Origin of the sequence: Gordonia aurantiaca (assembly GCF_039939235.1) — a bacterium.
Taxonomy (GTDB): domain Bacteria; phylum Actinomycetota; class Actinomycetes; order Mycobacteriales; family Mycobacteriaceae; genus Gordonia.
Genome location: NZ_JBDUUF010000018.1, coordinates 1 through 43,361 on the forward strand (window position 1 = coordinate 1; position 43,361 = coordinate 43,361).

Annotated in this window: 26 protein-coding genes and 1 pseudogene; 21 read left to right on the top strand and 6 right to left on the bottom strand. The window is 69.7% G+C overall.

Annotated elements, in window-relative coordinates; translation table 11 throughout:
• Positions 1-5 precede the first annotated feature (5 nt).
• Complete coding sequence (locus ABFT43_RS21725; RefSeq protein ID WP_347962362.1) at positions 6-10,226, top strand: amino acid adenylation domain-containing protein; 10,221 nt, start codon at positions 6-8, stop codon at positions 10,224-10,226.
• Positions 10,227-10,346: 120 nt separating this feature from the next.
• On the opposite strand, the gene ABFT43_RS21730 is transcribed toward ABFT43_RS21725, so the two are convergent.
• The 3 genes from ABFT43_RS21730 to ABFT43_RS21740 form a co-directional block, all read right to left on the bottom strand.
• Positions 10,347-12,704 carry a HelD family protein gene (locus ABFT43_RS21730; RefSeq protein ID WP_347962340.1) on the bottom strand — a complete coding sequence of 786 codons (2,358 nt, stop codon included), beginning with the start codon at positions 12,702-12,704 and terminating at the stop codon, positions 10,347-10,349.
• Positions 12,701-13,360 carry a hypothetical protein gene (locus tag ABFT43_RS21735; protein WP_347962341.1) on the bottom strand — a complete coding sequence of 220 codons (660 nt, stop codon included), beginning with the start codon at positions 13,358-13,360 and terminating at the stop codon, positions 12,701-12,703. The genes ABFT43_RS21730 and ABFT43_RS21735 overlap by 4 nt, the downstream gene beginning before the upstream one ends.
• 120 nt (positions 13,361-13,480) lie before the next feature.
• Positions 13,481-14,575, bottom strand: a complete 1,095-nt coding sequence (locus tag ABFT43_RS21740) for a DoxX family protein (RefSeq protein ID WP_347962342.1) — start codon at positions 14,573-14,575, stop codon at positions 13,481-13,483.
• 295 nt (positions 14,576-14,870) lie between these two features.
• On the opposite strand from ABFT43_RS21740, the gene ABFT43_RS21745 reads away from it, so the two are divergent.
• The gene (locus tag ABFT43_RS21745; protein ID WP_347962343.1) at positions 14,871-15,686 is read left to right on the top strand and encodes a hypothetical protein; all 816 of its coding nucleotides are present in this window, start codon (positions 14,871-14,873) and stop codon (positions 15,684-15,686) included.
• 29 nt (positions 15,687-15,715) lie between these two features.
• Here ABFT43_RS21745 and ABFT43_RS21750 read toward each other — a convergent pair whose 3' ends face one another.
• Positions 15,716-16,411 carry an MBL fold metallo-hydrolase gene (locus ABFT43_RS21750; RefSeq protein ID WP_347962344.1) on the bottom strand — a complete coding sequence of 232 codons (696 nt, stop codon included), beginning with the start codon at positions 16,409-16,411 and terminating at the stop codon, positions 15,716-15,718.
• Between the two features lie 263 nt (positions 16,412-16,674).
• On the opposite strand from ABFT43_RS21750, the gene uvrA reads away from it, so the two are divergent.
• Entirely contained in the window at positions 16,675-19,557 is a 2,883-nt protein-coding gene (gene uvrA, locus ABFT43_RS21755; protein WP_347962345.1) for an excinuclease ABC subunit UvrA, read from the top strand.
• 105 nt (positions 19,558-19,662) lie between these two features.
• Here uvrA and ABFT43_RS21760 read toward each other — a convergent pair whose 3' ends face one another.
• Positions 19,663-19,989 (bottom strand): PspA domain-containing protein, encoded by a 327-nt coding sequence (locus ABFT43_RS21760; RefSeq protein WP_347962346.1) that lies wholly within the window; start codon positions 19,987-19,989, stop codon positions 19,663-19,665.
• Between the two features lie 66 nt (positions 19,990-20,055).
• Entirely contained in the window at positions 20,056-20,481 is a 426-nt protein-coding gene (locus ABFT43_RS21765) for a DUF1844 domain-containing protein (protein WP_347962347.1), read from the bottom strand.
• A gap of 266 nt (positions 20,482-20,747) precedes the next feature.
• Between ABFT43_RS21765 and infC the strand changes: the two genes are divergently transcribed.
• From infC to tyrS, 18 genes and pseudogenes are all read left to right on the top strand, one after another.
• Positions 20,748-21,410, top strand: a complete 663-nt coding sequence (infC, locus tag ABFT43_RS21770; protein ID WP_457590212.1) for a translation initiation factor IF-3 — start codon at positions 20,748-20,750, stop codon at positions 21,408-21,410.
• A gap of 124 nt (positions 21,411-21,534) precedes the next feature.
• Positions 21,535-21,729 (top strand): 50S ribosomal protein L35, encoded by a 195-nt coding sequence (gene rpmI / locus ABFT43_RS21775; RefSeq protein WP_006901971.1) that lies wholly within the window; start codon positions 21,535-21,537, stop codon positions 21,727-21,729.
• 43 nt (positions 21,730-21,772) lie between these two features.
• On the top strand, positions 21,773-22,153 hold the full coding sequence (gene rplT, locus ABFT43_RS21780; protein WP_006901970.1) for a 50S ribosomal protein L20: 381 nt from the start codon (positions 21,773-21,775) through the stop codon (positions 22,151-22,153).
• A 47-nt stretch (positions 22,154-22,200) separates the two neighbouring features.
• Positions 22,201-23,010, top strand: coding sequence for a TrmH family RNA methyltransferase (locus tag ABFT43_RS21785; RefSeq protein ID WP_347962348.1), 810 nt, complete (start codon positions 22,201-22,203; stop codon positions 23,008-23,010).
• A 46-nt stretch (positions 23,011-23,056) separates the two neighbouring features.
• Complete coding sequence (locus tag ABFT43_RS21790; protein WP_457590213.1) at positions 23,057-25,516, top strand: Tex family protein; 2,460 nt, start codon at positions 23,057-23,059, stop codon at positions 25,514-25,516.
• Between the two features lie 385 nt (positions 25,517-25,901).
• Complete coding sequence (gene pheS / locus ABFT43_RS21795; RefSeq protein ID WP_347962350.1) at positions 25,902-26,954, top strand: phenylalanine--tRNA ligase subunit alpha; 1,053 nt, start codon at positions 25,902-25,904, stop codon at positions 26,952-26,954.
• Positions 26,955-27,011: 57 nt separating this feature from the next.
• The gene (gene pheT / locus ABFT43_RS21800; RefSeq protein ID WP_347962351.1) at positions 27,012-29,483 is read left to right on the top strand and encodes a phenylalanine--tRNA ligase subunit beta; all 2,472 of its coding nucleotides are present in this window, start codon (positions 27,012-27,014) and stop codon (positions 29,481-29,483) included.
• A gap of 63 nt (positions 29,484-29,546) precedes the next feature.
• Positions 29,547-30,584 carry an N-acetyl-gamma-glutamyl-phosphate reductase gene (gene argC, locus ABFT43_RS21805; RefSeq protein ID WP_347962352.1) on the top strand — a complete coding sequence of 346 codons (1,038 nt, stop codon included), beginning with the start codon at positions 29,547-29,549 and terminating at the stop codon, positions 30,582-30,584.
• Positions 30,581-31,855 (top strand): bifunctional glutamate N-acetyltransferase/amino-acid acetyltransferase ArgJ, encoded by a 1,275-nt coding sequence (argJ, locus tag ABFT43_RS21810; RefSeq protein WP_347962353.1) that lies wholly within the window; start codon positions 30,581-30,583, stop codon positions 31,853-31,855. Before argC ends, argJ begins: the two co-directional genes overlap by 4 nt.
• On the top strand, positions 31,852-32,796 hold the full coding sequence (gene argB / locus ABFT43_RS21815) for an acetylglutamate kinase (RefSeq protein ID WP_347962354.1): 945 nt from the start codon (positions 31,852-31,854) through the stop codon (positions 32,794-32,796). The genes argJ and argB overlap by 4 nt, the downstream gene beginning before the upstream one ends.
• A complete protein-coding gene (locus ABFT43_RS21820) occupies positions 32,793-33,998 on the top strand; it encodes an acetylornithine transaminase (protein ID WP_347962355.1) in 1,206 nt (401 codons plus the stop codon). Before argB ends, ABFT43_RS21820 begins: the two co-directional genes overlap by 4 nt.
• Positions 33,995-34,918 carry an ornithine carbamoyltransferase gene (gene argF / locus ABFT43_RS21825; protein ID WP_347962356.1) on the top strand — a complete coding sequence of 308 codons (924 nt, stop codon included), beginning with the start codon at positions 33,995-33,997 and terminating at the stop codon, positions 34,916-34,918. Before ABFT43_RS21820 ends, argF begins: the two co-directional genes overlap by 4 nt.
• Positions 34,919-34,975: 57 nt before the next feature.
• A complete protein-coding gene (locus ABFT43_RS21830) occupies positions 34,976-35,482 on the top strand; it encodes an arginine repressor (RefSeq protein ID WP_347962357.1) in 507 nt (168 codons plus the stop codon).
• Between the two features lie 146 nt (positions 35,483-35,628).
• A complete protein-coding gene (locus tag ABFT43_RS21835) occupies positions 35,629-36,828 on the top strand; it encodes an argininosuccinate synthase (RefSeq protein WP_347962358.1) in 1,200 nt (399 codons plus the stop codon).
• The gene (argH, locus tag ABFT43_RS21840) at positions 36,825-38,276 is read left to right on the top strand and encodes an argininosuccinate lyase (RefSeq protein ID WP_347962359.1); all 1,452 of its coding nucleotides are present in this window, start codon (positions 36,825-36,827) and stop codon (positions 38,274-38,276) included. The genes ABFT43_RS21835 and argH overlap by 4 nt, the downstream gene beginning before the upstream one ends.
• Before the next feature lie 86 nt (positions 38,277-38,362).
• Positions 38,363-41,358 (top strand): annotated as a pseudogene (locus tag ABFT43_RS21845) (AMP-binding protein).
• 5 nt (positions 41,359-41,363) lie between these two features.
• A complete protein-coding gene (locus tag ABFT43_RS21850; RefSeq protein WP_347962360.1) occupies positions 41,364-41,591 on the top strand; it encodes a Trm112 family protein in 228 nt (75 codons plus the stop codon).
• An 88-nt stretch (positions 41,592-41,679) separates the two neighbouring features.
• Positions 41,680-43,026 (top strand): tyrosine--tRNA ligase, encoded by a 1,347-nt coding sequence (gene tyrS, locus ABFT43_RS21855; protein ID WP_347962361.1) that lies wholly within the window; start codon positions 41,680-41,682, stop codon positions 43,024-43,026.
• Positions 43,027-43,361: the final 335 nt, after the last annotated feature.

Here is a 43,361-nt window from a genome sequence, read left to right on the forward strand (position 1 = left end):
GTGAGGTGTTGGGTGCGTCGGCGGTGGAGGGTTTGCGGGGGTTGGTGCCTGGTGTTCGGGTGGTGAATCTGTATGGGCCGACCGAGGCTGCGGTGGATGTGACGTCGTATGTGTGTTCGGGTGATGAGGTGGTGGTGCCGATTGGTCGTGCGGTGCCGAATGTGTCTGTGTGGGTGTTGGATTCGCGGTTGCGGCCGGTGCCGGTGGGTGTGGTTGGTGAGTTGTATCTGGGTGGGGTGCAGGTTGCTCGGGGGTATGAGTCGCGGGCGGGTTTGACTGCTGAGCGGTTTGTGGCGGATCCGTTTGGTGGTGTGGGTTCGCGGTTGTATCGGACGGGTGATCGGGTTCGGTGGACCGGTGTGGGGGAGTTGGAGTATGTGGGGCGTGTTGATTTTCAGGTGAAGTTGCGTGGGCAGCGGATCGAGTTGGGGGAGATCGAGACCGTCCTCACCCAGGCACCAGGGGTCACCGAGGCCGTCGCCTCTGTCATGGCGCTGCCGGTGGGCGATCAGCTCGTCGCCCACCTCACCGGCGCCGACCTCGATCTCGATGCCGTTCGCGCGGTCGCCGAGGCACACCTGCCCACGTACATGCGTCCCACGTCCTGGGTGATCCTCGACGATATGCCGCGCACGACGTCCGGCAAGATCGACCGCAAGGCCCTTCCGGCGCCCGAACACGCCGACGACGACCACGTCGAACCGTCGACACCCATCGAGGCCGCCCTCACCGAGATCTTCGCGGATGTCCTCGGCGCCGACCGGGTCTCCGTTGCGACCGGATTCTTCGAGGCCGGAGGGAACTCGCTCGCGGCAACGCGTCTGGCCGCACGCATCGGACGCCTGCTCGGCGTCCGGGTGACCGTGCGGGACATCTTCGACGAACCCACCGTGCGCGGACTCGCACGGCGATTCGCCGACGCCGCTCGGGTCCCGGGCACGACCATGCAGGCGCTGCCCGCGCCGCGCCCCGAGACCCTGCCGCTGTCGAGCGCGCAGCGCCGCATGTGGTTCCTCAACCAGTACGAACCCGACGTCGCGTCGTACGTGATCCCGTTCGCCTTCCGGATCGGCGGAGTCGTCCGGCCCGACGACATCCGCGCCGCGATCTCCGACGTCGTCGCCCGGCACGAGATCCTGCGGACCACCTACCCGACCGGACCCGACGGCCGACCCCACCAGGTGATCGCCGCTGACCCCGGATTCGACTGGGCGGTCGTCGATTCCGAGGAGCAAGCGCAGCAGGTCGTCTCGGTGCCCTTCGATCTCACCCGCGACCGTCCGCTCCGGGCTCGACTCCGGGTCCATCCGGGAGGCGGCGCGCTCCTGGTCATCGCGATCCACCACATCGCCGCCGACGGCGCGTCGGGACCCGTCCTGGCTCGTGACCTACTGCTGGCCTACCAGGCCCGTCGTGCCGGGCGGCGCCCGGACTGGCTGCCGCTCGCCCGCCAGTACGCAGATCACGTCCTCGCCCTCGCCGGCGACGCCGCCGAGGCCGCGCAGCAGCGTCGGTGGTGGGTGGAGCGGCTCACCGGCGCACCCGATCTCCTCGAGATACCGACCACGCATCCGCGTCCGACCACCCGGGATCCGCGCGGCGCGACCGTCGACTTCACCATTCCGGGCCGCACGGCGCAGGCGGCCGCGGACCTCGCCCGCACCGCCGGCGCCAGCACCTTCATGGTTCTCCACGCCGCACTCGCAGCACTCCTCGGCCGCCTGTCCGGAAACCGAGACATCGTGATCGGCACCGCCACCGCCGGACGTGACGGCGAGACCGACGACCTCATCGGCATGTTCGTCAACACCGTGGCGCTGCGGACACTCGTCGACCCGGACACGTCGTTCCGTGAGTTGCTCTCCGCGGTGCGGGAGACCGATCTCGACGCCCTCGCCCACGCGGACGTGCCCTTCGACGAGGTCGTCGACGCCCTCGACATCCCGCGCTCCGCGACGCACGCGCCGCTGGTCCAGGTCCTGCTCACGACCACTGATGCCGCGGAGGCGGCAGAACTCCCCGCCGGGATCCCTGACGGCCTCGACGTCACGCCGGTCGCGACCACCGACGCGACGGCGAAGTTCGACCTCACCGTGGCGATCCGGACCGACGACGCCGCGGGTGCGCCGTGGCGCGGCACGCTCACCTATGCGGTCGACCTCTTCGACGAGATCGACGCGCGCCGCCTCACCGACCGGTTCGTCGGTCTGCTCGGCTCCGCGGTCGACCGCACCACCACGGCCGTCGGCGACCTCGACCTGCTCACCGATGACGAGGAGACGGGCCCGCTCGTCTCCGGCGAACCCGACCCGGAGGCGGTCGTCCTCGGCGACCTCCTCGCCAACGCCGCGGCGACCCGTCGGGACCATGTGGCGGTCATCGACGCGTCGAGCAGCTGGACCTACGCCGAACTCGACCGGGCCAGTTCGCATCTCGCCGCCCAGCTCATCGCACGCGGTGTCGGGCCCGAGGACGTCGTCGCGTGCGCCTTCGTCCGCTCGGCGGCCGCACAGCTGGCCCTGTGGGCCGTCGCCAAGACCGGCGCCGTGTACTGCCCCATCGACCCGCGGCATCCCGCCGACCGCATCGCCCGCGTCCTCGCGGCGAGCGGGGCGAGCATCGGCCTCACCGACGGATCTGCGGGGCGGCCGGGTGAGAACGTGATCTGGCTGGCGCTCGACGCCGAACGGGCCGCGGAACTCCGACAGCGGCCCGAGAGGCCCCGACCGGAACCGCTCGGCCCGGTGCACCCCGACCACGGCGCGTACATGATCTTCACCTCCGGGTCGACGGGAACACCCAAGGGCGTGCTCGTCACCCATCGTGGCCTGGCCGGGGTGGCCGCGGTGCTGCGCGATCGCCACGGTTCGGGGCCGGGGGCGCGCTGGCTCGGCATCAGTTCGTCGGCCTTCGACGCCGCGATACTCGAGGTGCTCGGCGCGTACGGCAGTGGGGCGACCCTCGTCGTCACGCCGCCGGAGATCTACGGCGGACGCGAACTCGAGGAGTTCGTCGACGCACACCGCACGACACATGCCTTCCTGGTCACCTCGGTCGCCGCGTCGTTGCCGGACCCCGCGTCGCTGCCCATGACGAACGTGCTCGTGGGCGGTGAGGCCGTACCGGATGCGGAGAAGGACCGGTGGGCCCCGCACACCGACTTCCACAATGCCTACGGGCCCACCGAGACGACCATCATCAGCGTCACCTCCCCGGCGATCGGCCCGGCCGAGCAGGTCCGGCTCGGACGGCCGGTGCCCGGAGCGACCGCCCACGTACTCGACGAACGGCTGCATCCGGTCCCGCCCGGCGTCGTCGGCGAGCTGTATCTCACGGGCGAGGCGCTCGCCCGTGGCTATCACGGCCGGCCGGCGCTGACCGCCGAACGATTCGTGCCGTCGGTCTTCGGCCCGCCCGGTTCGAGGATGTACCGGACCGGTGACCTCGTCCGCCGGTCGCGCGACGGTGCCCTCACCTACGTCGGCCGCAGTGACTTCCAGGTGAAGCTGCGCGGACAACGCCTCGAACTCGGTGAGATCGAGACGATGTTGCGCGCCCACCCGGCCGTGCGGCACGCCGTCGTCATCGGGGTCGGCGATCCGGTCACCGGCCTCGCCGGGTTCGTCGAGACCACCGGCGACGTCGACATCGACATCGACGACCTGCGCGAGCATCTCGCCGCGCACCTCCCGCCGTACATGGTTCCGGCGGCACTCCGCATCCTCGACGAACTCCCGCGCAACCCCGTTGGCAAGATTGACCGCGCCGCGCTGCCGGAGATCGAGGCGGACGCCGGTGAGGGTGCGTTCGTGCCGCCTGCGGGACACACCGAACGAGTCCTCGCGGCCGTCATCGCGGACGTGCTCGACCTCGAAAAGGTGTCGGCCACCGCAGATTTCTTCGCGATCGGCGGCAACTCCCTCTCGGCTACCCGCGTCTCGGCCCGCGCGACGCACACCTTCGGTGTGCGGGTCGGCGTCCGCGACGTGTTCGAGAACCCCACGGTGCGCGGGCTGGCACGGCACGTCGACACCGCGTACGACACCGAGCCGCCGCAGGTGCCGCTCACCCCAGTCGTGGACCGGCCGGCTCACATCCCGTTGTCGTATGCGCAGCAACGGATCTGGTTCCTCAACCGGTTCGAGCCCGACTCGGCGGCCTACACCATCCCGCTGGCCGTGCGACTCGTCGGCAAACTCGACCGGGCGGCCCTGCGCGAGGCGGTCCTCGATGTCGTCGCGCGGCACGAGATCCTGCGCACCGTCTTCCCCGACGACGCGGGACAGCCGTATCAGCGAATTCTCCCGGTGGCGGAGGCACGGGAGCGGTTGCGGTGGGACGAGACCGCGTGGGCCGGTGCGACCGGCCCCGACCGAAGGCCGGACGAGCTGGTGGGCCCGACCGGGTTCGACCTGACCGCCGACATGCCGGTGCGCGTCCGACTGCTGACCGGGGCGGGCGAGCACCTGCTCGTCGTGCTGGTCCACCACATCGCGGCGGACGGCGAGTCGATGCGCCCGCTCTTCACCGACCTGTGGTCCGCATACCACGCCCGCGCCGCCGGACAGGCCCCCGAATTCACCGAACTGCCCGTTCAATTCGCCGATCACGCGTTGTGGCAGCGGGATGCCCTCGGCGATGTCGAGGCGCCGGACTCGGTGCTCGGCCGGCAGGTGCACTACTGGGTGAACCGGTTGTCCGGGCTGCCCGACGTGCTGGCGCTGCCGACCGACCGGCCGCGGCCGGCCGTCGCCTCCCACCGCGGTGCGCGGGTCGAGGCCGGGATCCCGGCCCGGCTCGCCCACCGCCTGAGCGATCTCTGCCGGGATCGCGGGGTCACCGAGTTCATGGTCCTGCACGCGGCGCTCGCGCTCTTGTTGGCGCGGTTGTCGGCCACGCGCGACGTCGCGATCAGCACTCCGGTCGCCGGCCGCGGCCACGCGCACCTCGACGACCTGGTCGGCATGTTCGTCAACACCCTCGTCCTGCGCACCGAGGTCGACCCGGCGTCGGCCGTGGGGGAGTTCCTCGACCGTGTCCGCGTCGACGACATCAACGCCCTGACGCGCCCGGACGTGCCGTTCGACTATCTCGTCGACCGGCTCGCACCGGTGCGGTCCGAGGCGTTCGCGCCGCTGAGCCAAATCATGCTGTCGGTACTGCACGGGTCGTCGAACAACGCTCTGGCGCAGGCACAATCGCCCGACGGGCTGCGAATCGAGCCGCTCTCTGTCTCCACCGGGACCACCCAGCTCGACATGACCGTCGCCGTCACAGTCGACGCCGGGAACGCTTGGCCGGTCGCGATCGTCTACGCCACCGACCTCTTCGACGAGTCCACGATCCGCACGATGCTCACCCGACTCGTGCGGGTGCTCGAGCAGCTCACCGGTCCCGACGACCGGGTCGTCGGGGAGATCGAACTGGCCGACGACGCCGAACGCGTGCGGATCGCCGCACTCGCCTCGGGCCCCGACCTGGACGTGGCGTGGTCGACGGTCGGGGAGGCCGTTGCAGCACAGGCCCGTCGGACGCCGGATGCGGTCGCGCTCGTCGCCGGGGAGCGCACCCTCACCTACGGCGAGTTCGCCGGTCGGGTGTCGCAGCTCGCCCGCAGGCTCGCCGAGATCGGCGTGGGACCGGATGTCTCGGTGGGCGTGTGCATCCCGCGGTCGATAGAGCTCGTGGTGGCGATCCACGGCGTGGTCGCGGCCGGCGGAAGCTACGTCGGTATCGATCCCGCAACCCCGGCCGGGCGTCTGGGCGCGATGGTCGACACCGCGTCGATCTCGGTGATCGTGACCATCGAGCCGCATCCCACGGTGCTCGACGGTGTCACGGCCCGGATCGTGACCGTCGACGCCGCCGAACCGGTGGCGGACACCGGCCGCTGGGTTCGTCACGTCCTCCCCGACAATGCCCTGTACACCCTGTTCACCTCGGGGTCGACGGGAACACCGAAGGGCGTAACCGTGAGTCATCGCGCGGTGCTCAACCGGTTGGCCTGGATGCACATCCGGGAGCCGCTCACCGCAGACGACGCGGTGATGCTGAAGACGCCGGTCACCTTCGACGTGTCGGTGCCGGAGCTGTTCGCGCCGTTGCTGGCCGGTGCGCGATTGGTGATCGCGGAGGACGGCCGCCACATGGACCCGGCGTACGTGCTCGAGGAGGTCGCTCGTCGGCAGGTCACGTCAATCCATTTCGTGCCGTCGATGATGTCCGCGTTCGTCGACCACGTCGGCGACGATCCGCGGCGACGTGCGGCGCTGACCTCCCTGCGGCGCGTCCATGCCTCCGGGGAGGCGCTGCCCGCGGCGACCGCGCATGCGATGGCGGCGCTGGTTCCGGACGCACAGCTGGACAACCTGTACGGGCCGACCGAGGCGGCGGTCGAGGTGACGGCCCACCGCTTACGGCCCGACGACGCGACCGTGCCGATCGGGACTCCGATCGCGAACACGACCGCACTGGTCCTCGACGAGCGACTCCGGCCGGTCCCGATCGGCGTCGTGGGCGAGCTCTACCTCGGGGGCGGACAGTTGGCCCGCGGGTATGCGGCACGTCCCGACCTCACCGCGGAACGATTCGTCGCCGATCCGACGGGTGGCGGTGGCCGCGTCTACCGGACCGGTGATCTGGTGCGGTGGAACTTCTCCGGCGAGCTCGAGTATCTCGGACGCGCCGACTTGCAGGTGAAGCTGCGCGGCCAGCGCATCGAGTTGGCGGAGATCGAGGCGGTGCTGGCCCGGGTCGACGGCATCACGCACGCCGCCGCAACGGTCCACTGCGCGTCATCGGGGGACGTGCTGGTCGGTTACCTCGCCGGCGACGTCGACCTCGACGCCGTCCGCGCCCGGGTGGCCGAGACCCTGCCGCAGTACATGCGGCCCACACAGTGGGTGGTGCTCGACGACGTGCCCCTGACGCCGACCGGCAAGCTCGATCGGCGTGCCCTGCCCGCGCCCGAGGTCGTGGCCGGCGAGTACGTCCCGCCCGCGGACGGCATCGAACGTGTCCTGGCGGGCATCTTCGGCGAGATACTCGGCCTCGACGAGGTCTCCGTGACCGTGCCGTTCTTCGACCTCGGCGGCCACTCGTTGCTCGCCATGCGTGTCGTCGCCGCTGTCGCGGACCAACTGGCCATCGACATCGACATCCGCGACCTCTTCCGGACCCCGACCGTGCGGGAACTCGCCGCGACCCTGACGCGGCGGCAGCTCGACACCCAACCGCTACGTGCTCGTCGCCGACCGTCACGCATCCCGTTGTCCTATGCGCAACAAAGGATCTGGTTCATCAACCAGTTCGACGTGAGCTCGCCGGTCTACAACATGCCGGTCGCCTTCGACGTCCTCGGCGACCTCGACACCGACACCCTGCGACGGGCACTTCTCGACGTCGTCGCCCGGCACGAGCCGCTGCGTACCGTCTACCCGATGGGGGTCGACGGCCTCCCCGAACAGGTCGTGCTCGACGTCGAGACCGCGACCGCGCGTCTGCAGTGGGACGAGGCGGGCGACGTCGACGCGGCGATGGCGTTGTGCGTCAAGGGCTTCGACGTTTCGCGCGAGTTCCCGGTCCGGGTCGCGGTGGCACCGGCCGGTGACGGGTATCGGGTCGTCGCGGTGATCCACCACATCGCCGGCGATGCGGCGTCGTTGCAGATCCTCACCGATGAACTACTGGCCGGATATCACCGGCACGCAGGCGGTGGCGATGCGGAACAGGTGGAGCCGTTGGGGGTCGGATACGTCGATTACACGCTGTGGTTGCGGGAGACGCTGGGGGATCTCGACGACGAGGCGTCTCCGATGGCGTCGCAATACGAGTACTGGGCGCGGACCCTGCGCGGCATCCCCTCCGCGATCGACCTGCCCGTCGACCGGCCACGTCCTGCGGTGATCGACCATCGCGGAGGACGGCTGCCCGTCGATCTCGGCGTCGACCGCAGCAGGGCGGTCGCCGCCACGGCGCGCGCACACGGCATGACCGCGTTCATGGTCTGCCACGCCGCATTCGCCGCCGCCCTCGCCCGGATCGCGGGCGTCGACGACGTGTCCATCGGCGCCGCGATATCGGGACGTGGACAAGCGGCGACCACACGCATGATCGGCATGTTCGTCAACACCGTCGTGCTGCGGACACGGATCGGTGACGACGACACCGTCGCCGACCTGCTCGATCAGGTGCGGACGGCCGACCTGGCCGCGTTCGCACACGCGGACATCCCGTTCGAGACGCTCGTCGAACGGCTGGCACCGGTGCGGTCCACAGCTCATCCGCCGCTCGTCCAGGTCATGATCAACTACCTGTCGGCGGCGGAACCGTCGGCGATCCCGGAGGCCATCGACGGGCTGGATGTCGTCCCGGTCGATCCGGGGCCGCCGCCGGCGAAGGTCGACCTCACACTCGGTCTGGCGGAGCGGCACACCGGTGACGGCATCGTCATCGGCGGCGAGATCGATTACGCGACCGCACTGTTCGACGCCGGGACGATCGCGGTGATCCGGGACGTGTTCTTCGCCATGATCGACGCGATCACGACGCGGACCGACACGGTGCTCGGGGACGTCGAACTCGTATCCGACGACGCGAAACAGCGCCTGATCTCGGCGACCGGCGGGGCCGTCGTCGTCGACGAAGCGGGCAGGGTCCTGCCGCCGCGGATTCCGGGAGCGCTGCGTCGCGGCGCGGGGTCGACCTCCGGGAACGTGCTCGCCCGGTGGCTGGACGACGCCGGGGCGGTGCGGATCGAGGTCCTCGGCCGGCGTGACCGTCAGGCCCGGATCGGCGGACTGCGGGTGGATCTGGACCGCGTGGAACAGGTCATGGCCGGGATCGACGGCGTCGAGGCCTGCGCCGTCGTGGCCGCCCCGGCCGGTGCGGGGCCCGAGATCCACGCGTGGATCGTCGCATCGTCTGCGGAGATGTCCGAGGCGGCGGAGCGTGTTGCCGAGATCCGCCGGTCCCTGGCCGACCACCTGGCCACGCACGAGATCCCCAGCACGATCACCGTGGTCGACGAGATCCCCATGACCGGCGACGGACCGGACCATCAACGGATCGCGCGCCGAATCGCCGACACGGCACCGGGATCACGGGTCGCGGCACCGGCGGCGCCGGACGGACCATGGGAGGAGATGGTCGCCGAGTGCATGACGGAGGTCACCGGCAAGCCGTTCACCGACGCCGGTCAGGGGTTCTTCGACCTCGGTGGCACATCGCTCTCGGCGGTTCGGTTGGTCGCGGAGCTGCGGCGTCGCAGCGGTATCCCGGTCGAGGTGGCGTGGGTGTTCGCCGGACCGACGCCGCGGGACCTCGGCGCCCGGTTGGCCGCGCACCACGACGCGGCCGATGCTTCCACGCCGGCGGACGTCGTCGTGCCGCTTCGCGTCGAGGGTTCCCGGACGCCGCTCTTCTGCGTGCATCCGGCGGACGGTCTGGCCTGGCTGTTCGGTGGCTTCGCGCCGCACCTCGAGGACCGACCGGTGTACGGCCTGCAGGATCCGTTCGTGGTCGCCGCAGAGTTGCCGGACGCGTCGGTGCACGATCTCGCGGTGCGGTATGTCGACGAGGTCCGCCGGATCGTGCCCGACGGTCCGTATCACCTCCTGGGCTGGTCCATCGGCGGTCTCATCGCACACGAGATGGCCGTCGAACTCCGGGCGCGCGGCGCCGAGGTCGGGTTCCTGGGCCTGCTGGACAGCTTCCCGGCCGACGTGGCCGCGCTGCCGGCGGATGCGGCTGTGGCCCAGGACCCGTCGGGAGACCCAGACCTCGACGCGCGTGCGCTGGCCGCAGGTCTCCTCGGCGGGTGGCGTCAGGTCATCGACGTCGACGAGGTGGTCGGCGGGACCGTGCCCGTATCGCCGCAGGCGGTCGCCGCCGCCATCCGGCAGAAGGTCATCGATCTCGGCCTGCTCGACGCGGACTCCTTCGACCGTATGCTGCAACGGATGGCGGGTTCCGCGGAACGCACCGTCGCGCACCGGCCGCGGCGCTACGACGGCGATCTGACGCTCGTCGTCGCGACCGGCGACCTCGGTGACGGAGAGACCGGCGAGACGATCGGGGCGCGCTGGGAACCGTATGTGGGAGGCGAGATCTCGCGCATCGATCTCGACACCGACCATCTCGGGATCGTCGGTGGTGACGCGCTCGGCGTGATCGGTCCGCGCATCGACGAGGCGCTGAAGCGGGCGGACGGCCCGGCTGCCCGCTGAGGTCGTCGCACCGTCGCCCACCGAGTGGGTGCGAATTCCCCAGAGCGGGGACCGAGTGCAAGCGGTCCCGGCGGTACGGGGTTCGCGGGAGCCTCCGGGGGCGGTGGGAGTCCGGCTCTCTCACCCTTTTCGTACCGCGGGCATGTCCGCGAGCGACTCCGGCAGCTCCTCCGCGTGCACGACGACCAATCGCTGCGTCGCACGTGTCAGCGCGACATACAGATCGCTGAGACCACGCGGCGACTGCGCGACGATCTGTCCCGGCTCGACGACGATCGTCGTGTCGAATTCGAGTCCCTTGCAGGTCCGCACGCTGTACACCTTCGGTACCTCGACGTCCTTGGCCTCGAAAGACTCCGGAGCAAGCGCCGCGGCCACGGCCTCGTGCAACGGATCGGGCACGACCACCGCGGTGAGTCCCTCCGGCTCGGCCAGGTCGACGGCGCGCAGCACACCGTCGGCGATCGCCGCGGCGTCACCGGACTCCACGCGCAGTGCGACCGGCTCGATCCCGTTGCTGCGCAACGATGTCGGCGGTGTCTCCCCGTTGCCGATCTCGTCGAGAACCCGGGCCGCGTAGGTCATGATCTCGGCGGGGGTGCGGTAGTTGACCGTCAGTTCCTTGAACTGCCAGCGCTTCGCCACGTACGGCTCGAGGACCTCACCCCACGACCGGGTGCCCGCCTCGTCGGAGGTCTGGGCGGTGTCGCCGATGATGGTCATCCAGCGATTCGGGATGCGGCGCATCACCATCCGCCACGCCATCGGCGAGAGTTCCTGGGCCTCGTCGACGATGACATGCCCGAACGTCCAGCTGCGGTCACCGTAGGCGCGTTCGGCCGTGGTCATCCGCTTGGTCTCGGTCTGACGCGCCGCCAACTGCTCGGCGTCGATCAGGTCATATGCCATGAGGATCTCGGGATCGAGTTCATCCTCGAGATCCTGTGGGGCAGAACCGGTCAGGATGTCGAGGGCATCCTGCGCCTCGGCGAGCTGCCGGCGCCAGCGCGCCCGCTCGGCCCGTTCGGCGTCGTCGGTGCCGTAACCGATGAGCTCGGCCAGCTCGTCGAGCAGGGGGACGTCGGCGGGGGAGAAGTCCTCCCCGTCGCCGGAATACGTGCGCGGCCCGCGGTACAGCGCGGCGCGGTCCTCGTCGGACCACCCGGTCGTCGCCTTGCGGATGGCCTTCTCGTCGGAGAGGAACTCCCGCAACATCTCCTGCGGCGTCAACGTCGGCCAGTACTCCAGCAGTGCAGCACGGATCCCGGGATCGCGGCTCATGTCGTCGCGGATGTCCGCGATGTCGGCGGGGCTGAGCAGCTGTGAGCCGTCGAGCAGGCTCGAACCGATCGTCTTGGCGTGACGTGCGGCGAGTTCGGCGAAACCGGCCTTGAGGAAGGCGGGCTGGGCCTGGTTGTGGGCGCGGCGGGTTGCCCGTGCAGCGGCCCGCGCGGCCTTGATCAGTGCCGAGTCGATCTCGACCCGGTAGCCGTCGAAGTCGATCGCCGCCGGCTTGGACGGCAGGGCCTGCTTGGCGCGGACGGCCTTCTTCATGACGTCGACCATCCGCAGGCTGCCCTTGACCGCTGCGGTCGTCCGGGCATCCTCGGCACGGGCCCGGACACCGGGGAACAGGTCGCCGATCGTCGACAGCAGCACACCGGACTCACCGAGCGACGGCAGCACCTGGCCGATGTAGCTCAGGAAGTCGTCATTGGGGCCGATAATGAGAATGCCACTGCGAGAAAGGATTTCGCGGTGCGTGTAGAGCAGGTAGGCGGCGCGGTGCAGGGCGACGGCGGTCTTGCCGGTGCCCGGACCGCCCTGGATGACCGTGACGCCGCGGTGCGTGGAGCGGATGATCAGGTCCTGCTCGCGCTGGATCGTCTCGACGATGTCGGTCATCTCGCCGGTACGCGCGGCGTTCAGCGCGGCGACGAGCGCGGACTCGTTGACGACGTCACCGTGGCCGAGATCGTCGAACATGGCATCGCCCGCGATCAGCGACTCGTCGCTGACGCCGCGCACCTTGCGGTTGCGGGTCCGGATGTGGCGACGGCGCGCCACGCCCTCGGGCGCGGCCGGGGTCGCCAGATAGAACGGGCGGGCCAGCGGCGCGCGCCAGTCGAGGAGCAGGGTGGCGTCCGTGTTCGCGTCGTCGAGCGACCCGTCCTCGCCGAGACCGTCGTCGAGGATGCCGATACGACCGATGCGCCGCACCTCGCCGTCCTCGAGGTCGAGCCGGCCGAAGTAGAGATTGTGTTCGGCGGCATCGATTTTCGCGAGATCCTCGACATACATCCGCTCGTACGACTCACGCTCGGACAGCGCCTGCGGGGTTCCGCCGCGTTCACTCAGTGTGGCGGCGAGGCGCCGTCTGGTGGTCTGCCGCATCCGGTCGAGGCGGCCGTAGACACGGTCGAGGTGTTCCTGCTCCTCCGCGATGCGCGGGTCGGTGTCGGGAGACAGCGCTGTCATCGCGCACCCCCGTCGTCGGCGGGGTCCGGCCATGCCGGCCGGGACAGCCCGGCCGCGCGGATCAGACCGGTGATCCGGGTGGCCAGGTCATCGGTGGCGAGGCGGGCGCACACCTGTGCCGGGGATCCGCTCAGCTCCGCCATCCCCAGCTTCTGCGCCAGCCACGTCAGCACGGTCCGTTGATCGCCGAAGGGCAGCACGAAACCGCCGGCCGGGTCGGCGAGGACCCCGTGACGTGAGACGTAGAGATCGAACTCGTCCGGGGTGGGAACGCCCGGCCGGCGGTCATCGAGGAGAAGAGGATGGTCGTGCGTGTTCACTGTCCGTCGATCGTAGTTGGGTTCGGTGAGATCCAGCGCCTCGGTCTGCGACGGGGTCAGCCACGCCGCGACGGCCCCCAATACACCCTGACCTGCGTGAACAGGTGCTGCCGGGATATATCCGCGAGCCGCGACGTGGGCCGAGTGGCCCACTGTGATGTTGGCGACCCGGACTCGTGTGAGGAGAAGTCCTGCCGCATCACCGAGATGTTCGAGCTTACGCCGCAGCACGGTCGGCGAGGCGTTCGAGCCGACCGCGACCACGAGCCGCGCACCTAAGGGCGGCGTCACGGCGCGATCCGTCGCGGTGGCATCGACGAGAACGGACGCGGACACCCAGGGATAGTCCTCCGGCGGGTGCGCCGCGTCCGTGTGGTCGTCGGTGTTCGTGGTCAGCGTCGTCCTCGTGTGCGGGGTCGTCCTCGTGTCCGGTTGTCGTACGAAGGCGGCGCTGCGTCAGGGACGGGCCTTGCGCCAGCGCTTGCGACCCTCGTCGGCGGTGTGGGCCGCGGATTCCTCCGCGGCGGCAGCCAGCTGGCGGGCGGTCTCGGCGAGCTCGGCGGACCGCAGGCGGGCCAGCTCGGCGAGCTCGGCCGAGCGATCCCGTGCGACATCGGCGAGCTCGGGTGCGCGCTTGCGCGCGACGTCGGCCAGCTCCGCGGAACGGTCGCGCGCGGCGTCGGCCAGCTCGCGCGCGGCCTCGGCGAGCTCCGGCGCCCGCTTGCGCGCCTTCTTCGCGAGGATCGGAGTGCGCTTGCGGGCGGTCTCGGCGATCTCCGCGGACCGCTCGAGCGCGGTGTCGGCGATCACCGGCGCGCGGTCCCGGAGACGTTCGGCGACCTCGCCGGCGGTCTCCGCGGCCTTCTCCGCGATCTCCTGGGACCGCTTCTGCGCGACCTCGGCGAGCTCGGGGGCGTGCTCCCGGAGCTTCGCGGCGGCCTCGACCGAGCGCTCGCCGAGCAGATGCGCGCCCTTGCTCAGCAGCTCACCGGCCTCGGCGGAACGTTCGCCGACGACCTCGGCGCCCTCCTGGGTGCGCTCCACGAGCGACTCCCACGTCGAGTGACCGGCGGCGGTGCCGATCGGCAGCGCCGCGGCGACGGCCTGTGCCCGCTGCCGGCCGCGCCATGCCAACGACGGCTTGCCCTCGGTGTCGACCGCGGCGAGCAGCACGCCGCCGAGCAGCCCGATGTTCTTGATGAAGGCTTCGCGCTGGGCCTCCTTGCGAACCGGGTCGGCCTCGTTCCAGAAGTCGGTTCCGGCGGCGGTGGTCGGGATCAGCGTGCCGGCCAGCACCACCGACGCGAGGCGCGGGAGCTTGCCGGTCGCGAGCAGGATGCCGCCGCCGATCTGCGCGGCGGCGTTGATCTGCACCAGGGTCTCGGTGTTTTCCGGCATCCTCTCCGCGACCTCGGGCGGCAGGGCCGTGCGCGCCCGGTCGACGACCGGCGCCGCGGACTGTGCGATCGGTTTCGGACTGCGGATCGCATCGACGCCCTGGGCGATGAACGCGGAGGCGAGGAGCGGACGGGCGATACGGCGGAGAATCATCGGTCACAACCTTCTTCAGTCGATGCTGTTCGAGATTCGTCGGGGCGCCCTGACCGGGGTCAGAGCCGGGGCCTCGTCAACGCTACCCGTCCCTCGGATGTGTGCTGGTGAATCGACTCTTCGTGATCCTTTTGGGGACTTTCGGCCCACCGGGTCACGAACGCAGAGCGTTCCCGGTCCACGTAACCGCTGCGGGAGACGGTCAAACACTGTGCAGGCGGGCACGGTCTCGGCATCGGTCGATTCGTCCCGGTTTTCAGCCCGTCGTGTCGTAGGTCGCTCTTAGCATCTGGCCATGAGTTCGAAGAAGAGCGACGGCGGCAACTTCTTCGGCGTCGCAATGCTGTTGTTTGCCGCCTTCTGCGTGATCGCCTGGCCGTACTACCTGGGAACGTGGATCGCCGTCGAGGCGGGTGCGGACAACCCCTCCACGGCGAGGTCGGTGACGGGGTGGGTCTTCGAGTCGTTGTGGCTGATCGGCCTGGTGTCCGTCCCGATCTACCGCTGGTGGTCCGACCAGAGGGAGAAGGAGAAGGCGCGACTGCTGGAAGTCGAGCGGTTCCGGCGGCAGGAAGACTTCGGGTCCGCGGGTGCACGGCTCTACGAACAGGCCGAATCCGCGGTGACGCGGATCGCCGAATCCGAAGCGGCGCGCGGGGGCTGGCTCGGCGACCCCGCCGATTTCGACTTCCGCGCCGACCTCGAGGCCATCGCGCACAACCTGCGTCGCGCGGAGGAGATCCGGAAGGTCATGGCGGGTGCCTCCGGTATCCGCAGGTTCACCACGACCGACAAGAAGATGCTCAACGATGCGCGCCGGACGGTGAGCTCGCTGGAGAAGGCGGTCCGGCGACGCGTCGAGCTGATCGGAGAGTGCGCCCAGCAGGCCGAGGACATCGACCGCGCCCTGCGCGAGGAGCGCGAGAACGCCGAGGACGCCAAGCGGCGTGAAGAGCTACGTGGACGGCTCGGCACGGTCCTGTACGGCGCGCCCACCACGGCGGCGGAGGAGAGTTCCGAGTCCGCCGACGTGGTGAGGGCGCGCGCGGCGGCGTTCCACGAGCTCAAGGCGCTCGTCGACCAGCACTCTTTCGAAGACGATGGCGCCTAGCGGAAGCTCGCCCCTCCAGCGGCATGCGCTCACCAGCCGCGTTCGCGCCACTCCTGTAGGTGCGGTCGCTCGGCGCCGAGCGAGGTGTCCTTGCCGTGCCCGGGGTAGACCACCGTCGAGTCGCCGAAACGGTCGAAGATCTTGGTGGACACGTCGTCGATGAGGGTCTCGAAGTCGCCCGGCTTCCACGTCTTGCCGACACCACCGGGGAACAGGGAGTCGCCGGTGAACAGGTGCACGACCTGTTCGCCGTTCTCGTTCGTGTCGGTCAGTGCGAGGGCGATCGATCCCGGGGTGTGGCCGACGAGGTGGATCGCGTCGAACCGCAGGTCACCGACCTCGATGACGTCGCCGTCGTCGACGAGCCGGTCCGGGGTCACGGGCAGCTCCGGGGCGTCGAACCGCCCGGCGGCTGTCGGGGCGCCGGTGTGCTTCGCGATCGCGTCGAGGGCCTGGACGTGGTCGAAGTGCTGATGGGTGGTGAAGATCAGGGCGGGCCTGCCGCCGATCGCGTCGAGCGTCGCGATGATCGTGTCCGCGTCGTTCGCGGCGTCGATGATCAGCTGGTCGCCGGTCGCCTTCGAGGTGACGATGTAGACGTTGTTGTCCATCGGGCCGACGGACAGCTTGACGATGGTGGCCTTGTCGAGCGTGCGGCGCTGCGGGGTCTTCGAGGCGGAGAGATCGCCGGTGTAGTCGTCGCTGATCTTGGTGGCGGAAGTCATGGGAAAAGGCTATTCCACGCCCGGCCGGCCATGTGACGCTCGTGACCGTCGGGCGTGCCGTGAGCACGGGTATCGTGGACTATCGGTTCGATGGTGTATGACGCGGATGGCGAGACCGATCCTCCCGCCCTCGGACCGCGAATCCCACCCGGGTCGAAGCCGACGAGACGTTGTGTCGGCGCCTGCGGATATGGTGCCCATGCGCCACGCGTGCGCCCCTTGAGCTCGAAAGACTCGTGCCCGAAAAGAATGTTAGGACTGCAGTGGTTGATCGTCTGATCGTCCGAGGTGCCCGCGAACACAATCTCCGCGGTGTCGATGTCGACCTTCCCCGCGACAGCCTCATCGTGTTCACCGGGTTGTCGGGCTCGGGCAAGTCGTCGCTCGCCTTCGACACGATCTTCGCCGAGGGCCAGCGCCGCTACGTCGAGTCGCTGTCGGCCTATGCGCGGCAGTTCCTCGGCCAGATGGACAAGCCCGATGTCGACTTCATCGAGGGGCTCTCGCCTGCGGTCTCGATCGACCAGAAGTCGACCAATCGCAATCCGCGGTCGACGGTCGGCACCATCACCGAGGTCTACGACTACCTACGTCTCCTCTACGCGCGCGCCGGAAAGGCCCACTGCCCGGAGTGCGGTGAGCCGATCGCCAAACAGACCCCGCAGCAGATCGTCGACCAGGTGCTCGCCATGGAGGAGGGCACCCGCTTCCAGGTGCTCGCGCCGGTGGTCCGCACGCGCAAGGGCGAGTTCGTCGACCTCTTCGCCGAACTGCAGACCCAGGGCTTCTCGCGCGCCCGCATCGACGGCGTCGTCCACCAGCTGACCGATCCGCCGAAGCTGAAGAAGCAGGAGAAGCACGACATCGAGGTCGTCGTCGACCGCCTCGTCGTCAAGCCCAGCGCAAAACAGCGCCTCACCGACTCGGTCGAGACCGGCCTGCGCCTGGCCGACGGGATCATCGTGCTCGACTTCGTCGACCTCGACGAGGACGACCCGAACCGCGAACGCCGCTTCTCGGAGAAGATGGCGTGCCCCAACATGCACCCGATCGCCATCGACGACCTCGAACCGCGATCCTTCTCGTTCAACTCGCCCTACGGCGCCTGCCCGGAGTGCGACGGCCTCGGCGTCCGCAAGGAGGTCGACGAGGACCTCGTCGTCCCGGACCCCGAACTGTCGCTGGCCGAGGGGGCGATCGCGCCGTGGTCGACCGGACACAACGCGGACTACTTCCTGCGGCTGATGTCGGGCCTGGCCGACCAGATGGGTTTCGACGTCAACACGCCGTGGAAGAAGCTGCCGGTCAAGGCGCGTCGTGCGCTGCTCAACGGCAGCGACCACCAGGTGCACGTCAAGTTCCGCAACCGCTACGGACGCACCCGCTCGTACTACACCGAGTTCGAGGGCGTGATGGCGTTCCTCGAACGGCGCATGGAGCAGACCGAGTCGGAGCAGATGAAGGAGCGCTACGAGGGGTACATGCGCGACGTTCCGTGCCCGGCTTGTGAGGGCGCCCGCCTGCGGCCCGAGATCCTCGCGGTGACCCTCGACCATCCCGAGTACGGCCCGAAGTCGATCGCCGAGGTGTGTGCGCTCTCGGTCGCCGAATGCGCCGACTTCCTGGACAACCTGCAGCTCGACGAGCGACAGGCCGCCATCGCGGGCCGTGTCCTCAAGGAGGTGCAGGCACGTATCCGGTTCCTGCTCGACGTCGGCCTCGAGTACCTGTCGCTCTCGCGTGCGGCCGGCTCGTTGTCGGGCGGCGAGGCCCAGCGCATCCGTCTCGCCACTCAGATCGGGTCCGGACTGGCCGGCGTCCTGTACGTACTCGACGAGCCGTCGATCGGCCTGCACCAGCGCGACAACCGCCGACTCATCGAAACCCTGACGCGCCTGCGTGACCTCGGCAACACGCTGATCGTCGTCGAACACGACGAGGACACCATCCGCGCCGCCGACTGGATCGTGGACATCGGCCCGCGCGCCGGTGAGCACGGGGGTGAGGTCGTGCACTCGGGCAGTTACAAGGACCTGCTCAAGAACAAGAGGTCCCTGACCGGCGCATACCTGTCGGGCCGTGAGGAGCTGGCGATCCCGGAGATCCGCCGACCCATCGACCGCAAGCGGCAGCTGACCGTCGTCGGCGCACGCGAACACAACCTGCGCGGCATCGACGTGTCGTTCCCGCTCGGTGTCCTGACCGCGGTCACCGGTGTGTCCGGGTCCGGCAAGTCGACGCTGGTCAACGACATCCTCGCGACGGTCTTGGCCAACAAGCTCAACGGCGCGCGGCAGGTGCCCGGCCGGCACACGCGCGTCAAGGGACTCGACAACCTCGACAAGCTCGTGCAGGTCGACCAGTCGCCGATCGGCCGCACCCCGCGGTCCAACCCGGCGACCTACACCGGCGTCTTCGACAAGATCCGCACCCTGTTCGCCGCCACCACAGAGGCGAAGGTCCGCGGCTACCAGCCGGGCCGCTTCTCGTTCAACGTCAAGGGCGGCCGCTGCGAGGCGTGCACCGGCGAGGGCACGATCAAGATCGAGATGAACTTCCTGCCGGACGTTTACGTCCCGTGCGAGGTGTGCCACGGCGCCCGCTACAACCGCGAGACGCTCGAGGTCCACTACAAGGGCAAGACCATCGCGGAGGTCCTCGACATGCCGATCGAGGAGGCCGCCGACTTCTTCGAGCCGGTCACCTCGATTCACCGGTACCTCAAGACACTCGTCGACGTGGGCCTCGGCTACGTCCGCCTCGGTCAGCCGGCGCCGACGCTGTCCGGCGGCGAGGCGCAGCGCGTGAAGCTGGCCGCCGAGCTGCAGAAGCGCTCGTCGGGCCGGACGATCTACATCCTCGACGAGCCGACCACCGGCCTGCACTTCGAGGACATCAAGAAACTGCTCGCGGTGATCAACGGACTGGTCGACAAGGGCAACACGGTCATCACCATCGAGCACAACCTCGACGTCATCAAGACCGCCGACTGGATCATCGACATGGGTCCCGAGGGCGGCAGCGGCGGCGGCATGGTCGTCGCCGAGGGCACGCCAGAGGACATCGCGGTCGCGCCCGGCAGCCACACCGGCAAGTTCCTCGCCGAGATCCTCGACGTCGACCAGACGGTCGCGTCGGCCGGCTGACGCGACGTCAGAGGAATCGCCACTTCTGGTACAGGATCGCGGGTTTCACCCTGCGACTCTGTCCGGAAGTGGCGATTCTGCTGAGACTCGGATGGCGCCGGCGGGCTACTTGCCCATCGACTTGCGGATCTCCTCGAGGCGCTTCTTGGCGGCCTCGTCGCGCTTGCGCACCATCTCGTCGACGCTCTGTCCCTCGGGCGTGGCCTCGGCGAGCTCCTGCGATCCGATGGCCGTCGTGATGCGGTTCTCGATCTTCTCCCGCACGTAGTCGAAGGTCGGGATGCCGTCCTCGGTGTAGTCCGGGTCCGGGAGAGAGCCCGGCAACGGGGCCCCGGTCACCGGGCCCGGCACGATCTCGGCGTCGATGATGTCGTCCGACGGGGTGCCCGCGGGCTGCGTGCCGTGGGTGCCGGATTCTCCTGGGGTGGTCATACCGTCAGGGTAAGCGGTTTCGGCATGTGTCGTCGGCACGCTCGGCCCACCAGGTGACGCCGAGACCTACTTCCTCGGCGCCCGGACCGGCCCGGTGTACTTCTCGCCGGGACCCTCGCCCGGCTCGTCGGGGTAGGCGCTGGCCTCGCGGAACGCCAGCTGCAGGCTCTTCAGTCCGTCGCGGATCGGCGCGGCGTGGATGCCGAGGTCGGCTTTCGAGGCGTCGACCAGGCCGGCGAGCGCGTTGATCAGGACCCGGGCCTCGGGGAGGTCGATCTTGTCCTCGGGGGTGCCCTCGGCCAGGCCGAGCTTCTCCGCCGAGGCGCTCATCAGCATCACGATGGACCGGGTGATCACCTCGATCGCCGGAATATCCTGCAGGTCGCGGACGTTCTCTGCCTCAGTGTGCGCCGCGTCTTCCGCGCCGGTGCCACTGCCCGTCGCACCCTCCTGGGGTTCCGGTGCTGGTGACGAATAGGAGTTCTCGGCCATGGCTGATAGACTCCCATAGCACGACCGCCCTGGTATGCGCCGGGGTCGTAAGTGGAGTTCCGCTCCCACCGTGTGACGCGAGTCCTCGCCAGTCGACATCGCAGTTGCTCGGTCCGGTTCACGCCGACGGTCGCGACCACATCCTCGTCGATGTGTCGCACGACGTCGGCAGTCGCCACGCGAACGCGCGGCGATGCGAATCGGTCGGTATCGGAGCCCCGCGGACCTGTGTCCCGGGGCTCTCTTGCTGAGGGTTTCACACTCGGATCTCCTGCCTACGCCCCGCGCGACGACGCGACGGTTACCACTGCAGGATTGAACTAGGAGGCCCCATCAGCACTGAGACCCGCATCAACGAGCGCATCCGCGTCCCTGAGGTCCGACTCGTCGGACCCAATTCGGAGCAGGTGGGCATCGTGCGTGTTGAAGATGCGCTTCGCTTGGCCTACGAGGCCGACCTCGACCTGGTCGAGGTGGCCCCGGACGCCCGTCCGCCGGTCTGCAAGATCATGGACTACGGCAAGTTTAAGTACGAGGCGGCCCAGAAGCAGCGTGAAGCACGCCGCAATCAGCAGATGACCGTCATCAAGGAGCAGAAGCTCCGGCCCAAGATCGACGACCACGATTACGAGACCAAGAAGGGTCACGTGATCCGGTTCCTCAAGGACGGGTCCAAGGTGAAGGTCACGATCATGTTCCGCGGCCGTGAGCAGTCGCGTCCGGAGCTCGGCTACCGGTTGCTGCAGCGCCTGGGCAACGACGTCGCCGACTACGGCTACGTGGAGACCGCTGCCAAGCAGGACGGTCGCAACATGACGATGGTCCTCGCCCCGCACAAGGGAGCGAAGACCCGCCAGAAGGCGCAGGAGAGCCGCGAACGTTCCGGCGGAGGCCAGAAGAAGGCCGACGCCCCCGCGGACGAGAGCTGAGCCGTTCGGCCGGGCCGGGGGAGCGCATGCCCCGCGCCGGCCGCGATCACGAGACGTGAACCCGGGATTCCAGCCGTGCCTGGTCAGGCTCGGCTGCCCGAGTTCGCCCGACAGAAGGAAGAACATGCCAAAGAGCAAGACCCACAAGGGCACCGCGAAGCGGTTCAAGGTGACCGGCAGCGGCAAGATCGTCCGCCAGAAGGCCAACCGCCGCCACCTGCTGGAGCACAAGCCCTCCAAGCGCACTCGTCGTCTCGACGGCACCACCGTCGTCAGCGACAACGACGCGCCGCGTATCAAGCGCCTGCTGAACCGCTGACGCGAGCGACCCCGGACATCTGACGAGCAAAAGGATCTAGAACATGGCACGCGTGAAAAGGGCCGTCAACGCCCAGAAGAAGCGTCGGACCACCCTCGAGGCCTCGAAGGGCTACCGCGGCCAGCGGTCGCGCCTCTACCGCAAGGCCAAGGAGCAGCAGCTCCACTCGCTGAACTACGCCTACCGGGACCGCCGTGCCCGCAAGGGTGAGTTCCGCAAGCTGTGGATCGCCCGCATCAACGCTGCGGCCCGCGCCAACGACATCACCTACAACCGCTTCATCCAGGGCCTCAAGGCCGCCGGTGTCGAGGTCGACCGCAAGGTGCTCGCCGACATCGCGGTGACCGACCCCGAGGCCTTCACCGGCCTGGTCGAGGTCGCCCGCAAGGCCCTGCCGGCGGACGTCAACGCCCCGGCCGCCTGATTGAGCCAGACCGCACACGACCCGCGAGTCGCGCGGAGGATCACCCGATGACGGAGATCCTGTCCGAGCGATCCTCGCGGGTCGTGTCGTTTGCCAAGCTCCACCGCGCCGCCGAGAGGCGCGAACAGGGCCGGTTCCTCGCCGAGGGATCGAACGCGGTGGAGACCGCCCTGGCCGTCGGCAGGGCCGAGACCGTGCTGGTGGCCGCGGACCACCTCGACCGTCACCGCGCTGTCGTCGACACCGCCGGGTCGATCGGCGTGCCGGTGCTCGTCGTCTCCGAGCGGGCCGCATCGAAGCTCGCCGAGACCACGACCCCGCCGGGGATCTTCGCGGTGTGTCCGCTGCTCGACGTGGCGCTCGAGACGGTGCTCGCCGGAGAACCGCGGTTGCTCGCGATCGCGGTCGAGCCCCGTGAACCCGGCAATGCCGGCGCCCTCATCCGATGTGCCGCCGCGATGGGCGCCGACGCCGTCGTGCTGCTCGGTGACGCGGTGGATCCCCACAACGGCAAGTGCGTTCGTGCGAGCGCGGGAACGGTGTTCACCGTTCCCGTGGTGCGCCACCGGAAGGTGGCCGGGGGTCTCGACGCCATCGCCGCGGCCGGCGTGACGCTGCTCGCGACCGCCGCCGACGGAGAGGTGGATCTCGACCACGCCGACGAGGTGTTGTCCGGCCGGATCGGTTGGCTCTTCGGCAACGAGGCGCACGGGTTGTCCCCAGAGGTCCAGGCGGCTGCGCATCATCGGGTCTCGATCCCCATCCGGGGGCGTGCCGAGAGCCTCAACGTGGCCGCCGCCGCAGCGATCTGCCTGTACGAGAGTGCGCGGATCCACAACGTGGTGGACCGCGGCTGACAGCTGTCCGAGGCGGCCGGTAGGGTCGGCGATCGTGTCAGAAACTGTGTCACCCGAGTCCGTGCCCTCTTCTGAATCCGCGACCGCCGCAGAACCCACGGCCACCCCCGCGAACGGGTCCTCGCAGAGCGGTGCCCCCCAGAGCGTCCCGGCCCCCGGTCCGGCCGTCGTGAACACCCGCGTCGCGACGGCCATCGCGACCGAACTCAACGTGGGCGTCGGCCAGGTCCGGGCGGCGGTCGAGCTGCTCGACGGCGGGTCCACAGTGCCGTTCATCGCGCGCTACCGCAAAGAGGTGACCGGTGGTCTCGACGACGCGCAGCTGCGCACCCTCGAGGAGCGCCTGGCCTACCTGCGTGAGCTCGAGGCCCGGCGACAGGCCGTGCGCGAGTCCATCGCCGCCCAGGGCAAACTCGACCCCGAGCTCGACGCCCGCATCCTGGCCGCCGACACCAAGGCGCGGCTCGAGGACATCTACCTGCCGTACAAGCCCAAGCGTCGCACCAAGGCGCAGATCGCCCGCGAGGCCGGACACGAGCCCGTCGCCGACGCGCTGCTGTCGGATCCGAACACCGACCCGTCGACCTTTACCGCAGAGCAGCTCGACGGAGCCCGGGCGATCGCCGTCGAGCGCATCGCCGAGGACGCCGACCTGGTCGGCGAGCTGCGTGAACTGATGTGGCAGAAGGGTGTCCTGCGGACCACCGTCCGGGAGGGAAAGGAATCCGCAGGCGCCAAGTTCGCCGACTACTTCGACTACTCGGAGCCGTTCACCACGATCCCGTCGCATCGCGTGCTCGCGGTGCTGCGCGGCGAGCGCGAGGAGATCCTGAACGTCACCCTCGACGCCGATCCCGAGGCGGCCGAGCGACCCGTCGGCCCCGGTATCTACGAGCAGCGCATCGCCGCCCGTTTCGGCATCTCCGACCAGGGGCGTCCGGCCGACCGGTGGCTCGCCGACACCGTCCGCTGGGCGTGGCGCACCAAGCTCTTCGTCGGCCTCTCGATCGACATCCGGACGCGCCTGCGCCAGCAGGCCGAGGCCGACGCGGTCGCGGTGTTCGCCACCAACCTCAAGGACCTGCTGCTCGCCGCACCGGCCGGTGCCCGCACGACCATGGGCCTCGACCCCGGCCTCCGCACCGGCGTGAAGGTCGCGGTGGTCAACGGGACCGGCAAGGTCGTCGACACCGCCACCATCTACCCGCACGAACCGCGCCGCGACAAGGCCGGTGCGCTCGCCGTGCTCGGCGCGCTCGTGCAGAAGCACGGCGTCGAGCTCATCGCCATCGGCAACGGCACCGCGTCGCGCGAGACCGACGCCCTGGCCGGAGAGCTCGTGTCCGCGATCAAGGCGGCCGGCAAGACCCCGCCGACGACCGTCGTCGTGTCCGAGGCCGGTGCGTCGGTGTACTCGGCGTCGGCGTACGCGTCGAAGGAGCTGCCCGATCTCGACGTCTCGCTGCGCGGCGCGGTCTCGATCGCGCGCCGCCTGCAGGATCCGCTCGCCGAGCTGGTGAAGATCGACCCGAAGTCGATCGGCGTCGGCCAATACCAGCACGACGTCTCCGAGACCCTGCTCGCCCGGTCGTTGGGTGCGGTCGTCGAGGACGCGGTGAACGCGGTCGGCGTCGACGTGAACACCGCCTCGGTCCCGCTGCTGTCGCGGGTCTCGGGCATCACTCCGAGTCTTGCGGAATCGATTGTGGCGTACCGGGACTCGAACGGCGCGTTCCGCAACCGGCAGCAGATCACCGATGTGCCGCGGCTCGGCCCCAAGGCCTTCGAGCAGTGCGCGGGCTTCCTCCGCATCACCGATGGCGACAACCCGCTGGACGCGTCGGCGGTCCACCCCGAGGCCTACCCGGTGGTCAATCGGATCCTCGAGAAGGTGGGTACCGACGTGCGCTCGCTCATCGGTGACACCGCCACCCTGTCCAGGCTGCGTCCCGACGACTTCGTCGACGAGACCTTCGGCCGCCCGACCGTCGTCGACATCATCTCCGAGCTCGACAAGCCGGGTCGCGACCCCCGCCCCGAGTTCAAGACCGCGACCTTCGCCAGCGGCATCGAGAAGGTCTCCGACCTCGTGCCGGGCATGATCCTCGAGGGTCAGGTCACCAACGTGGCGGCCTTCGGCGCGTTCGTCGACGTGGGCGTGCACCAGGACGGGCTCGTCCACGTGTCCGCGATGGCGCACCGGTTCGTCTCCGACCCGCATGAGGTCGTCAAGTCCGGCGACATCGTGAAGGTCAAGGTCATGGAGGTCGACGTCGAACGCCAGCGCATCGGCCTGTCGTTGCGCCTCGACGACGAGCCGGGCGCGGCCGACAAGGGCGGCGTTCGCCCGCCGCGCGGTGAGGGCAACCGCGGTGGCGGACAGGGTCGTCGGAACGACCAGCGCGGTCGTGGCCAGGGTCGCGGCGGCAACCGCAACGACCGCCGTCCCGCCCCGGCCAACGGCGCGATGGCCGAGGCGCTCAAGCGCGCCGGTTTCGGCAAATAGGGGACTGCCCACAGATCCGAGGAATCGCAGGCTGGGACCAGAGTCTCGGGATACAGCTCGCGAAACTGGACCAACCTGCGATCTTGCATGGCGGCTGGATGGCGACCGCCGGCGGCGGCCCGGGGTGGGTGTCGCCTGCGCTCTCGCAACCCGCCGCCTCGCGCTCTGGGAACTGCCGATGCCCCGGTCACGGCCGTGGAGCACACGCGGTCGGTCACGACGCCGCTCCCTGCAGGTCAGCGCGTGGAAGCGGTCGACTACCCTCGATGGGAGTCATCGCCGTCGTCGACGGTCGTCCCGGGCCGGAGAGCGGCCGCCGGGAGGGTCTGTCGCGTGACGACGACGCAGTCCGATCACCGACCCACGAATGAGGAGCTCGCCGACCGTGGCCACTTCCGCCGACGAAACGGTATTCCCAGGACCCGACGACCTCGAGGCGGCTGCCACCGCGGCGATCGAGGCCTTCGAGGCGGCGGCCGACCTCGAGCAGCTGGCCGCGGCGAAGACGGCCCACCTCGGGGACAAGTCGCCCATCGCGCTGGCGCGCCGTGCGCTGGGAAGCCTGCCGAAGGAACAGCGTTCGGAGGCGGGCAAGCTCGTCAACCGGGTTCGCGGGCGGGTCACCGCCGCCCTCGAGCTGCGCACCACGACCCTCGAGGCCGAGCGTGACGCCGCGGTCCTCGTCGCGGAGTCGGTCGACGTCACCCTGCCCAGCGGTCGCCGCCCGGTCGGTGCCCGTCACCCGATCACCGTGATCGCCGAGCAGGTCGCCGACGTGTTCGTCGGCATGGGCTGGGAGATCGCCGAGGGTCCCGAGGTCGAGACCGAGCACCACAACTTCGACGCCCTCAACTTCCTCCCGGATCACCCGGCGCGGTCGATGCAGGACACGTTCTACATCGCGCCCGAGGGATCGCGGCAGGTGCTGCGCACCCACACCTCGCCGGTGCAGGTGCGGTCGATGCTCTCGCGCGACCTGCCCATCTACGTGGCCTGCCCCGGACGCACGTTCCGCACCGACGAGCTCGATGCGACGCACACCCCGGTCTTCCACCAGATCGAGGGCCTGGCCATCGACAAGGGTCTGACCCTGGCGCACCTGCGCGGCACGCTCGAGACCTTCGCCCGCGCCCTCTTCGGCCCCGAGACCACCACGCGCATGCGGGCGTCCTACTTCCCGTTCACCGAGCCGTCCGCCGAGGTGGACGTCTGGTTCCCGGGCAAGAAGGGCGGACCCGGCTGGGTCGAGTGGGGCGGCTGCGGCATGGTCAACCCGAACGTGCTGCGGGCCAGTGGGATCGATCCGGACGTCTACTCCGGCTTCGCCTTCGGCATGGGCCTCGAACGCACCCTGCAGTTCCGCAACGACATCTCCGACATGCGCGACATGGTCGAGGGCGACATCCGCTTCACCCTCCCCTTCGGCCCGGCTGCCTGATCAGCGGCGAGCATCCTCACCGACTTCTCACGACGCGACGAAAGTAGTTGATAGACAGTGCGTGCACCTCAGTCCTGGTACACCGAGGTCCTGCGTTCCGGCGACCCCGAGTGGTCGGCCACCACCGAGGAGATCGACGCGGGGTTCGTCCGCGTCGGTTTCGAGATCGAGGACATCGAGAAGTTCCCGGAGATCACCGGTCCGCTGGTGGTCGGTCGCGTGGAGACCATCGAGGAGCTCACCGGTTTCAAGAAGCCGATCCGCTTCTGCACCGTCGAGGTCGGTGAGGAGCAGCCGCGCGGCATCGTGTGCGGCGCCCGCAACTTCGCCGAGGGCGATCTGATCGTCGCCGCACTGCCCGGCACCGTGCTGCCCGGTCCGTTCGAGATCGCCTCGCGCAAGACCTACGGCCGTGTCTCCGACGGCATGATCTGCTCGGTCTCCGAGCTCGGCATCGGCAACGACCACAGCGGCATCCTGGTCCTCGCGCCCGGCACCGCCGAACCCGGCGCCGACGCGCGCGAGGTGCTCGGCCTCGACGACGCCGCGATCGACGTGAACGTCACCCCGGACCGCGGGTACGCCTTCTCGATCCGCGGTCTCGGTCGCGAGCTCGCGAGCGCCTTCGGGGTTCGATTCGTCGACCCGGCATCGGTCGTCGACGAGGTGAAGGCCGACGGCACGCCGTGGCCGGTCGCCATCGATCCCGACTCCGGCGCGACCCGCTACACCGCCCGCGTCATCACCGGCGTGAACCCGAAGGCCGTGTCGCCGTGGTGGCTGCAGAAGCGGCTGCTTGTGGCCGGCATCCGGCCGATCTCGGCGATCGTCGACGTCACCAACTACGTGATGATCGAACTCGGCCAGCCGCTGCACGCCTTCGACGCGGACCGGGTCACCGGCACCGTGACCGTCCGGTCGGCGAAGCCGGGGGAGAAGCTGCGCACCCTCGACGACGTCGAGCGAGTGCTCGATCCCGAGGACGTCGTCATCGCCGACGAGACCGGCCCGATCGCGCTCGCGGGCGTGATGGGCGGCGCGGCCACCGAGGTCGGCGACTCCACCACGACCGTGCTGCTCGAGTCGGCCACCTTCGACCAGGTCCGTGTCTTCCGCACCGGCAAGCGGCACAAGCTGACCTCGGAGGCCGCCAAGCGGTTCGAGCGCATCGTCGACCCCGAGGTCACCGCGGTCGCGTCCGACCGCGCGGCCCGGCTGATCGTCGAGATCGCCGGCGGCACCGTCGCCTCGCCGCTGTCCGAGGCCCGCGTCGAGCTCCCGAGGCCGGCGGCCATCAGCATCCCGGCCGACGAACCGGATCGCGTGGCCGGCGTCACCTATCCGGTCGGCACCACCGCCGCCCGACTGAAGGAGGTCGGCTGCGAGGTCACCGGCACCGATGTGCTCGAGGTCGTCCCGCCGAGCTGGCGCCCGGACCTCAAGCAGCGCGCCGACCTCGTCGAGGAGGTGCTGCGCCTCGAGGGGCTCGAGGACATCCCGGCCGTGGTGCCCCGCGCGCCCGGCGGAACCGGCCTCACCCCGAAGCAGCGCCGTCGCCGGAGCATCGGCCGCACCCTTGCGCTCGACGGATACGTCGAGGTGCTTCCGTACCCGTTCATGCCCGCGGGCGTCTTCGACCTCTGGGACCTGCCCGCCGACGACGAGCGTCGCCGCACCGTCAAGGTGCTCAACCCGCTCGAGGCGGATCGTCCCGAGCTGAACACGACGCTGCTGCCCGGCCTGCTCGAGATGGCCGCCCGCAACATCGCCCGGGGCAACCGCGACCTGTCGCTGTACACCATCGGCCAGGTCGTCATCGCCGGCGATCACGTGGAGCCGGTCCCGGCCCTCGACGTCACCCGGCGCCCGACCGACGAGCAGATCGCGGCACTCGACGCGTCGCTGCCGCACCAGCCGCTGCACGTCGGCGTGGTGCTCACCGGCCTGCGCGACCCCGTGGGGCACTGGGGTCCGGGACGCCCCGCCGACCACCTCGACGCCTTCGAGGCCGCCCGGACCATCGGGCGTGCGGCCGGGGTGACCATCGAGCTCACCGCCGACGACCACCGTCCGTGGCACCCGGGCCGCTGCGCCCGCCTGACCGTCGACGGGCGCACCGTCGGCCATGCCGGCGAGCTGCACCCGGCCGTGCTCGAGCGCGCGAATCTGCCCAAACGGGTGTGCGCGGTCGAGATCGACATCGACGCCCTGCCGCTCGACGTGGTGCTGCCCGCACCGTCGGTGTCGGTGTTCCCGGCCGTCCTGCAGGACGTCAACGTGGTCGTCGCCCGCGACGTGCCGGCCGCCGAGGTGGAGAAGGCGCTGCGCGAGGGCGCGGGCGAGCTGCTCGAGGACATCTCGCTGTTCGACGTCTTCACCGGCGAGCAGGTCGGCGAGGGCAACAAATCGCTGACGTTCTCGCTGCGGTTCCGCGCCGCCGATCGCACGCTGACCGAGGAGGAGGCGAACGCCGCCAAGCTGGCCGCCGTCGATGCCGCGGCATCGCGGGTGGGGGCGCGCCTGCGCTGACCCCGGCGTCGGGAACGCCACCCCGCCGATGAATCGATTTGCATCGGTCTGCATAATGATTGCATGACGATCAAAGTGGCGGTGGCCGGCGCGAGCGGCTACGCGGGCGGTGAGATCCTCCGACTGCTGTGCGGACATCCCCGCCTGCGATCGGGAGAGCTGGAGATCGGCGCGCTGACCGCCGGCGGCAACGCCGGCACGGTGCTCGGCGCACATCACCCGCATCTGCTGCCGCTGGCCGACCGGGTCCTGCAGGACACCACGCCGGAGGTCCTGGCCGGTCACGACGTGGTCTTCCTGGGCCTGCCGCACGGCACGTCGGCAGTCATCGCCGACGCCCTGCCGCCGACGACCCTCATCATCGACTGCGGCGCCGACTTCCGGCTCCGCGACGCCGAGGACTGGACGGCCTACTACGGCGGCGACCATGCCGGCACCTGGCCGTACGGCCTGCCCGAGCTGCCCGGCAACCGGGAGGTCCTCAGGGATGCGAGCCGGATCGCCGTTCCGGGCTGCTACCCGACGGTGTCCATCCTGTCGCTGCTCCCGGCGATCGCCGCGGGGATCGCCGAACCGCACGTGACCGTCGTCGCAGTGAGCGGCACCTCCGGTGCGGGCCGGTCGCCGAAGGTCGACCTGCTCGCCTCCGAGGTGATCGGCTCGGCCCGCGCCTACGGGGTCGGTGGCGTGCACCGGCACACCCCGGAGATCGCCCAGGCGCTGTCGGCCGCCGCCGAGCAGCCGGTGACCGTGTCGTTCACCCCGATCCTCGCGCCGATGGCGCGCGGGATCCTCGCCACCTGCACGGCGCGGACCACCGCGAGCGCGGCGGAGGTCCGGACCGTGTACGAAAAGGCCTATGCCGACGAGGAGTTCGTCCACGTCCTGCCCGAGGGTCGGTTGCCCGCCACCGGGTCGGTGATCGGTTCCAACGCCGTGCAGCTCGGCGTGACCGTCGACGAGCGCGCCGGGACCCTCGTGGTCGTCGGCGCCGTGGACAACCTGACCAAGGGGACCGGTGGCGCCGCGGTCCAGTCGATGAACCTGGCGCTGGGCTGGACCGAGAACGAAGGACTGAGCACCGTGGGAGTGGCACCGTGACGAGCAGCGATCAGACCTGGATCGGTTCGAGACCGACGGAACCCGACCGGATCGAGGGCGGGGCGCCCGGCGACAGCCCGCGGCTCGTTCGCGAGCAGGGTGTGACGGCACCCCTCGGTTTCCGCGCCGCCGGAATCGCGGCCGGTATCAAGGCATCTGGCGCCCCGGACCTCGCCCTCGTCTTCAACGAGGGACCCGACTACGCCGCGGCCGGCGTCTTCACCAGCAATCAGGTCAAGGCGGCCCCTGTCCTCTGGTCGCAGCAGGTCCTGACCACCGGCCGGCTGCGCGCGGTGATCCTCAACTCGGGCGGGGCCAACGCGTGCACCGGGCCGGGTGGCTTCCAGGACACCCACGCCACCGCAGAGGCCGTCGCCGAGGCGTTGAGCAACTGGGGCACCGAGACCGGCGCGGTCGAGGTCGCGGTCTGCTCGACCGGCCTCATCGGCGACCGGCTGCCGATGGACAAGGTCCTCGCCGGCGTCACCGAGATCGTCCACGAGATGGGCGGCGGCCTGTCCGGCGGCACCGACGCCGCGCACGCGATCATGACGACCGACACCAGGCCGAAACAGGCTGCGCTGCACCATCCCCAGGGATGGAACGTGGGTGGCATGGGCAAGGGCGCCGGCATGATGGCGCCGTCGCTGGCGACGATGCTCGTCGTGTTGACCACCGATGCGGCCGCGACCTCGGAGCAGCTCGACATCGCACTGCGTCGCGCGACCGCGCGGACCTTCGACCGCCTCGACATCGACGGCTCGATGTCCACCAACGACACGGTGCTGCTGCTGAGTTCGGGGGCAAGTCAGATCCCGGTCAGCCAGGAGGATCTCGACGAGGCAGTGTTCGCGGTCTGTGACGACCTCGCCGCCCAGATGCAGGCCGACGCCGAGGGCGTCACCAAGCGGGTCACCGTCACCGTCGCCGGTGCGCGGACCGAGGACGACGCGCTCACCGTCGCCCGCTTTGTCGCGCGCGACAGCCTGGTCAAGACCGCGCTGTTCGGCTCCGACCCCAACTGGGGTCGTGTGCTCGCCACCGTCGGCGCCTCGCCGGTCCGCATCGACCCGGATGTGATCGCCGTGTCGTTCAACGGATCCCCGGTGTGCGAGAACGGCTGTGGCGTCGAGGGCGCCCGCGACGTCGACCTGTCCGGTCCCGACGTCGACGTGCTGATCGACCTGAAGCTCGGCGACGCCTCGGCGTCGATCCGGACCACGGATCTGTCGCACGCGTATGTCGAAGAGAACTCGGCGTATTCGTCATGAGCAGCGCCGAGAACACGAACAGCGACGCATCGATCGACCCGGCCGCGGGTCTGGCGAAGGCGAAGGTGCTCGCCGAGGCGCTGCCCGCGCTACAGCAGCTCCACGGCGCGACGATCGTCGTCAAGTACGGCGGCAACGCGATGGTCGATGACGAGCTGAAGAAGGCGTTCGCCGCGGACATGGTGTTCCTGCGCGCATGCGGCATGCACCCCGTCGTCGTGCACGGTGGCGGGCCGCAGATATCGGCGATGCTGAAAAAGCTCGGTCTGCAAGGCGAATTCAAGGGTGGCTTCCGGGTGACCACACCCGAGGTCATGGACGTCGCGCGCATGGTCCTGTTCGGGCAGGTCGGCCGTGAACTCGTCGGCCTCATCAACCGACACGGCCCGTACGCGGTCGGCATCACCGGCGAGGACGCGCACCTGTTCACCGCGACCCGGCGCACCGTGATGGTCGACGGCGTCGCCACCGACATCGGTCTGGTCGGCGACATCACCTCGGTGAACACCTCGGCCGTGCTCGATCTCGTCGCCGCCGGGCGCATCCCGGTGGTCTCGACCATCGCGCCCGATCGCGACGGCGTCGTGCACAACATCAACGCCGACACCGCGGCCGGCGCGATCGCCGAGGCCCTCGGTGCGACCCGGCTGGTGATGCTCACCGACGTCGAAGGGCTCTACACCGACTGGCCCGACCGCGGTTCGCTGGTGTCGCAGATCGACACCGACGCGCTCGCCGAGCTGCTCCCGTCGCTGGATTCCGGCATGGTCCCGAAGATGGAGGCCTGTCTGCGGGCGGTCACCGGTGGAGTGGAACGCGCGCACGTCATCGACGGCCGCGTCGCCCACTCCGTGCTCGCCCAACTGTTGACCGACAGCTCCACCGGCACCACCGTCGTGCACTCCGGCGACGTGCCCGGAACCCAGGAGGGAAACTCATGACCGCTCCGCTGCAAGAGCGTTGGGCAAAGTCGCTCATGAAGAACTACGGGACGCCGCCGATCGCGCTGGTCGGCGGATCGGGCCCGTACGTGACCGACGCCGACGGCAAGCGCTACCTCGACCTACTCGGCGGCATCGCGGTCAACGCCCTCGGCCATGCCCATCCGGCGATCGTCGAGGCCGTCACCGCCCAGCTGCAGACGCTGGGCCATGTGTCGAACCTCTACATCTCACCGCCGGTCGTCGAGCTCGCCGAGAAGCTGCTCGACCGGTTCGGCCATCCGGGCCGGGTGTTCTTCTGCAACTCCGGCACCGAGGCCAACGAGGCCGCGTTCAAGCTCGCCCGCCGCACCGGCCGGACCGAGATCGTGGCCGCGGAGAAGGCGTTCCACGGCCGCACCATGGGTGCGCTGGCCATGACCGGCCAGCCGTCGAAGCGGGCGCCGTTCGAACCCATGCCGCCCGGCGTGCGGTTCGTGCCGTACGGCGACGTCGAGGCCCTCGACGCAGCGGTCTCCGACCAGACCGCCGCGGTCATCCTCGAACCGATCCTCGGTGAGTCCGGCGTCATCGTGCCGCCGGCCGACTACCTGGCCGCGGCTCGCCGGATCACCAGCGAGCGCGGCGCACTGCTGATCCTCGACGAGGTGCAGACCGGCGTGGCGCGTACCGGGACCTTCTTCGCCCATCAGCAGGTCGGCGTCGTCCCCGACGTCATGACCCTGGCCAAGGGTCTCGGCGGAGGCCTGCCGATCGGCGCGTGCATCGCCGCCGGTCCCGCTGCCGATCTGTTCGAACCTGGCCAGCACGGCACGACATTCGGCGGAAACCCGGTCGCGGCGGCCGCCGCGCTCGCCGTACTCGGTGTGATCGAGTCCGAGGGACTCGTCGATCACGTTGCGGCAGTTGGCAAATCCATCGCCACCGGCATCGAGGACCTGCATCATCCGCTCGTGTCGCATGTGCGTGGCGCAGGCCTGTTGCTCGGTGTCGTGCTCACCGATGGGATCTCGTCGCGAGTCGAGTCAGCCGCCCGCGACGCCGGATTCCTGATCAACGCCCCCGCGCCCGACGTGCTGCGGCTCGCGCCGCCCCTGATCCTCACCGAGGAGCAGGGCGCGAGCTTCGTCGAGGCGTTGCCGGGCATCCTCGATGCAGCCAAGAACGCTGCCGCCCGAGACAACCAGGGAGACAAGCAATGACCCGTCACTTCCTCCGGGACGACGACCTGACCCCGGCCGAACAGGCCGAGGTGCTGGCGCTCGCCGCCGAGGTGAAGGCCGAGCCGTTCAAGTACCGGCCCCTCGAGGGGCCGCGCGGGGTCGGCGTGATCTTCGACAAGAACTCCACGCGCACGCGGTTCTCGTTCGAGGTCGGTATCGCCCAGCTCGGTGGCCACGCCGTCGTCGTCGACGGCCGCACCACACAGCTGGGCCGTGACGAGACCCTCGAGGACACCGGGCGGGTGCTGTCGCGCTTCGTCGACGCCGTCGTGTGGCGCACGTTCGGGCAGGAGCGTCTCGAGGCGTTGTCGTCCGCGGCCGACATTCCGGTCGTGAACGCGCTGTCCGACGAGTTCCATCCGTGCCAGGTGCTCGCCGACCTACAGACGATCATCGAGCACAAGGGCTCGGCCGCCGGCCTGAAGATGACCTACCTCGGCGACGGCGCGAACAACATGGCGCACTCGCTGGCACTCGGCGGCGTCACCGCCGGGATGCACGTCACCATCAGCGCCCCCGAGGGTTTCCGGCCCGACCCGGCGGTCATCGCCGACACCGAGCGCCGCGCAGCCGAGACCGGCGGCTCGGTGACGCTCGTCGCCGACCCGGTGGCCGCAGCCACCGGCGCGGACGTGCTGGTCACCGACACCTGGGTGTCGATGGGGCAGGAGGACGACGGCAAGGACCGCAAGGCGCCGTTCCTGCCGTACCAGATCAACGACGAGCTGCTCGGGCACGCCGACGACGAGGCGATCGTGCTGCACTGCCTCCCGGCCCACCGCGGCGACGAGATCACCGACTCGGTGATCGACGGGCCGAGGTCGGTGGTGTTCGACGAGGCGGAGAACCGGCTGCACGCGCAGAAGGCACTGCTCATCTGGCTACTCGCGCACCAGTGACCACCGCCGCGACCTAGCAACCGGCCCACCACGACCACCACCGATACAGGACGACAGATGACCGCCGGAGCCGAATCCTCGGAGAACCGCCTCGCCGCCACCCGTGCGGGCCGGCATGCGCGGATCGTCGAGATCCTGGCGACCCATCAGGTCCGGAGCCAGACCGAGCTGCAGCGCCTGCTCGCCCGGGAGGGGATCGAGGCCACCCAGGCCACGCTGTCCCGCGACCTCGACGAGCTCGGTGCGGTCAAGCTCCGCGCCGCCGACGGCGGCGCCGGTGTCTACGTGGTCCCTGAGGACGGCACCCCGGTGCGCGGGGTATCCGGCGGCACCGACCGCCTGTCCCGCCTAGTGTCGGAGCTCTTGGTGTCGACCGACAGCAGCGGGAACCTCGCGGTGCTGCGCACGCCGCCCGGCGCCGCGCACTACCTCGCGGCCGCGCTCGACCGGGCGCGACTGCCCGATGTGGTGGGCACGATCGCCGGCGACGACACGATCCTCGTCGTCGCCCGTGAGCCGCTCACCGGCGCCGAGCTCGCACGACGGATCGAGCGTCTCGTGTAGCCGCCCGGCCCGCCGCGGACACCCACCACCGCACAGCACAAGAACCGACACCGACCAACATCGAGAACCGGGACCCGGACGGTGTTGTCGGAACCCCGGGGCCGATGATGGACTCGGGTCATCGCTTAGAACAGGAGCTTCACCTCATGGCAGAACGTGTCGTACTCGCATACTCGGGCGGCCTGGACACCTCGGTCGCGATCAGCTGGATCCAGAAGGAGACCGGCAAGGAGGTCGTCGCCGTGGCCCTCGATCTCGGGCAGGGCGGCGAGGACATGGAGGTCGTCCGCCAGCGCGCCCTCGACTGCGGTGCGGTCGAGGCGGTCGTGGTCGACGCCCGTGACGAGTTCGCCGACGAGTACTGCCTGCCGGCCATCACCTCCAACGCCCTCTACATGGACCGCTACCCACTGGTGTCGGCGCTCTCGCGCCCGTTGATCGCCAAGCACCTGGTGAAGGCGGCCCGCGACCACGGCGGCACCGTCGTCGCCCACGGCTGCACCGGCAAGGGCAACGACCAGGTCCGCTTCGAGGTGGGCTTCGCGAGCCTCGCCCCCGACCTGCAGGTCATCGCGCCGGTCCGCGACTACGCATGGACCCGCGAGAAGGCCATCGCGTTCGCCGAGCAGAACGACATCCCGATCACGGTCACCAAGAAGTCGCCGTTCTCCATCGACCAGAACGTGTGGGGCCGCGCCGTCGAGACCGGCTTCCTCGAGGACCTCTGGAACGCGCCCACCAAGGACGTGTACAGCTACACCGAGGACCCCACCGTCAACTGGAACACCCCCGACGAGGTCATCATCGGCTTCGAGAAGGGCCGCCCGGTCAGCATCGACGGTCGTCCGGTCACCGTGCTGCAGGCCATCGAGGAGCTCAACCGCCGCGCCGGTGCGCAGGGCGTCGGTCGTCTCGACGTCGTCGAGGACCGTCTCGTCGGCATCAAGAGCCGTGAGGTCTACGAGGCCCCCGGCGCGATGGTGCTCATCCGCGCCCACGAGGAGCTCGAGCACGTCACCCTCGAGCGCGAGCTGGGCCGCTTCAAGCGCCGCACCGACCGCAAGTGGGCCGAGCTGGTCTACGACGGCCTGTGGTTCTCGCCGCTGAAGCGGTCGCTGGACGCCTTCGTCGACTCGACCCAGGAGCACGTCACCGGCGAGATCCGCCTGGTGCTGCACGGCGGCAACATCGTACCGACCGGCCGCCGCAGCTCGGAGTCGCTGTACGACTTCAACCTGGCGACCTACGACGAGGGTGACACCTTCGATCAGTCGGCGGCCCGCGGCTTCGTCGAGCTGCACGGCCTGTCCTCCAAGATCGCGGCGAAGCGGGACCTGAATCTGTGAGTGGCGAGCAGACCGGCGGGACGACCAACGAGGGCTCGCTCTGGGGCGGCCGGTTCGCCGGCGGCCCCGCCGCCGCGATGGCGGCCCTGAGCAAGTCGACCCACTTCGACTGGGCCCTCGCCCCGTTCGACATCCAGGCGTCCAAGGCCCATGCCCGCGTCCTCAACCGGGCGGGCCTGTTGACCGACGGTGATCTGGCGGCGATGCTGGACGGTCTCGACCGGCTCGCCGCGGACGTCGCCGACGGCACGTTCGCACCCGCGGAGTCCGACGAGGACGTGCACGGCGCCCTCGAACGAGGCCTCATCGAGCGCGTGGGTCCGGAGCTCGGCGGCCGGCTGCGTGCCGGTCGGTCGCGCAACGACCAGGTGGCCACCCTGTTCCGGATGTGGCTGCGCGCCGCGATGCAGCGGGTCGCACTCGGTGTGCTCGACGTCGTGGATGCGCTGACCACCCAGGCGGCGGCGCATCCCGACGCGATCATGCCGGGCAAGACGCACCTGCAGGCGGCGCAGCCGGTCCTGCTCGGGCACCACCTGCTCGCGCACGCGCAGCCGCTCCTTCGCGACGTCGACCGCCTCGCCGACGCGGATCGCCGAACCGCGGTGTCGCCCTACGGTTCCGGCGCCCTCGCCGGCTCGTCGCTGGGACTCGACCCGGCGGCCATCGCGGCCGACCTGGGCTTCGACGCGCCGGCGGAGAACTCCATCGACGCGACCTCCGCGCGCGACTTCGCGGCCGAGGCGGCCTTCGTCTTCGCGATGATCGCGGTCGACCTGTCCCGGTTGTCCGAAGAGGTGATCATCTGGAGCACACCGGAATTCGGGTACGTGACGCTGGCCGATGCGTGGTCGACGGGCAGCTCGATCATGCCGCAGAAGAAGAACCCGGACGTCGCCGAGCTCATGCGTGGCAAGGCCGGGCGGCTCATCGGCGACCTCACCGGTCTGCTCGCGACGCTCAAGGCGCAGCCGCTGGCCTACAACCGCGACCTCCAGGAGGACAAGGAGCCGGTGTTCGACGCGGTGGCGCAGCTCGAACTGTTGCTGCCCGCGGTGACCGGGCTCGTGGCGACGCTCGAGTTCCACACCGACCGGATGGAGGAGCTGGCCCCGGCGGGCTTCACCCTGGCCACCGACATCGCCGAGTGGATGGTCCGTCAGGGCGTGCCGTTCCGCGTCGCGCATGAGGTCGCGGGCGCCTGTGTCCGTGCGGCCGAGTCGCGCGGTGTCGGCCTCGACGAGCTCGACGACGAGACCCTCTCGTCGATCAACCCGGCCCTGACGCCGGCCGTCCGCGAGGTGTTGACGGTCCGTGGATCGGTGGAGTCGCGCAACGCCCATGGCGGTACCGCACCGGCTCAGGTCCGGCGCCAGATCGAGGTGGTCTCCGCTCGGTCGGCCGATCTCCGGACACGATGGAGCGCGGGCTTCGGGGGACGGGGCTGAAGCACCCACCGAGTGGGTAAAGTGACCTGTGTCACCGATGCGTCGGTGGCTGTGGGTCGCTGATGACGACGGGAGGAATCGACGCGATGGTGTCCTTGAACGGACTTCCGGATCTCGGGGGAGTCGTCGACCGTGTGGTGGCGACCGCGCAGAACGGGCTCGAGGTGCTGCGTTACGGCGGACTCGAGACGGGGACACAGCCCGCTCCCTTCGCCGTGGTGGAGACCCGGAAGATGTTCCGGCTCCGCCGCTACTTCCCGGACGAACCGTCGATCGGGCCGAACATCGTGCTCGTGCCGCCGATGATGGTGTCCGCCAACGTCTACGACGTGACGGAGCAGAACGGCGCGGTGTCGGTCCTGCACCGCAACGGAATCACGCCGTGGGTCGTCGACTTCGGGTCGCCCGACGCGGAGGAGGGCGGTCTCGAGCGCACCCTCGCCGACCACGTCGTCGCCGTCAGCGAGGCGATCGATCTGATCGTCGAGGCGACCGGCCGGGACATCCACCTCGGCGGGTACTCGCAGGGCGGCATGTTCGCCTACCAGACCGCCGCCTACCGGCGGTCCAAGGGCATCGCGAGCGTCATCACCTTCGGCAGCCCCGTCGACGTGCTCGCGGCGCTGCCGCTCGGCCTGCCGGCCGGGCTCGTCGCCCCGGCCGCGGAGTTCCTCGCCGACCGGTCCTTCACCCGGAACCTTTGGGTGAGGGATTGGATGGCGCGCACCGGATTCCAGCTCCTGGATCCGGTCAAGACCATCCGCAGCCGCATCGACTTCCTGCGTCGTCTCCACGACCGGGAGGCCCTGCTCACCCGTGAGGACCAGCGTCGCTTCCTGGAGGCGGACGGCTGGGTGGCCTGGTCAGGCCCGGCGATCGCAGAGCTGCTGCGCCAGTTCGTCGCCCACAACCGGATGGTCTCCGGCGGCTTCGTGATCAACGGCGACCTGGTGTCGCTCGCCGAGATCACCTGTCCCGTCCTGGCTTTCGTCGGTGAGGCCGACGACATCGGCCAGCCGACCGCGGTGCGCGGGATCGTGAAGGCGGCGCCCGACGCCGAGGTGTACGAATCGACCCTTCCCGTCGGGCATTTCGGACTCGTGGTCGGGTCCAACGCGGGCCGGCACACCTGGCCGACGGTGGCCGACTGGGTGAACTGGTTGTCCGCCAACGGGCCTCGTCCCGAACTCATCCGCGAGATGGAGCTCGTCGACAGCAGCAACGGCGGCGGCGTCAGTCTGTCCTCGCGCATCACCCACGGCGTGGGTTCGGTCGCCGACGCCGGATCCGCGGCGTCCCGCGAGATCCTGGGGATCCTCAACTCGCTCCAACGGACGTCGGTCGCCGTCGCCTCCGAATCGGTGCGCACCGTGCCCCGTCTGCTGCGCCTCGGCCAGATCCAGAGCGGCACCCGGATCTCGCTGTCGAAGCTGATGGCCGAGAACACCCGAAAGCACGGCGACAGCGAGCTGTTCCTCTTCGAGAATCGCGTGCTGACCCACCGTCAGGTCGACACCCGGATCAACAACGTCGTCGCGGGTCTCGTGGAATGCGGCATCCGTCCGGGGCAGCACATCGGCGTCCTGATGGACACCCGGCCGAGCGCACTGGTCGTGATCGCTGCGTTGTCCCGGCTCGGTGCGGTGGCGGTGCTGCTCGCGGCCGACGCGGACGTGCGCGAGATGATGCTGTTGGCCGACAGCTCGGTCATCGTCACCGATCCGAACAACCTCGACCTGGCCACCTCGGCGTCGGACCGGGTCCTGGTGCTCGGCGGCGGCAGCGGCGACGCGCGCTCGATCGACGGCGCCGACGGCGACTCGATCGTCGACATGGAGCAGATCGACCCCGACCGGGTCGAGCTGCCCATCTGGTACCGGCCCGACCCCGGTCTCGCCGGGGATCTGGCGTTCATCCTGTTCAGCAGGTCCAAGGGCAAGCTGGTTCCCTGGCCGGTCACCAACCACCGGTTCGCGATGTCGGCGTTCGGCGCGGCATCGGCGGCCGCCCTGACCGACCATGACACCGTCTACTGCCTGCCGCCGTTGCACCACGCGTCGGGCCTGCTCACCACCCTCGGCGCGACCGTGGTCGGCCGGTCCCGGATCGCGCTCTCGAACGGTATCGACCCGGAGACCTTCGCCACCGAGGTCCGCCGGTATGGCGTGACGGTGGTCTCATACACGTGGTCGATGCTCGCGAAGATCGTGCGCGACCCGAACTTCCGGATCAACCAGCACAACCCGATCCGGCTGTTCATGGGCTCCGGCATGTCGGCCGGACTGTGGGAGGACGTGTGCGAGAGCTTCCCGCGTGCCCGCATCCTCGAGTTCTTCGCAACCGCGGACGGCTCGGCGATCCTGGCGAACGTCACCGGTGAGAAGCTCTCCTCGGTCGGACGTCCGCTGCCGGAGACCAATCCGGTGGAGGTCGCCGCCTACGACATCGAGCGCGATCAGCTGCTCATCGACGAGTACGGCTTCGTCCGCCACGCCGACGTGGGCGAACCCGGCCTGCTGCTGGCGAAGGCGAAGCACAAGTTCGACGTCAACGGCACGGTTCTGCGCGACGTGTTCACCTCGCGGGACCGGTGGGAGGTCTCCGGTCACCTGTTCGCCCGTGATGCCGACGGCGACCTGTTCTTCCTCGGCTCCACCGACCGCGTGATCCGCGCGGAGACCGGGCCGATCTTCATCCCGCCGATCAACCACGCCCTGTCCCGGGTGCCGGCCATCGACCAGGTCGTCACCTACGGAATCGGTGAACCGGGTCACCAGATCGCTGTCGCCGCGGTGACGTTGCGGCACGGGGTCAAACCCGATTCGCTGACCGCAACCCAGCTGCGCATCGCGCTGGGGGAGTTCCCGTCGGAGTTGCGCCCGCATCTGATCCGCGTCGTCGACGAGATCCCGCATTCGGCGTCGTTCCGTCCGTTGAGCACGGTGTTCCTCGCCGACGGTATGCCCAAGCCGGGTCCGCGGATCTGGTACCGCGACGAGGAGGGACGCTACCGCCGGTTCACGAGGACGGCGCGGCCAAACTGGACTGGGCCGCTGAGCCGGTCGGCGATGCCATAGGCTGAACGACGTGACATCACGAGCTGAGGCCATCGACCCGATCGTCCGCGAGCGGCTGGCCTGTCCGCAGGACCACGGCCCGCTGATCAACGCCGGCGACGAGCTCTACAACCCGCGTCTGCGCGTCGCCTACCGCATCGACTCCGACGGGATCCCGGTGATGCTGATCGACGAGGCGCGCAAGGTCGACGACTCCGAGCACGAGCGCCTGACCGGCGGGCAGAACACGAACGCCTGACCCCGGGACGACAGCCGCCGGCGCAGCGCGGGGGTCTTCCCGCTCACCTCGTACACGGTCCGATCTCGGCGGATGACAAGATCGATGTGTGAGTGCTGAGACTGATCGAACCGCCGAGACGACCGAGCCCCATACCGACGCCGCGCCCGCGAAGGCCGGTCCGGTCGATATCCTCGACGAACTGTCGTGGCGTGGTCTGATCGCGCAGTCCACCGATCTCGACGCGCTACGTGCCGAGATGGCCAAGGGCCCCATCACGCTGTATGCGGGATTCGACCCGACCGCGTCGAGCCTGCACGCAGGCCATCTCGTTCCGCTCCTGACCCTCAAGCGGTTCCAGCTCGCCGGCCACCGCCCGATCGTGCTGGCCGGCGGCGCCACCGGCCTCATCGGCGATCCCCGTGAGGTGGGGGAGCGCACGATGAACGCCCCGGACACGGTCGCCGAGTGGGCGAGCCGCATCGATGCACAGCTACGCCGCTTCGTCGACATCGACGACTCGCCCACGGGTGCGGTCGTCGTCAACAACCTCGACTGGACCGGGCAGATGACCGCCATCGAGTTCTTGCGGGATCTCGGCAAGCACTTCTCGGTCAACGTCATGCTCGCCCGCGACACGGTGAAGCGCCGGCTCGAGGGCGACGGCATCAGCTACGCCGAGTTCAGCTACCTGCTGCTGCAGTCCAACGACTTCGTCGAGCTCAACCGCCGGTACGGCTGTGTGCTGCAGATCGGTGGTTCGGATCAGTGGGGCAACATCATCGGCGGCGTCGACCTGGGCCGGCGTCTCGACGGTGTCTCGCTGCATGCGCTCACCGTCCCGCTGGTCACCTCGTCCGACGGCAAGAAGTTCGGCAAGTCCACCGGTGGCGGGAGCCTCTGGCTCGACCCCGAGCTCACCAGCCCGTACGCCTGGTACCAGTACTTCGTGAACACGGCTGACGCCGACGTCATCCGGTACCTGCGATGGTTCACGTTCCTCGACCGTGAGGAGATCGCCGAGCTCGAGCAGGCGACGGCGGAGAAGCCCCACCTGCGTCTGGCCCAAAAGCGTCTCGCCGCCGAGATGACGACCCTCATCCACGGAGAGGCGAACACCCGGGCCGTCGAGCTCGCCAGCCAGGCGCTGTTCGGCCGTGCCGACATCACCGAGCTCGACGAGCGGACCCTCGCCGCCGCGGTGGGGGAGACCGTGGTCGCCGAGTACCCGTCGGCCGATGCCCGGCCGACGATCATCCAGCTCCTCGTCGACACCAAACTCGCCGACAGCAACAAGGCCGCGCGACGCACCGTGTCGGAAGGGGGCGCCTACGTGAACAACACCAAGATCACCGATCCGGAGTGGCAGCCGGCCGATGCGGATCTGCTCCATGGACGGTGGCTGGTCGTGCGTCGCGGCAAGAAGAACTTTGCCGGCGCGAAGCTGGGCCACTGACCAGGGGATTTGACGTGCTGTTCGCGCCTGTGTAACTTAATCGACGCACCGCAGAGAGCAACGCCCCGGGGCCGCGAGGACCGGGGTGAAAAAAGTGTCCGGAGTTCTGAGCCGGGCCGCCTGTGCGGGGCCACTCCCGAGAACAAGAGAGCGAGCCATCTCGCGCTCTGGGAGAGCTCTTCGGAGCCGGCCTCCTCGCGGAGGACGTCCGTTGGGTGTGTGTTCTTTGAGAACTCGATAGTGTGATGATGAATTGTCTGATGCCATTTTTGGCGTCGAGCATTCTTGTGAATGTTTGGATGTTTTTTTGGTTTGTGGCGCTCGGCCCTGTCTGG

Excerpts from the sequence above, each read along its gene's own strand:
- ABFT43_RS21730 (WP_347962340.1), bottom strand. The coding sequence starts at position 12,704 with ATGACAGCGCTGTCTCCCGACACCGACCCGCGCATCGCGGAGGAGCAG.
- ABFT43_RS21740 (WP_347962342.1), bottom strand. The coding sequence starts at position 14,575 with ATGATTCTCCGCCGTATCGCCCGTCCGCTCCTCGCCTCCGCGTTCATC.
- ABFT43_RS21745 (WP_347962343.1), top strand. The coding sequence starts at position 14,871 with ATGAGTTCGAAGAAGAGCGACGGCGGCAACTTCTTCGGCGTCGCAATG.
- ABFT43_RS21750 (WP_347962344.1), bottom strand. The coding sequence starts at position 16,411 with ATGACTTCCGCCACCAAGATCAGCGACGACTACACCGGCGATCTCTCC.
- ABFT43_RS21760 (WP_347962346.1), bottom strand. The coding sequence starts at position 19,989 with ATGACCACCCCAGGAGAATCCGGCACCCACGGCACGCAGCCCGCGGGC.
- ABFT43_RS21765 (WP_347962347.1), bottom strand. The coding sequence starts at position 20,481 with ATGGCCGAGAACTCCTATTCGTCACCAGCACCGGAACCCCAGGAGGGT.
- rpmI (WP_006901971.1), top strand. The coding sequence starts at position 21,535 with ATGCCAAAGAGCAAGACCCACAAGGGCACCGCGAAGCGGTTCAAGGTG.
- rplT (WP_006901970.1), top strand. The coding sequence starts at position 21,773 with ATGGCACGCGTGAAAAGGGCCGTCAACGCCCAGAAGAAGCGTCGGACC.
- ABFT43_RS21785 (WP_347962348.1), top strand. The coding sequence starts at position 22,201 with ATGACGGAGATCCTGTCCGAGCGATCCTCGCGGGTCGTGTCGTTTGCC.
- argC (WP_347962352.1), top strand. The coding sequence starts at position 29,547 with ATGACGATCAAAGTGGCGGTGGCCGGCGCGAGCGGCTACGCGGGCGGT.
- argB (WP_347962354.1), top strand. The coding sequence starts at position 31,852 with ATGAGCAGCGCCGAGAACACGAACAGCGACGCATCGATCGACCCGGCC.
- ABFT43_RS21820 (WP_347962355.1), top strand. The coding sequence starts at position 32,793 with ATGACCGCTCCGCTGCAAGAGCGTTGGGCAAAGTCGCTCATGAAGAAC.
- argF (WP_347962356.1), top strand. The coding sequence starts at position 33,995 with ATGACCCGTCACTTCCTCCGGGACGACGACCTGACCCCGGCCGAACAG.
- ABFT43_RS21830 (WP_347962357.1), top strand. The coding sequence starts at position 34,976 with ATGACCGCCGGAGCCGAATCCTCGGAGAACCGCCTCGCCGCCACCCGT.
- ABFT43_RS21835 (WP_347962358.1), top strand. The coding sequence starts at position 35,629 with ATGGCAGAACGTGTCGTACTCGCATACTCGGGCGGCCTGGACACCTCG.